Here is a 46,855-nt window from a genome sequence, read left to right as displayed (position 1 = left end):
ACTGGCCGTTAAACCGGACAGGTAGCCAGCCTTGACCTGCTCGATCTGAGAGCTGATAAAAGAAACTCGACTTTGGTACTCTACATACAACCCGAGACCTGTCACTATAACTGTGAATAAGGTACTGATCGCTATTATCATCCCGATCAACTGTCGGGAGAGTCCAACGTAGCGTTTTCCTTTTGTCACCATACACAAATTACCATTATTGTTATCCTAGCAAACTACAATTACTCAACTAGTATAATAGTAGTCATTCATCAAATAACTAGGGAAGGTTATGAAAAAACATCTTATCGTTGCATCCATAGTCAGTTTGTTTTCAAGCAGTTATGCTTCTGCAAGCGAACCTCTTCACTACTACATTATTGCGAGCCAAGCGCAACCTTTTCAAATCGAAACTGACGGGTCATCTCACAGAGGAATTGTTTCAGATATTGTGGAAGCCGTGTTTGATGACAGCCAATATGAGATCAACTACCACACCTACCCTTTTAATCGAATGATCGACAAGCTCGATGCGAGAGAGAACCCAAACTGGGTTACCTATGGCAGCCCTAGTTGGGGGAATATTCAATCTGCGAATCTATCTGAAGACCCGATTTACAATGTAAAACACGTATTACTCAGCAGCGGTAAAAAGCCATTTGAGTTCAATACAATCGATGATCTCGATGGGAAAGCCGTGGTGTTGCTGAAAGGATTTGAGTACCCGAACTTGGAGCCTTATATCCAACAAGGCAAGCTCAACGAGATTCGAGTAAAAGATTACACTGCTGCGTTTCGTGTCCTGAACCGAGCACCTGGCGACACAGTGTTTGTGGAAATGGAATCACGAATCAAATACAACCTAAACGAACAAAAACTGAGTATTGATGATTACCAGATGCAAGAGTTTGGTTCTGTAATCAATAACTACCCTATCCATTTGGCGTTTGACCCTGAGATGGATCCTAAACTGCAAAGCTTCATCAACCAACGCCTCGACCAAATGAAAGACGATGGACAGCTTGACGACATCGTACAGAGTTACTTGTAGCACCAGCGTAAAGTAGAACTTAGCAACGGATAGCTTAGTCACGTACTTTAACTCTCGTTGATGCCTGACTCTCTAAAACCGAAAAGGCCGCCCTGCTTCATACTAGATAGCAGGGCGGCCTTTTAAATGAGTCTAAGGGGTAATCATAAGCATATCCGCTATCTGAATCGACGAATCAGTGCGAAGCAATCAAATGCAGTTGCTGAGTACGAAGTTGGTGACGCACTGCCATCAGAATCTTACCCAAATGGTTCTCACCGGTTCCATCGCCGCCATCGCCCCAGAAGTGGTCTTTGTGCGAATGTTCTTTGATCACCGAATCTCCGGTGTTGGTAAGAAACAGCGCAAACTGTGGATTCTGTCTGAACTTCTCAGTCACAATGAACTGCATCACTTCAACACGAATGTCATACCAATCTTCGCGAACTTGGTTTTCGTAGTCACGACTTAAAGAGAACGCTTCGGCAGGTGTACTGGCTTCCAAAATGGTATTGCGTAGCGCTTCGGAGGCAAACTTCATCGCTTGATAATAATGTTCGCTGGTTGCCCAAACTTGATCACCCACCTTGATAGGACAAGCGGCAAAATTTGACAGGTATCCGTTCGGATCTTCGGGTTCGTAAAACAGCACTTCTTTAGCTTGAGCCACAGAATTAGACATAGCCTTCTCCTTACCAACGACATCGCATATTTTTGCTTTAACTTTAAAATTAGTGGCGTTGAATATTACTGTCAAACAACTTAGCTCAAGAGTATGCCATGTGCGTGTTTTTCATCTGAAAAGCTTAATATCAAAAGGGATAGGCTGAACGGAACAGTGAGCCAAAGAATCAAGGAGTTGATTAAACCTGGATAGGAAAAATGAAAAAATACTTATAAATCAAAGGGTGGCATTGTGCCACCCTTCTAAATGCAATGGGGATTATTAGTGAATAAGACCTAGCTCCCTCGCTTCTTCCAGACTCAAACCGCTTTCTCTAATTTCTCTTAGAGTCTCGATACGACGACGAGCTTCAGCGGACTTCATTTTCTTTTCTGGTTTAAAAGATACTTCTTCTTCAGCATCCCACTTGTTTGCAATATTTGTCATTTCATCATGGTTGATAGAATTAATGGACATGTTTTCCTCCGAAAAGCACCATGTAATGGACAGGTAATCTGTAGCAAATGCTATTTCGCTTGTTAAGAAAATCTGTACTGAAATGTGATGATTCCGACGCTTCACAAACCTAATTAATAAATGCCTCATTTAAACTTTGCCAAAGACATTTTCTGCAATTACATTTAAAAGATTCCCCATAAGAAATGTGGTTTGATCCAACTCTCATTTTCCCCGCTTTCAATGCAATAAAATCCGTTAGCTTTCACATAGGCTAAAGCGAGATTTTCGGCTTAGCCGGAGAATCAGGTTGTGGTAAAAGCACCTGCGCACGATTTTTACCCTACAGCGAAGGGAGAGATACTGTTCAAAGGCAGAGACATCTCTACGCTGAAAAGCCGTAAAGATATCTTGGATTATCGCAGCCGTGTGCAAATGGTTTTTCAAGACCCCTTTGGTTCACTCAATCCCACTCACACCATTGAGCACCACTTAACACGCCCTCTCAAGATTCATAAGCAAGTCGCCAACAAACAAGCGCTAGCAGAGCGCCTGGAAGAATTATTAACGCTGGTGGAGTTACCCATTGAAACATTGGCTAAGTACCCTCACGAGCTCAGTGGAGGCCATAGACAAAGGGTTAACCTAGCAAGAGCACTGGCTGTTGGCGCTGAGGTCATTCTTGCGGACGAGCCCACCTCCATGCTGGATGTTTCGATTCGACTTGGCGCACTTAATCTAATGCAAAGAATGAAGAAAGAGCTCGGGATTGGCTTTTTGTACATCACCCATGATCTCGCCACCGCACATTACATCGCAGAAGAGACAGCAGTTATGTACAAAGGACAGATCGTCGAATGGGGATCCACTCAGTCGATCTTGACCAATCCTCAACACCCATACACCAAACTATTGATCTCTGCGGTGCCAGATCCTGATCTACCGTTTGGCGAACTCGTTAAAAATGAACCAAACTATTCAATAGACGCTGATCGTATTCGAGAGCAAAGCAGTGAAATACAGCATAACGTTAAGCAAATTGCTGATAATCACTTTGTAAAACAATGGGATAATGTTGCATGAATGAACTAGACACTTGGTTAGAGCGGATCGGAGACTGGTACAAAGACCGAAAGCATGATCAAGTGGACCGGTTAGAACCTTTGATCTTAATGCCTCCAGATGCGCTCTGGGGACCATTGATCACGGATGAGCAGAGCAAAGGCATCGCATGTTGGCTAGACGGGTGCCTGAGAATCTTTACTTTCTATCGCCACCTCGCAGATTCATCGAATCCGGACTTGGCTTCGCAGGAGGCCAACAGCTCAAGTCATCAAGATAAAGCCTACCAATACCTGATGTTTGCCTACAGTAAGCTGCAAGCGGTGTCATGCGACCCAAAATCAGAAGCTGGCTTGCAAGAGTGGTGTACACAGCGGCTACAACACTTGTGTGTATTGGCTTTGGAGTTTACGAACCAACAGCAAGAACCACGTTGGAAAGCCGAATCAGAGAAATTGATCGAATCGCATGTACGCTTTATGGCAACCCATCCCCGAAACGATGATCAAGGCAGCATTCAACGCCATCTCCACTGATCAAGCCCTTCTCGATCAAACATCAAATCAAAATCTCATCAGAGCTAGATCCGTAGAAAGCATGATCTAGCCTTGATCATGCTTCGGCGTTTAATTATGTAAGCTATTGAATTCTAATGATTGACTGAATTTAAGGCAAAAAAAAGCGAGTCCCTTAGGAACTCGCAAAAATCTATTCAGTATGATGTAACAAAATATGAGCCAATCTATTAATCATAAGAAAGGACAAAGGTTGTCTATTCGGGATAAATAATAATCAACTAGATGCGTTACTTTGTCATCACTTTGTCAGCGTTAGGTGCGATTTTAATCAGCACCTAATGTGTTCAAAACTATCCATTCAGCGACGGTAAAACAGGCTTATTGCGATAGGATAATCACTAGTGGCCAATCGCCATTTCATCGAGCGCAAGGAACACGTTTTCGTCTAAATGACCTTCATGAACTTGTTTACACACTTTACGACGCACCGCTAAACCAGAGATCAAACGTTCGATGGACAAGTGTCGATTGCTGGTGCTATCTCGGTCGTTGTAAAGCTCAATTAAGCGACTCAGTGTTTCGTATGGGATAACGTCCTCCCCTACTCTCAACCAATCAAGCTTCTCAATGAGCTCTGAGCACTCTTCTTTGATTGAGGCATGTGAGTGCCCTGTCATAGCAGATAAAGCCGTTATGCTGCGTTCTAGAGCCTCTGCAGAGGTATATTTAGAGAGAGTAATCATGATCTCATCAGCGTTGATCTCAACAGAGTGTTTACGCTGCTTAACTCGACGTCCCAATTTGCCTCTTGGCGACGGTGCTTTACGCTGAATTGGCTCAAACTCACCGTCGATAATCTCAGACAGCTCTTCCAGCTTCTGCTTAGACACCATCTCGTTACGAAGTGGGTTCGGCAGCGTTGGTGCCATATTACGCTTACCTGCGTTAGTGGTACGCGCTCTTGAGTAACGTAAGACCTCTTCCACGTTACATTTGATATCTACCTGATAATCGGTCGTTTTCCCTTTTTCGATCAACGCGGTGATCGTCAAGTGATAACCCCAAAGATTAACCAGGAAGGTATCTTCTTGATCCCCGACTTCACCCAATTTTCTGAGCTCGCGGATCAGATCCATCGAGAAACGACGCCAATCGATGTTACGTGCCAATTTCTGGTTTAGCTCACTGAGCAACATGCTATCTGAATGGCGACGTGCCATGCGGCTTCTAAAGTACGAATACATTTGGAAGACCAAGGTATGTTGCTTCAGGATTTCTGGCGGAAACAGGAAGAAATAGTCACGCGTCAACAGCTCTTCGTAGAACGAAGGTTCCCAAACCAGGATGTATAGGTTCGGTTTAATGCGAATTTCGCCGTCAGAACCCTCTGTAGGCGCTTCTTCCGATGCGGTAATGGTTCTAGCTAAGAATCGGAAACGATCACTCTTAAAGCCTTCTGGCATGTTCTCACTAAGCCAACGGCCTGTAAGCTCGTGCAGCTGGAAATCCGTGAATTCGATACGATCAATACTGTCGCGGATCGAATCACGAGCAGGACCGCTATCTTTTTTGCCACGTAAAGACAAAATATCAGTGATGTAGAGTGGTGTTTTGTTCGGCGTGTGTTTCGCGTCTAGATGGTAATCATCTTGGTGATGATCATGATATTGAACGGTGAGCGTGAATAACGCGAATAGCGTCATCAGATCGTCAACGGTCATGATATTTTTAGAAGATCGTGTCTCGATCACAGCGCGAGTGCCAGAGATCGAAACCATGGATTTCTGGTAGCTCTTACGAGTTCTAGGTGGCGCTAACGCTTGATCAATAATCCCTGCCCAATTGGTTGGTGAAACAATGAATTGATCCGCTTCATCTTTCATTGTTGGTGGGGTATTTAGTCCATGTTCGTTCAGTAAGCGCTTGTTTACTTTGGTTTGAGCTAGGGCTTTAGAGCGCTTTTGCTTTTCATTTTGCTTCACGCTTTCTGTCACTAAGCTGGTGGCACCCAGTACCGATATCAACTGGTTTGGGTTCACAAAGCGATGCAACATGGTTTTACCAGCAAGGCCTTCTTCAAAGCGAACGGGGATTTGTTTGAACAATCCGATATTAACTGCTGCTCTCAGCCTTTGCTGTAAGGCCGCGCGAGTGACCTGACCATCAGTTGATTCAATAATCTCAGTGGTGGAAACGTACCCGTCTTTGCTGCTAAACCCACGAAGTGAAATTAGGTTAAGAAGCTCAACTATGCTTTTGGTGACACCTTTGAAGTGTTGATATTGTTCTATCCATTCAACGGCTGTTTCAGATACCTCAAATAAATGACCATCTTTGTGGCTTCGTGCCTTAATTAACAATTTCTCTTCTGGTTTCATTTTTGATCCGTATCACACTAACCGTAATTTCACTATAGTTCCTGAATGATAAAGAAAGAATGATCATAAATAAAGAGAATTTATTGGCTTTTAAATAACTGATCTTTTTGATTAATATGATCTTAAATGATTAAGTGATCTAATGATCTGGACGTAATTTTGCTTTTAAGTGGCTGAATTTAAAGTATTAAAATAAATCGCCTTTGAAAGCATGATCATCAAGGTTCCGAAACTATGATCATTAAACTTAAGAAAGCATGATCACAGAACATCAGAACGATGATCATTAAGTCATTGTAAGCATGATCATTATTGGTTCGAAAGCATGATCATTATACTTATACAGCTTATCCACAGATCGGAATTCAACATCGGTTTCTAAATCGCTTTTTACTTGTCTATGTGGACACTTGTGGCGGCCAATCTATCGGAACAATGATCAAGAGAGCATACTTTTTATCGTTCTTACCTTTTTGAGTGCAAAATTTAGTCTCTATCCGCTGGAAATGGATTGCTTTGATGTGTTTAGCGCTGGTGGGTCTTAACTAGGAAGCATGATCATGAAATTGTCATGTTTGTGTATTCTAGGTCTGTGTCGATTGAATTTTCAATCATTGAGCCCTTATAGGCGTTGAATCCCCATTCCAAAAGCATTTGTCCGTAACTTAGCTCATAAATTACATGCTTCCGGAACTATATTTACTTGATCATTTTTCCGGAAGTTGATCATTTCCAATGTGCGGTTACTCGGATCAATATTGCTCAGTTTACGCCTTGATCATGCTTCATAATTTGGCGTTATTAATTATCTTACACTGGATGTACTCCATGATCACTCTTCCGGTTAGGCTCCAATCCTCTGTTGTTTTTTGACACCCCATCTTCTCTTCTGTTTTGAATCTTTTTGTTCATTGAGCGTTTTTAATTTTTATTGTATTGAAAATCTATAAATTCGAATGCAAATCACACCAACCGTAATCTACGGTTGTATTTCAATCGTTCCGAAGGTTTTTCACTGAATTTCCATTTACATTGTAAATAAGTGATACTGTAACATTTTAAATGTAGGCTAGAAATAACATGGTTATGCATGATAAAAACGGTGATTTTTGTGTTTGCCTAAGGCGATGTTTCATCAAATTGTAAAAATGCGGTCTATTTTATGTGATTTTACTCATAAATGAATGTTCATGTTTTTGTTGTGTTTGTTGTTAATCGCTGTACAATTTGTACTTAGTTAATCATTACGGAAACTGGCAATGAAAAGAGAACAAACGATTGATAAGCTCTATCAGCTAGCCGAACAAACTCAACAAGTTCAGGCTGACCGAATTGAGATTATTTTGGAAGAGCGAAGTGATGAACATTTCCCTCCAATGTCTAAAGCTATGATGGAGACTCGTTCTGGTTTAACGCGTCGTAAACTCGATGAAGCGATCACTAAACTTGAAGCTGATGGCCATCAGTTTACAAAGAACAACGCCAATCATTACTCGATTTCATTGACAGAAGCTCACATGTTGATGGACGCGGCAGAAGTGCCAAAGTTCCATGAACGTAAGCAGCACGCTGACAATAAGCCATGGATTATCAACGTACAAAACCAGAAAGGTGGTACGGGTAAATCAATGACAGCGGTTCACTTAGCCGCTTGTTTGTCTCTGAATTTGGATAAGCGCTACCGTATCTGTCTGATTGACTTGGATCCACAGGGCTCTTTGCGTCTGTTCCTAAATCCACAAATTAGTGGGGCAGAGCACGACAGCATCTATTCTGCCGTCGATATCATGTTGGACAACGTGCCTGAAGGCCAAGATGTCGATCTAGAGTTTCTTCGTAAGAACGTACTATTGCCAACTCAGTATCCAAACCTGAAGACAATTTCTGCATTCCCGGAAGATGCGATGTTTAACGCTGAAGCGTGGCAAAGCCTTTCACAAGATCAGTCACTTGATATTGTTCGTCTGTTAAAAGAGAAGCTAATCGACAAAATCGCCGATGATTTCGATGTGATTATGATTGATACCGGCCCGCACGTTGACCCTCTAGTATGGAATGCAATGTACGCGTCCAACGCACTTCTTATTCCATGTGCTGCTAAGCGTTTGGATTGGGCTTCAACGGTTAACTTCTTCCAGCACTTACCAACGGTTTACGAAATGTTCCCGGATGACTGGAAAGGGCTCGAATTTGTTCGTCTAATGCCAACTATGTTTGAAGACGACAACAAGAAACAGGTGTCAGTTCTGACTGAAATGAACTACCTGTTGAATGATCAAGTAATGATGGCAACCATTCCAAGAAGCCGTGCTTTTGAAACCTGTGCCGACACTTACAGCACGGTTTTCGATCTAACGGTGAGCGACTTTGAGGGCGGTAAGAAAACTCTAGCTGTTGCTCAAGACGCAGTACAAAAAAGTGCTCTAGAATTAGAGCGCGTATTACATAGCAACTGGCCTTCACTTAATCAGGGATAACAACAATGGCAATTAAAACATCTGACTTAAATGCAAAGCTATTTGGTAAAGCAAACAAACGTCGCGTAGCAACACCACAAGAAGCGCAAACAGCGGCAAAAGAACAGGCTCAAGTGATCGAGCTTTCTGTTGCTGGCGAAGATTTGGTTTCATTTGAATTGGTTCGCATTCCTGCGGCTGAAGTGGCAACTCGAACGGTTGTTTTTGAAGAGAACGCTCGTGAGCAATCTTTCTTAAATGAGCACGCGCTTTCTGATGTTCTTACAACATTGAAAGAACGTGGTCAGCAATACCCAGCGGTTGGTCGTAAGAATAAAGACGGTAAGATTGAAGTTCTTGATGGTAGCCGTCGTCGTATGTCATGTATTTTGGCTGACAAAGAGTTCCTAATCTATGTTGCTGAAAACATTAACGGCGAACACGCTAAGTTCCTATCAGACGTAGCTAACGCTCATAAACCGCTTTCTCTTTACGAGAAGGGCAAAGAGATGCAAGCGAAGCTAGATAAAGGCGAAGCTGAAGACCAGAAAGCACTGGCAAAAATGTTCCAGTGCAGTGAAGCTTTGGTGAGTGGTGCATTGAAAGCGGCCGCTTTGCCACTTGAATTGCTACAAGCTTACCCAAATGTGAGCGACCTTGGTCGTCCAACTATTGTTAAGCTGCACAAGCAGTTTGGTGGATTGACGAGTGAACAGCAGCAAACACTGTTGACTAAGTGTGACGCTTCTGAAGGTTTTGTATGGCAGCGTAGTGAAGCTCAAGGCGTAACTCGTCTAACCAAAGACGTGACAGAAACTTTGGAAGGTTGGATTCTTGAATTGGCGCCAGCGCCAGCGAAGAAAGTTTCTCCAAAAGTCGAGCTTATTAAGGGCCGCGCATCATACAGCCGTAAGGGTTCAAACTTGGCGTTGAACCTTAAGAAAGTTGATGATGCAACAATGGAAGAAATCCTCGCCTTCGTTCAATCGAAGCTCGACTAAGTCGACGACTTTTCATTACTCCTCTAAAGCCGCTTAATGCGGCTTTTTATTTGGCTGTGATAAACTGTGTTTAGATGAATCTGGACGCTAACTATGACAAACCCAACCAACACTTTTCTACATATACTTTCTAATATTGCTCAACATAACGATCACCGTTACGGCGTGGTCTTTTATGGCGATTTTGATTGGCAAAACTCTGCTGTTTTTTCCTTCCTTCAAGACTCACACAGTCCGAGCATCTTCCAGATTGGCGGTACGCCATTTGAAGGTGTGATTCATGCTCCAGTAAAAAAAGGCCAACAACTGCTTGGTCGTGAGTGTCAGGTTCTTGTTTGTGATTTTAGAGAGCAGTTCGATGCGAATGGTTTTAGTGCCGCGTTGGGTTCGTTAGTTGGTGGTGGGCTGTTGTTGGTGTTGCCGCCAAAAGTTAATGCCTCTGAAGATAGCCAGGGCTTTGGTCAACGTTGGTTAAAACGTCATTTCGATAAACTGATTTCTGTTTCACAACACAATGAAGCCGGCGATGTAGTTCAAGCAACTCACGCTCTTCCTCAGATGCAAAGCGCCCAAAACGGATTGGATAAATTTGAACAGCAAAACACGGCTGTTGAATTAGTTAAAAAGGTAGTGTCTGGACATCGTAAACGTCCTTTGATTCTCACTGCGGATAGAGGGCGTGGTAAAAGCTCGACATTGGGTATTGCCGCAGCGCAGCTGTTAGTTGAGCGTCACGGGTTTAATATTATTGTTACCGCGCCTTCAGTGAAAGCGATAGAGCCGGTATTTTCTCACGCTAGCCAAGGGTTAGAATCTTGCGAAGTGGTAAACGCTACTCACATTCGTCATCAAGGTGGCAGTTTAAGATTCGTCGCAGCAGATGAATTACTTAAATCTAAGCCTGATTGCGATCTGTTATTGGTTGATGAAGCAGCTGCAATTCCAATTCCGATGCTTAAATCCATGGTCGACATCTATCACCGTATGGTCTTTTCAACCACGGTACATGGTTACGAAGGCAGTGGGCGAGGGTTCGGAATTAAGTTTGAATCTTGGCTTTCTGAGCATCGTCCGGGGTGGAAAGGCTTTAAGCTCGAACAACCGATTCGTTGGAATATCAACGATCCGCTAGAAGCTTGGTTGTTTGATTGCTTCCTACTTGGTAATGACGCATCAGTCACTGAATCAGCGGTTGATGTAATCGAAGGCTTTTCTGCTGACGCAATCAACCAATTAAACTTGGTCGAGTTATCAAAAGCAGAATGCTTAGCTAATCCTGAGCAGCTACAACAATGTTTTTCTCTTCTTGTGGATGCGCACTATCAGACCTCGCCAAATGACTTAATGCAATTTCTCAACAATCCAGCAATCCGTTTATACGCCGTTTGGCAGCAAGATGAATGTTTAGGTTGTATGTTGGTGACGGAAGAGGGAGGTTTGGACAGCGAGTTGATTGCTCAAATTCAACTTGGAAAACGCAGGCCTCAAGGTCACCTTGCTCCCGTATTACTGGCAAACCAACTTGGCTGTACTCAGGCGGCGACCAGTCGTTGCCTTCGAGTTATGCGCATTGCTGTTTCAGCACGTTATCAAGGTTTGGGTATTGGCCGTTGGATGTTGGCTCAGTTATCACAGCAAACCAGCCAAGCAGATTATCTGGCGACAAGCTTTGGTGCGACCTGCGAATTGATTTCTTTTTGGCGTGGTAGTGAATTCGAAGCTGTACACATCGGCCACCAGCGAGATCAGGCAAGCGGCTGTCACTCGGTTCTGATGGTTAAGGCACTTAACTCAAACTCTCAAAGCTGGATTAACCAAGTTCAAAATCACTTCGAGCGTAGCTACTGTTTTCTTGTTTCAGGTTCTTTAGTTTCACTTGAAACCGATATGGTGCGCGCACTGCTGCCAAAGAGTGTCGATACCGTTAGCGAGTTTGAAACTCAGTTAGTTAGAAATTACGTGAACGGTGGCAACAGTTATGATGCGATCAGCTTCAACGTACTGAATTTGATTCTACTCAGTAACAATCGAAACATAGGTATTTCTGACTTACTCATCGCAAAGGTTGTTCAGCAGAAAGAGTGGGGGACTTGTGTCGAACAGTTTAATCTTGTTGGTCGCAAACAAGCAGAGACTCAGTTTCGTAAAGATGTCGATTCTTTGCTAGCAAATTTACAGTGTAAATAGACAAGCCATCAATAAAATAGACCGACTGCTACAAATTAGATTTACAGTGTAAATTAGAATCTTGGATTTACACTGTAAACTGCAGCTTCACATCGAACCCCGTTTTTACCCTGATTATCTGTTACATCACTTCTGTTTCATCTCTCCATGACAGCCTTTAATCTTCTAAAGCTATTTGCCTTTACTATTTGCTCTAACATCGACTCGACATTCAATTACATGAAATATTCTGAAAAACTTTTCCTATGTATTTGTAAAGGCGAAGCAAATCATAAAATGTGTAAGTCTTATTTATGAGTCATGTTTGCAGAATCGAAAGTAAGTGATGTGACGCTGATTATTCTAATAATGTGATACTCAGCGCAGAATGAATTATATAGACTGAATAACAACTGAGTCATTAGGGATACTCAATTCGAATGTGGGATAACATCGTTACATTGTCGGAAGACAAGCAACAAGTAATGGCATGTCTGCCAACCGGAACTGTGGTTGACGCAAGCTTTGATAACAAGACGCTGCCACCAACCTTGGAAGCTTTGAATGCATCAAACTATTTTCTTTTCGAAGAAGAGGTTTTGCGTTTCGTTACTCTTGCTAAAGAAGGTAAGGGTGAAGCTTATGAAGGTATCTTGATTGCCGAAGTTCGAAATGCCAGTGTTGCGGTCGAACTGTCTGATGATGAGATGTTGGCGAGTCTTGTAGTTACTGGTCCATATAATGGACACCCACTGCGTGGCAGCGACATCATCCAATGCTTATCTCAAGCTCAAATAACAAAAGGAATAAATAAGTTAGCGCTCAGAAAAGTTCTGATGATGAGTAGCAAACTTAAGCCCGGCGAAAAGTTTACTCAGCCAGTCGCTAAAGGGACACAACCAGTAAAAGGTAAAGACGCTAAGTTTGCCGCTTTGGTTGAAGATATTACTCGCCAAGTCTTGAAGCCTCGCAGCAAAGACGAAGGCAAGATTGATATGCGAGACTTGGGACAAACCATTACCGTTGGTCAAAATGATCACTTAATGAAACGTACCCCCGCTACCAAAGGTATCGCTGGCTTTACCGTTCAAGGCCGAATTATCCCACCGCTTCCTGGACAAGACAGTTTAATCAAGCCTGGAAAGGGCACCTACATCTCCCCTGAAGATCCCAATTTACTACTCGCCTCACACCCTGGATTGCCCATCATTAAAGATCGAACCATCGAAGTGGATGACGCTTTATGTGTCAGCAACGTCGATGTCTCAACTGGGCACGTTAAATTTAAAGGTAATGTCTTTGTCTCTGGCAACATCGAGCCGGGTATGATCGTCAAGGCGACAGGAAGTGTTACGGTTGGTGGCTTTATCGAATCGGCCGAAGTTCAAGCCCAGGGGGATATCAAAGTCGCGAAAGGCATTATCGGCCACACGACTAAAGAGGGTGAGCCAAAAAGTTGTAAGGTATTTAGCAAAGGCTCTATCACAGCAAGCTACGCACAGAATGCCGAGCTACAAACGGCCAATGACCTTCGACTTGGTGTGCACAGTATGAGTAATGACATTCGCTGTGGTAACAACCTTATCGTGATGGACAGTTTGAAAAAACACGGCACGCTCAGCGGTGGTGAAGCCAAAGTTGGCGGAAAAGTAGAATGTGTCTTCTTAGGTGTTGAGGGAGACACCGCAACTAAGGTACATGGTTTTGCGCGCTACGATGGTTACCGCCAAAAGATAGCCGAGCTGAAGGAAACTTATAAACACACTCAAGAGCAAACCATGGGTGTGATTCGCCAAGAGTTAGAATTTAAGAAGCGCCCGAAAGCAGAGAGAAGCGAAGAGCAAGCCCTAGAAATAGAGCGGCAACGTGAGAAGAACAACCTCGCAATTGAAAATACAAAGTCGCAGTTAGATACACTCGAAGCAGAGTTTGAAACCAACCTTGCTGAATGTACGGTAGAGGTACACGAAAAAGTGTATACCCGAGTGACGATTCAATTTGGTGATGAGACAGTCACAACCAAGAGAACCCACGGCGGAAGTGTTTTCTCATTCAACCAATACGAGATTCAATGTTCATTCAAGATGGAGCAAGAGGATATTGCTTTGTAGACTTTTGTGCTGAACACAAAGTGACGTATTGTCTAGGTGTCGATACTGACAAATAGAAAAAGGGGAGTTGATGCTCCCCTTTTGCTTTCTACTGATAATGATTTATTTAGGTGGATTGCGCGTTTTAGCTCACCGCTCTTACTCGGCCTTGTTTAAGGTCTGAAAGAACCTGTGCTTTTGGACCATCTGCAATGATGCAGCCTTTCTCCATTACGATCACTCGATCGACAATATCCAACATCGACGTTTTGTGCGTAATCAGAATCAACGTCTCGCTTGGTAGCAATTGGTTAAGTTGGTGTTTGATGTGCATCTCTGAACGGTTATCCATAGCACTGGTCGGCTCATCCATTAGCAATACTGGCGGACGGCCTAGAAAGGCTCTTGCAATGGCAATTGACTGACGTTGACCACCAGACAGCAAAGCACCACCTTCACCCACTTGGCGTTCTAAACCTGCCGGATCTTGTTGAGTAAATGCGGTTACGCCTGCACGGTTCGCTGCATCCATCACGTCACGGTCATCCACCAAAGGGCGACCTAAGGTGATGTTGTCTCTTACTGAACCGTAGAACAGGTTACTGTCTTGTGGCACACAGCCTATATTGCGTCGTACGTCGACATGATGCAGTTGCTCCATATCGGTGTCATCAATGCGTACATGGCCTTCTGTGGGCTTGTACAGGCCCATAATCAGGCGTTCTAGCGTGGTTTTACCGGAACCAATACGACCAATGATCGCCACTTTCTCCCCTGGGCTAATATTGAGGGTTAAGTCTCTAATAGAAGCAACGGGTGAATCTGGGTAGTGGAACGTCACTTTATCTAGCGCGATATGACCCTGAATAATCGGACGGTGGATATAACGTTTACCTTCTTCTTGTTCATCCGGCATCGACATTACTTGTTCAATCAAGGTCATCGAAGACTTTGCTTGGTTGTAACGTGTAGAAAGCAAAGACAGTTGAACAAGAGGACCAATTGCACGGCCGCTCAACATGGTCGCGGCAATCAAGCCACCCATAGTGAGTTCACCTTCTGCAATTAGATACACGCCAAAGATGATCATACCTACGTTAGTACTTTGCTGAACAAAGCCGGCGGTGTTTTGGATGCTGTCTGTGATGCGTCGGCTTTTGATATTCCAATTCGCCATGTGAGCTACAGCTTCTTCCCAACGGAATTGGAATTGGCTTTGCGCGCTGAACAGCTTAACCGTTTCTAACCCTGCCAAACTTTCAATCAAGTTTGCATACTTCTGCGAAGCAAGACGAGAGCCTTCTTCAATAGTACGGCGTAGTGGACCTTGGATTAGCAACGCGTAGATGATCAAAATAACCACGCCAGCAACGGGAACGAACACAAGGTTTCCGGCCATTAACCAAATGAGTGCTAAGAACATCAGTGCGAACGGTAAGTCGATTAGCGAGCCAATGGTTGCAGAGGTAAAGAACTCTCGAATGGATTCGAACTCTTGCAGGTTTTTAGCGAAAGCGCCGACAGAAGCAGGCTTTGCTTCCATGCGAATCCCTAGCACCTTACTAAACAGCTTGGAGGAAATGAGAATATCGGATTTCTTACCGGCAACGTCAATGAAGTAGCTGCGCATCAATTTGAGCAGCAAATCGAATAGGAATACGACGAAGATACCACTCGCTAGCACCCACAAGGTTTCAAAGGCGAGGTTAGGGACTACTTTGTCGTACACCAAGCGAGTGAACATGGGCGCGGCAATTGCGAAGATGTTGATCAGAATGGAGGCGATCAACACATCTCGGTAGATGTTTTTAGATTCCCAAATGGTGCTCCAAAACCAATGCCCTTTACGTGTTTTTAGAACCTCTGGTGAACGTTCATCATAACGGAACTGTTTCTTTACCAAGAAGTAGCGACCGATGAATTGTTCTTTCAGCTCTTCAATAGGAATGATGATTGGCACCATTCCGCTTTCCGCAGTAATGATTTCCGCTTCTTGCTTCTCTAAATCAATGCTGTTGAGAACGCACGCCTCACCTTGTTTAAGCAGTAAAACTGCAGGCAGAATCAGGTGAGGGATCTTTTCTAAATCGGAACGGTTTTCTTTTGCCACTAATCCTGCTCGTTCAGCAGAACGAGGGAATAGGAAAGGGGTTAGCTTTCCGTCTGATAGTGGTAGCCCATTGATCAACGCTTCGGGCGAGTTAGCTAACCCGTAATACCGGCTAACGTAGATCAGTGAGTTCAATAGTGGATCTTGCATGTGATATAACCCTTACAACTATTTATCAACAATGAAGCCTTGGAACACTTCTACGTAGTTATCAGACAGGATATCTAGCTGAGTCTGAGTTTCTATTCGAGACGCGATGGTGGTGACGCCTAGGTTGTGAGCGGTTCTAGAGATCGACGTTAAGGTGAACTTCTGTTTTTCGTCATCAAGGTTATGTGTGAACAGGTAATCTAGCTTCACATAGCTTGGACGGTATTCGTTGATGTAATCCAGTGATTGGAAGTTACGTCCGTAGTTATCGACACCAAACACCGCTTCAGCGTTGCGAATGGTGTTACACAAGAGTGCCGTGTAGTGCGGAACGTTGATGAAGCAGTTTTCTGGAATCTCAAAGTGCAACAGGTGAGCGATTGAAGCATTCTGTTCAAGCGTCTTACCGATCCAACGGATGAAGCTTGGTTGAGATATACTGCTTGGCGAGATATTAATAGCGACTGGGCTGGCTACTTCTTTTGCATTGAGCTTTTCAATCATCTTCTCAATAACGTATTGGTCGAGAATGTGGCTCATTTCAAGCTGTTCTAGCGCGTATAGATACTGGTTAGCACCGTAACGCACGCCATCTTTTTCAATCGCAGAGAACACCTCTTGGTGATACGTTTTACCAAAGGCATTGTTTGCAGCCTGCAAACGGAAGGTAATGAGGTCGTTGATGATCGCTTCTTCAACCAACATACGCCATTGTTGTTTGCCCATCACTGCGCCGTGATCGTCTGCGGTGACGTAGCCGTAAGCAAGTTCTCGATTCGCCTTGGCACTTGAGAGTGCGTTATCCACCAGCGACATGATTTCAGTACTGGTTTTACGCTTGTTGCTGTAGGTCACACCAAGAGCAATATGTGGATTCGCAGTGCCTGTTGGGTCTGAACCTAGGCTCTGGATACAGTTTACGATGCTGCTCGCGACAAGTTTCAGTTCGCTCTCATCAATGTTTGGCATGATGAAACCGAACTCGTCACTAGAAATACGAGCGATGGTGATATCTGGAGATGAAATTGAAGCTTGCAGCTGTTCAGCCAGTTGATGAACTAAGGCATCACCTTCTTGATAGCCATTTTCATCGTACTCTTCACTAATAAACTCCGCTTTAAGTACCGCTAAACCACCTAAGCTCGACTCTTCTAACCATTGAGTTAACTGAGACATGTAGTAAGCACGGTTACCTAGCTGAGATACAGGGTCGATATACGCTCTTTCACGTAACTTCTGAGCTTCTTTCGCTTGGTTTTTAAATGCCAGTTCAACTTGAGTCGACATGTGGTTGATACCATCGACAACCAAAGTCAGATCTTTTGTCTTTGGACGGGCTAGTGGTTCGCCAAACTGATTCTTGGCGATCTGATCCATTTTGGTAATGATCAACGAGAGCGGGCGTAAAGCGCGTTTAAGGATCCAAGATATAGACACTAACCCGAGCAAGAAGATCGTGCCAAATATGCTCAGTAAGCGGATGAATGCTTGCCAAAGTTGATCGTAGGCAGGACCTGGATGACTTACGATCTCGACTTCGGCCAATTGCATCCAGCCACTGGTGATCACGCGGCGGTCATGAACAGGTTCGAACAGGTTTAGGTTGGTAAACCACTCTGGCACGCCGGTTGGCTTTACAGGGTATGAGCGGAGAATGTCTTCACCGCTGTCGAGAAATATCAATCGAACGACTGAGTAAGAACTGCCATCAAACAGGGCGTTGATAACAGACTCCACTGCCACCTTGTCCTTTTCTTCTAGGTAAGGGGCGAGAGCCAGTCCAACAGTATTAATGGTATTACTTACCTCAGAGCGTTGCTGCTCCTCTAAGTATCCACGGGTGGTATTGAATTCGATCATAAAAACTGACGTCATCAGCAGTATGAACACTGCAACCATCCCGACCACAAGCTGTTTATATAAAGTCATTGTACCTACTCATCGTAATTGATAATGGGTTTGTTTAATTTTAGAGAGCGCTCACGGGAACGTAAGTCGTTCCATAAGCTCAATCTTGAAGATTTCCCTGCTAACTTGCCGCTGCCTGCTGCCGACTTGATCAACCAAAGGTTTTTACCGTTGAAACTGTAAATTGGTCGTAGATCTGGGCGTTTGGAACCGCGTTTAATTTCAGGGTTTAAGTTGTCCAAAATTAGTGGCTCTGCACTCGGTGTTGAGTAATACGCCAACACCATGTGGAACTGATTTAGCTCCAGTGCCTTTACGTACACTAATCGTAATTTCTTATCTGGGACGCCCAGTTCAAGCAAAGAGAAGTATTTTGCGATAGTGAAGTCTTCACAATCACCGGCGTTGCTGCCTAAAAATTCCAGTGGTGTTGCCCAGTAGTCATTCTTTCCCCACAGTATGTTGTCATCGACAAAGTACATTTGGTTGAAGAACTGGTTCACCGATCTGAGCTTCTCTTTTTCACTTAATCCATCGTATGACGTCATATTTGAGCGCCATGTCGCCACTCGCTTTCCGGCTCTATCGCCGTAGGTTTTGGTCACCGCATCTATCCACCGTTGGTCGCTCTTGTTGAGCGCCACAGAGGTAAAAGAGGTGAGGACCAGCAGCAATAGCGAAATCCGAGACTTCATAGCCTCTGCTCTTGTCTATTTGCTGTGTATTGAAAGGCGTTATCAAACATCCAACGTCCTTACTCTTTTAGTGCATTGTTTTGAGCGCTTAATAGTGGCTTCAACATGTACTCAAGCACGGTTCTCTTGCCCGTGATGATATCGACAGAGGCGGTCATACCTGGAATGATTGGCAACTCTTCGTTCTGTCCAAAATTGTGTTTTTCGGTGCGCACGCGCACGATGTAGAAGCTATTGCCTTCTTCATCTTGGGTGGTATCGGCACTGATGTGCTCTAGCACGCCTTCTAGACCACCGTATTTAGTAAAGTCGTAAGCACTGAATTTAACGATGGCTGTCAGTTCTGGGCGTAGGAAGGCGATGTCTTGAGGAGCGATTTTCGCTTCGACCAATAGCGAGTCTTCTGTTGGTACAATCTCAACGATGTCCATACCCGGTTGGATAACACCGCCTACGGTATTTATGCCAAGCGTTTTAACGGTGCCGGTTACAGGAGATACCACCACAGTGCGGTTTACTCTGTCTTCAAGGCCAACGGCCGATTCGGTCATTGCAGATAGCTTGTCTTGGGCTTGATTGAGTTTTTCTTGTTGTTCGGAGCGGAAGTTCAGTGCGGCATCAACACGGCTGAGCATCGCTTCTTTGATGGCTGAACGTAGAAGAGGGATTTTTAGCTCGCTTGAGGTCATTTCTCGGCGAGTGTCGTTGACTTGTCTTTGCAGTTTAAGTAATTCAATTCGTGGTACCACCCCTTCATCGGCTAGAGGCTTGGTGATATCCAGTTCTTGGCGGGCGAATCGGTAACTCTGTCCTAAGTTATCGACACGCGCTTTAATTTCGATAAGGTCTTGTTGTTTCTGTTCAACTTGTTGATCAAAAACGGAAAGTTGGTTTTTTAGGTTATTGAGATCTTGACGATATTCTGCTTTTTGGCGATTAACCAGTTGAGGTTGAAGTTCATAAAACTTGGGTGGGAAGGCGAGCTTGCCGTAATCAAGTAACACACTTTTTTTCCACTCTTCTACAGAAAACTCTTCGTCGATAACAACACTGGTTAATGAGGCTGAAAGCATCAATACGTTGGCGGTTAAATTGGCAACTTGTTGTTCACGTTCGCGGAAGTCTGAGCGGAAGCGAGTGTCATCGATCAATAGTAGTTGTTGACCTTTTTGAACTTGTTGGCCTTCTCTAACTAAGATCTCTTTAACCAAACCACCCTCAAGGTTTTGCACCACTTGGATCTGAGAGGAAGGGATCACTTTGCCTTGGCCAACGGTAACTTTGTCGATCTCTGCCCAGGCAGACCACCCAATAGCAGCAATAAAAAACAGAACGATCACCCACAACATAATACGCGCACTGGTGGGCGTATTGAGGAGCAGTGCCGCTGTTTTATCATCGACATACTCAAGCTCGGTCTCGTTCAATTTGCTGAAATTTTTCTGACTCATAACAGTCCTTGTTCGCTAAATAAAAGTGCAAGCCTATTGAGTGTATTCTTACTTTTGATAAATGTTAAGATTTTGCTCCTTTAAATCTTTGAATTTATATATTTTTTAAGACTTATCGGTTCTTGAAATCTGTTTTATCGAGTTGGTGCTTTCTTAGTTTGTCATACAGTGTTTTTCGCGATACCTGCAGCTCTTGTTGTACTTCTTTTAAACGCCCTTGATGGCGATGTAACGCCTCAATCAAGATAATTTGTTCAAAGCTATCGGTGCGTTGGTTTAACGACTGTTGTTGCTCTTCAATGCTCATATCGAGTTCATTGTCGTCATTTGGCTCATTAGTATCGCTGTCGAGCGACGGCTGCTTAATTTGAGTCAGCACTCTGAGTTCAGCATGTTGGCGAAGCTGACGAATGTTCTCCGTCCAATGCGTTGCAATGAGTCGTTGAATCTCTTTTTCTGTAATGACGGGGGGCGGCAGTTGATAGCGACTGGCTGCACCGCGAGCAAAGTGTTTGAACAAAGATCCAATATCTTCCGTTCTTTGCGCCAAGGGTAGTAAATTAAATCGGCGTAGTTCACCTGTAATTGTAGTAGGAACTACTGTAGTTGCGATAATGATACAAGTTGCATTGGTCTTGCATGAGTTTTCACGAAGTAGAGTGGGTTTTAAGTTCGCTAACCACAGCCATTGATCTTGAGTTAATGCTTCTGTCTCATGGATATAGATCGTTCCACCTTGATGCTTCAAGAACAGTTGCAAAACAAACTGATGGAATGTCGCTTCGTCACTGCGTGGCAAATTAAACGCAGCGACAGGGCAAAGCTCCGCGGTTTGATGACTGTGTAAATCATGGGTGTATTGTGCAGTGACCCTTTTCCCTGTCCCTAAATCACCAACAAACAATAGAAGTGGGTTGGTTTTGGTATCTAGGGTGATCAATTCTCGGCGTAATGCCTGCATCGATGGCGATTGACCAATCAGTTTTGGGCCAACCTGATTTTGCATTGCCAACTCTTTACGCAGTAGGTTGTTCTCTTCAACCAGTGCGAGCTTATCCGCCGCTTTTTTAACGGCAGTGAGTAGGGCATCGACCACAAATGGCTTTTCCAGAAAATCGTAAGCGCCGGCTTTCATCGCGGACACCGCGGTTTGCACGTCACCATGTCCGGTAAGTACGATGACCTGAAAATGAGGATTTTGGCTCAGCAACTTTTGCGTTAATTGAATGCCATCCATTACCGGCATGTGAATATCGGTGATGACAATTCCGGCTTGCGTGGTATCTATTTTCTTTAATGCCTCAATAGCATTGGGAAAGCAGACGATATCGATGCCTTCAATGAGCATGGCTTGTTCTACGGAGTCTCGAATGGCGGGTTCATCGTCGACAAAATAGAGTTTAGGCATAGAGTGCAAAAGTCGAGTCCTTAGCAGTATGTGAGATTCGTTTTCTAATCAGCGATAACAACGGCGTGTTAGCCCTTATCGTTATATAACGGGATGTTTAGCGAGAATACCATGCCTGAAGGCTCTAACCGGTTCGCGCTGATCGTGCCGTGATACGCTTCAATAATCCGTTTCGATATTGAAAGCCCTAGCCCTAAGCCTTCCGGTTTGGTGGTAAAAAACGGGTCGAACAGCTGTTCTAGCTTATCGTTCGGCATGCCAATTCCGTTATCCCAAATGATCAGCTGACAAGAGTCATGGTGCAGTTGCCATTCGATGCCTATCTGTGGGCTAGCCTGTTGGTCAACGCTTTCCAGGTTTTGTTGCTCCTGCAAGATTTTCTGTTCAAGAACTTGCTGTTGAAGCGCTTGAGTCGCGTTGTGAATCAGGTTCACCAGTACTTGTTCTAGTTCGGTTGGATGAATCGCAATATTGATATCATCTGGCACCGTGCTTAGCCTCAGCGTAATACCTTGCTTGATCATCAGCGCACTGAGAATGCTGGTGGCGTTATTGACCGCTTGATGCAGGTTCGCCACATGATGTTCTTGTTTGGTGACCTTGCGAGTAAAGACTTTGAGTCGCGCGATGATGTCCGTAATGGTGTTGTTGAGGCCAATCATTTTCTCAAGATTGCTTTTCACTAAATCGGTTCGTTCCATTTCCAGTAGCTTTAAGCTGTTTTCACTGTAGGTTCGCAGTGCTGCAAGTGGTTGGTTGATTTCGTGGTTAATGCTGGCTGACAGTTCACCGAGTACCGCTAATTTCGCGGTTTGTGTCAGCTCTTGTTCTGTCTGTTTCAACTTGGATTGCGACTCTTGGTATTGAAAAAGGGTTTGTTGCAGCTGTTGATTGGATTGCTTCAAGTAGTGAGTGCGTTTATCAACGGTTTGCTCTAAGTTTTGGTTGAGTCGGGTCAACGCCACTTTCGCTACGTAGGTTTGGCGCCACGACCAAGCGATGAGCATCACCAAGCTGTAAATCACCACGAAGATGACATCGATCTGCAAGATTTTAATAAGTTCAGCTCTGGTCTCTTTTAGTGCGACAACTTGGTACTGGTTGTTGCTGACCGTTGCAGGGTAAAGATTAAAAGCACCAAGCTTGAATAACTGGTTGGCGGTGAGCTCTTTTCGGATTTCATTGGATTGAAGGTTGCTAGATTGATTGGTATTGCTAGCTTCTGACTGAGAGCTTGAAGAGCGAAAGGCTTCGATGATCGAAATTTCGCTTTGACCGTATTGGCGTTGAAGTGCGATATCCGTTTGTTGTTGCTGAGTTAATGGCAACAATGAATGATAAAGCCATGGAGCTTGGCTTGATAGAAACACCACTTGGTTAGAGTCGAGTACCACGATCTCAAAGTCGTCGCTGGTCAGGATGTTTTCGAGGTTTTCTAAGCTCACTTTTACGGTGATAACCCCGACAGTTTCTTTGTCGATATACAGAGGCGAAGACAGAAAATAACCGCGTACGTTCGAACGAGCGCCTAGCGCGACATATTGTGTGTTGTTGCCTTGAATAGCAGAAGCAAAGTAGGGACGAAACGAGAAGTTCTCACCTACAAAGGTACGAGGCTTTTGGTAATTACTGGAAGCGACCACAGTACCGCTCGGGTCGTGAATATAGATGGTGTCGGCTTGGCTTTGATTCGACCATTCAAATAGTAATTGATTGAGCTGCGCAGCGGAAATCTTGTCTGCTCGTGGTGATGAGTCAAAATAAGAGAGCAGACGTGGATCATGGCTGAGTAAATCGGGGATCTGTTTGAATTTATCCAATTCAGAGTCGATTTGTAGATTGGCTTTATTCGCTGCTTCATCGAGTTGCTGAGTGACGATTTTTTCTTGGAATTGCACTGCCATAAAGTGGGTTGCAGTCAGCCCTGCAGCTCCCAATAACAATGAGAATAAAACAAAGGGCGTCATTAGGTTAGGCAGTATTTTGGTCACTCGGATCTCAACTTGTCATCGGTTTGTATAAAGATTATCAATATGATGGAGAGAGTACCGAGATCTTGTTAACACAGAGCACCTTCTGCGAGACAAAACCATGGCTTAGACTTGTGTTTCAAAGGATTACAGCGCAAAATCACAAAAAAATTGAAAGGAGCAACCAAATGGAACTGACAGATATTCGTCGCGAATACGCTAAGGGTGGATTGAGACGTAAAGACTTGGCCGCAGACCCGATTGAGCAATTCAATCTATGGCTAGAGCAAGCCATTGAAGCGAAGTTGACGGACCCCACTGCCATGACAGTTGCTACGGTTGATGAAAATGGTCAGCCATTCCAACGAATTGTTCTGCTGAAGAATGTTGATAAAGACGGGTTCGTTTTTTACACCAACTTAGGTAGCCGTAAAGCGCACCAGCTTGAGCACAACAGCAAAATCAGTTTGCACTTCCCTTGGCATCCACTTGAGCGACAAGTTCATATTACGGGCACGGCTGAAAAGCTGACGGCTATGGAAAATATGAAGTACTTCTCGTCACGTCCAAAAGAGAGCCAATTGGCCGCGATTGCAAGTAAGCAGAGTAGCCGTATCTCAGCACGTGGGATTTTAGAAGGTAAGTATCTAGAGCTTAAACAGAAGTTTGCCAAAGGAGAGATTCCTGTGCCTTCTTTCTGGGGTGGTTTCCGTGTACGTGTGGATAGCATTGAGTTCTGGCAGGGTGGTGAACACCGCTTGCACGACCGTTTCTTGTTCTCACGCCAAGACAACAGTTGGGATATTGATCGCCTAGCGCCTTAGGCTGCTTGATCGCTTAGCTGCTTAATAGATCCAAAAATGCCGTTGATTAGACTGATCAAATCAACGGCATTTTTTTGTCTGAATTTTCAGCTAATTAGTAAATCAGTCACTGTGTAGAACAACAGATATCTGTTTTTTGAGCAGAGTTTCTGGGATCACTGAGCCTAATCCTGAGTCCAACGCATACTCAATCAATTGGCTTTTACTGCGTGCATCGAACTTCTGTTTCAATCTGGCGACATGACCTTCGACCGTTTTGATTGAAATGTTTAGCGTCGACGCGATGTACTGTGGTTTCTTGCCAAAAAGCAGTAAGAACAGCACCTCTGATTCTCTCGAAGTCAGCCGCTTTTGCAGTTTAGAGACGCGCGGCTCTGACCCCGCAAGCGATGCCTGATTGCCTTTTGTTCCTGTGGCCTGACAAACCCAATGACCAACCTCTAAGATCGCGGTATCGGTAAGCTCTTGGCCATAGAAGATGGTGCCTTGGACGTTGTCGTCATCATCAAGCCAAGGGGTTTTGGTAAAGATATGGGCGTGCCAGCGTCCGTCTGGATAAGGGTGAATATCGAGGATCTTAAGGGTACTGCGTGTATCCATTACATGTTTGTCTTGAGCCCTGAAATCTTGTGCGCACTCAGTGGTTTGACTGGGCATGTCGAAGTCGGTCAAGCCAGTACAAGTTTCATTGGGTTTTAAGCCAATCAATTGGTTGTAAGCAAGGTTGGCGTACACGAAGACCGAGTCAGTATCTTTGCAGCCCCAGCAGCCTGGAAGTTGTTCGAATAAAGAACGATGTATGGAGTTGAGTGGATCTGGCAAGGTTTTATCTCGTAAGCAGAGGTATGGCAATGATATCAGTTTCTTATAGCGCTGCAATGGCAATTAGAGTACGAAACATAAGGGGTGACTGACAGTTAAACGGACTGCTGATTAACTGTGTCGATCACGGAGAATCGATGGGCATAAAGGGTGATAATCAGGCAAAAAAAAGCCAGCCTGAAGAGGGGCTGGCTAAAGACAAGATATGCCTTGTCGACATGTAGAAGATTTTCAGTCTAATTTACGAGGGTCAGGTAAATTAAACTGAGGCATCAATTTGATACCCAGAGTGACTTACTACTCTATCGACGAATCTACTCCTAGGAGTGCTTATGCATAAGGGGGGAATTCCCCTATAAATGCTGCTCAATGTGATAATTGAGAACCTAGAGTAAATATTGGGGATTCTGAGCCTGTGATTGGGAGCCTACAGCTCTCGCACGACTCGGAATCCTAGATAGTTCGCTGCCGTTGAAGGCGGTACGTACAGTTCGTTAAACACTTTTGCTTCTTCTGGAGAGAAGCTCCACGCGCCACCTTTCGCTAGGCCTTTCTGAACGGTTGTCCATTCCCATACATTACCCACCATGTCGTAGAAGCCTGTTGGCGTTGGTAGGAATGACTTAACTGGAGATGTGCTAACGTTTGACCAAGGTGTACCCGCCCAGCCAGTATTGGCTTTGCCTGAACGGAATTCATTGCCCCACCAGAAGTTGGTGTCTTGGCCTGCTCTTGCTGCAGCTTCCCACTCTTGTGGTGTTGGCAAGCGGTAAGTGAAGCCGGTATTTTGAGATAACCAACGAGTATACGCTTTTGCATCATTTTGGCTGACACATACAACGGGTGAGTTATCTGCTTGTTTAAAGCCAGGGCTTTGCCAGTCATTGTCCGAAACGGTTGTGATCTCTGCATTCACGAACGTATCGCAGGTGTTCATTAGCTCTGCGTCTGTTTGGTAGCCAGTGCTTTTTACGAATGCTTTGAAGTCTTGAACACGGGTTGGTGTTGCGGCTAATGCAAACGGCTTTTTGATCGTCACTTGTTGTGCGTTGTTCTCACCGAGTAGGTAGCGACCTGAGCCGACAACAATCATTTCAGGGCTCTGAATGTTGTTTCCCACCGGGTCTGCAAACTTGGTACCGACATTCAATGAGTTCTGCTTGGCCTGTAATACGGCTCGTAGGTTGTGATCGCGGGCTATCTTCAGCTCTTGGTGGAAAGAAAGGTAACCCTCTTTCTCAATCGTGACCATGTGCTGGCCTGTTGGTAACATCACTTCAACGGGTGTGCTGCCATAGTTCACGCCGTTGATAGAAACCTTGTCGTTGTATTGATTTGAACGTACCACCAAGTTAACCCAAGCGACTTCTTTTTGCTGGTCGTTGGTTTGCTGCTCGCTTTGCGTGAAACAGTTTGATGACTGAATACCAAGTAGGCGACAAGGGGTGTTCTTATCTGGACGAGTTTCTAGGTTCGCCGCAATCACCGCTCGGTAACGGTTATCTTCAGAGAAGCCAGAGGATTTCACTTTGTGTTGCAGAACGTGAATATTTAGCGAAGCAGACGCAAGGTGCTCTTTCACTGTTTTCGATTCAGTCGCGTTGTCCACTAGGCTGTGTTGGAACTGTTTTACCGCTTTTTGAAGTGCCAAGGTCACCGTTTGGTCTGAACACTGCGCCAGTGTCATATCGCTGCTGCAACGGTTGGTAAAGCTAACCGTTTGCTCTTCCGTTTGAGTGATCTCGTTTCTTAGTCGCTCTGCTCTTGCTCTTAGCTTGTCTTGGTTCAGGTTTGCGATTGAAGCTTCTGCTGCGGTTTTCTCGGCTTGGATAACCTCAAGCTCCATCACCAAGTCTTGCTGCTTCTGCTCTGAGTCTGAAATCGAAAGCTTGCCTTCTTTTACGGTTTTCCAAGCGTCTTGGAAGCGGTTTTGAGCGGGCGAGATATCGAAATCGGGCTCATCAATCATGCGCGTGTAATCTTGCTCTAGGCTGGCTTTCGCTTTTGCGAGTGTTTGCTCTGCTTGAGCCGATAATTCAGCTAGACGTGCCGTTTGCTGCGCCTGATTGTCGACTTCATTTTGTTTATCAGCCAATTTCTTCTCAACAGCCGTTAAGTCGGCATGCTTTTCGAAAAGTGAGCTTTCAATGTCGGTGACAGATGACGCGATCGCTGGTGGTGTTGCCTCAGCAAAAACAGCTGGCGTCATTAAGCAGGGAGCAAGTGCAAATAATAGAGTAGGAAGACCTTGGCGCATGATGGGCTACTTCAATCGTAATTTAGGTTAATCGAATATTCTAAACGAAAACGCCATTTCGTCTGCAGCTACTGTTTATAACTATAAAACAAGGTTATAACGACCATACAAGTTTGTAACGATCATACAGTTTATAACTATCAACAAAATGGCGAGTGTTCATTCAGCTTTGTGAAATAGGCACGGCTATCTGATATAGAGCTAAGCGTTTTGTATCGGCTCAGCTCTATGTAGAAAGGGTGTTTAGCTTTCTTTACTAGGAAGAAGCTTAACCCAAATCGTGTCGCTGCCGTTGATGGTAACTGTGCGGTTATAAGACTCGTAACCTTGTTTTGAAATGGTTACTTGGTGACGACCACTTGGTAGTGCAACCTCAAGAGGTGTACTGCCATACTTAATGCCGTTGATAGTCACTGAGTCGTTGTACTGATCAGAACGTACCGTCACGTTCGCCCACTGCTTATCACTTTTCTTAACGACTGCGGCGTCACTGCCTGTTAAACAGTAGCGAGTCGAAACATTCAACAGGTTACACGCTGCAACTGCTTCAGGTTTTGCTTGAAGTTGAGCTTGCATCTGCATGAAGTAAGAGTTGTTACCAGAGAAGCCGCTCTTGATCGCTTGGCTGTCTTGAACATGGATATTCAGCTGAACACCTTGTAAGTTTTGCTTCGCTAGTGTGCTTTCTGTGAGCTGCTCAAGTAATTGGCTCTTGAACGTTTGCACGGCTTTTTGATTGGTCAGGTGTTTACCCTGTGCAGTACATTCACCCAGTGTCATTGTTGATGAACATGTGGTGGTGTAGCTGGTTTCAAGAACCGCACTTTCACGCAGTTCTGTTGCGATACGTTTTACGCGAGCTTCGACTTTTGACTCTCTCAAGTTTGCCAGCTCATTATTCAGGCGAGCTTGCTTTTGCTTGATTTGAGAAAGGTGAATTTCGCTCTCGTTGATCGCTTGTTCGTTATCTAGCTGAGACGATTGATTCTCTTTAACCGCAGCCCAAGCATCTTGGTAACTTTTCTGGAAAGAGACCAAATCCGTTTCTGGATCTTCAAGCAAGCGACTGTACTGTTTGTCGAGTACAGACTTGGCTCTGTTACGTTTTGCCTTAAGTTCTTCACCTTCGCGCAACAACTTACTGTTTTTGTTTTGTAGTTGTTTTAGGTTTTCAGTCGCCGATACTTTGGTTGCTGAAATACGCTCAATATCTGAGTTTTTCTCTGTTAGCTTTGCATCGATAGCTGAAACGGGATCGACTTGATTCAGTTCTTCAGCGGATACCGATGCAGATACCCAAAGTGGGGATAGCGCAAGTAAAAGCGCTGAAATTCGAAAGTTAGTCATAGGTCCCTGCAACTTGTAGATTGAAAATTGGCTCGTTAATAAAGTGTCTACTTCCTAGTTGTGAGTCACTAGTTATTAGCAATTAACACAGTACCCGTCTTTATACCGTTTTATTGCTATCCAATCTACTCAAAAGCCAAGTTTCGGTACTTCGGATACACTTTTTACAGGTTTATAGCCAATTATTTGAGCTATATAAGAAAATTTATTCATTATGTTGGCGTGAAAAAGCATTTATTGACCACATGGTTTTTCGTGCTTGTGTGATTGCTTGTGAAGCCCCTAAACTCGCCGGAGCGATTGGTTTTACAATGCCCGTAGTTTGTACACACTTGATCATCTTTCCGGAGGCATGATCAAGACGATCGCGGTAATGATCTTCTGTTTAAGGCGAGGAAATGACTCTCATGATCATTTACAAATTCATCTTATGCGGATTTCAGAGTATTATTCTTACTATGTCGATCTGAGTATTTTGCTGTCATGCCAAAACCTTTACCCTTTCCAAACCTAGACTTGTCCCCGCTAGGCCTTACTGGCCCTCGCCCTGCGGAGATCATTACTTTGCCTTCGCATATGGATTGTCACGATCACCATTATTCTCAGGTGGTGATTGGTTTAAAAGGTCAGGCAGAATTTGAAGTTTGCGGTAAGGGTAATCTTATCGGGCCGGGTCAAGGTTGTGTGGTAACAGCGAGCTCTGATCATGCTTTCGGTGGGGTGGTCGGTCAGTCGGATATCCTAGTGCTCAACATGCCAGTGCCAACCGATGATGACCCTCTGATGTTAGAGAAGATTAACCAGTTAGAATCATCGAACGTCTACTTTCAATTAGACGCGCAAATTCAAAAGCTTATCCATATGTTGGTGCAAGAAATGCAGGCGAGCCCGGATGATCTATTGTTAAGCCGTGCCTGTAATGACACGGTGATCGCTCTGATGCAAAGGCACATCTCGGCATTTGAAACCTCAATTAAAGACTCGCGTTTTGATCTTGAAGCACTGGATCGCTACATCGAGCAACACCTCGCGAATAAGATCTCTGTCGCTCAGCTTGCAGGAAGCGTGTTCTTGGGTGAAAGCCAGTTCCATATGCTGTTCAAAGAGCAAATGGGCATTACCCCCCACCAGTATGTTCTTGGTAAGCGTATTGACCGCTCTCGCCGCTTGATCGAACAAGGCAATCTGAGCCTTGGTCAGGTTGCAGAACTTGCTGGTTTCTCCGGTCAATCCTCCTTTACTCACACCTTTTCACGCCTTCAAGGCATGTCACCATCCCAATACAAAAAGAAAATTTCTGTTAAATAGTGAAACAAAACGGCATATTATTTTAAAGTTTCATATGTGACGTTGTGTTTGTTTTGTTAATAAAGCGAGTTTTTAGCAAAAAACTCGGAGTTTTTGACAAGTAATCCTTATATACTCTAAATACACTGCAGCCATTGTAGAGATCCCGGGCTAATTCCGGGTGTGAGATTAAGGAAAACGCATGTTTACAGCTACTGATGTGTTAAAGCCAGAATTCAATGAGCAGTCGCTTAGTGATCTATGGTCGCTTATCTCACCATTATATATGGTGGATGAAACCCAATGGCTAGAGCAACTTCTGCCGCTAGCTACCCCTTCTGAGTCTGAAAAGCAGCAAATTACAGACAAAACGACGTCGTTGATTGAGTCTATCCGTGCGGATAAAACATCTATTCAGATGATCGACGCCTTGTTGCTTGAATACAGTTTAGATACTCAAGAAGGCATCTTGCTAATGTGTCTGGCGGAAGCCTTGATGCGTATTCCTGATTCGGCAACGGCTGATGCTCTGATTCGCGACAAACTTAGCGTTGCGGATTGGAAATCTCACCTGAAGAATTCTGACTCGGTTTTTGTTAACGCATCAACTTGGGGCCTAATGCTAACAGGCAAGGTGGTTGGACTTTCATCTAAAGAGCAGAGTGCAGGTCAAGCGGTAAACCGCTTAGTGAACAAGCTTTCTGAGCCGGTGATTCGTAAAGCGATGCACCAAGCTATGAAGGTGATGGGTCACCAATTCGTTCTTGGCCGCAGCATTGCGGAAGCACAAAAGAACGGTAAGTCTATGCGTGACAAAGGTTTTACCTACTCATACGACATGCTAGGTGAAGCGGCACTGACTACAGCTGACGCAAACAAATACTTCAAAGATTACCTAATGGCGATTGAAGCCGTAGGTCGAGACACTTATGTCTCTTCAAAATCTAGCCCAGCGCCATCGGTATCTATCAAGCTTTCTGCGCTTCACCCACGTTATGAAGTGGCGAACGAAGACCGCGTACAGACTGAACTTTGCGACACGCTAGAGCAACTATTGCGCCGCGCAGTAGAGCTCGATGTTGCGATTACGATTGATGCTGAAGAAGCGGATCGCCTAGAGCTTTCTCTTAAATTATTCGAAAAACTGTACCGCACTGATCTTGTAAAAGGTTGGGGTAAATTTGGTCTGGTTATTCAAGCTTACTCAAAGCGTGCACTTCCGGTTCTAGTATGGCTAAACCGCCTAGCGAAAGAGCAGGGTGATTTGATCCCGCTTCGCTTAGTTAAAGGTGCTTACTGGGACAGTGAAATCAAATGGTCGCAACAAGCTGGCTTTACTGATTACCCAGTTTACACACGTAAAGAAGCGACAGACGTAGCTTACCTTGCATGTGCGCGTTACCTATTGAGCCCAAGCGTTCGTGGCAATATCTTCCCGCAGTTTGCGAGCCACAATGCTCATACGGTTTCTGCTATTGCAGTGATGACTGACCATAAAGACTTTGAATTCCAACGTTTACACGGCATGGGTGATTCTCTGTACAACCATGCGATGGAAGCTTACCAACAATCGGTACGTATCTACGCTCCTGTTGGCAGCCACAAAGATCTACTGCCATACCTAGTACGTCGCTTGCTAGAGAACGGCGCAAACAGCTCGTTTGTCCACCGTTTAGTTGATGCGCGTTGCCCTGTGGCAGAGCTGACCCAACACCCTGTCGATATGCTTCTGGCGTTCGATACATTGCACAACACTAAGATTCCTCTGCCTCCAGCGGTTTTCCCTGAGCGTAAGAACTCTTACGGTGTGAACATTGATATTGAAAGCGAAGCGCATCAGTTTGAAGAGCAAGTAAAAGGCTTCCTAAACAATCAATGGACTGCGGGCCCTGTGATCAACGGTGAATCTCTTGCCGAAAGCATGATCAAGGCTGATCAGAACGTTAAGCAAGTGACAGCACCTTATGATCGTCGTATTAATGTGGGTCAGGTGGCTTTCGCTAACCTTGATCATGTTTCCGCAGCGATCACTGGCGCAGACGCAGTATTCGCTGATTGGAACGCAACATCGGTTGAAACCAAAGCGGCGGCACTTGATAAGTTAGCTGACTTGATGGAGGACAACCTCGCTGAATTGGTGGCGATTTGTCATCAAGAAGCGGGTAAGACAATTCACGATAGTGTTGATGAAGTACGTGAAGCAGTCGACTTCTGTCGTTACTACGCAAAACAAGCTGACAACCTACAAGGTTTCGAACTAAAAGGTTTTGATGGCCAAACACGAATCGCTTCTCGACAAGGTCGTGGTGTGTTCGTCTGTATCAGCCCTTGGAACTTCCCTCTAGCGATCTTCCTTGGCCAAATTACTGCAGCACTAGTGGCGGGTAATACGGTTGTGGCTAAGCCTGCCGAGCAAACAAGCTTGATTGCAGCTCGCGCGGTTGAACTGATGAATGAAGCGGGCTTCCCTGCTGGAACGATTCAGTTACTACCGGGTCGCGGTGCTGAGATCGGTAGTGCACTCACCAGTCATGATGCGATTGCGGGCGTTGCCTTTACGGGTTCAACACCAACAGCACAACGTATCAATGTGTCATTAGCCACTCGTAACGCTAAGCCAGTCCCGTTTATTGCGGAAACCGGCGGCCAAAACGCGATGATCGTCGACAGTACTGCACTGCCTGAACAGGTAGTTCGTGATGTGATTCGTTCAGCATTCGCTTCAGCAGGTCAGCGTTGTTCTGCACTACGTGTGCTTTACATCCAAGAAGACATTGCAGACCGCGTGGTTGGATTGATTCACGGTGCAATGGACGAGCTAAGTGTTGGCATTCCACACCTTCATAAAACCGATGTTGGCCCTGTTATCGACCAAAACGCGAAACAGAAGCTAATGGCGCACTTAGAAAACATGACCAATACCCAGAAGAAGGTGGCTCAACTTTCTCTAGGTACGGATTGTGAACATGGTGATTTTGTTCCACCAAGTGCTTTTGAAATTGATGACATCAGCTGCTTGAAAGAAGAACAGTTTGGCCCAGTGCTACACATTGTTCGCTTCAAAGCGAGTGAGCTAGCGCAAGTGGTAGACCAAATCAACCAAACGGGCTTTGGCTTAACCATGGGTATCCACAGCCGTAACGAGACAACTTACCGCTGGATCGAAAAACACGTTCGTGTGGGTAACTGCTACATCAACCGTGACCAAGTGGGCGCCGTTGTTGGTGTTCAACCATTTGGTGGTCAAGGCTTGTCAGGTACTGGCCCTAAAGCGGGTGGTCCTCACTACCTATACCGCTTTACTGATGTTCATTTCTCTCAATCACAAGACAAGGCATAAGGAGCATTATCATGGTTCATCAAGTGACAGGTTTTTCTGATGCTTTGCTAGCGTGGGAACAATGGAATCTTACCGACTTTGATTACAAGAGTGCTCAGGTACTTGCGCTGAAATCAGAGATCGAAAGTCAATCTGCGCCTTTGGCGACGGTGGCGACTTATCATCTAGAGCAAGCGTCTGCGCTGCTTTCTGAACATCACCTAATGGCAGGTCCTACGGGCGAAACCAATGAGTTGTATGCCGCTGGTCGCGGTGTGGCTTTGGTAATTGTTGATGATTGCGAAGAGAAAGTGCCAGCACTGCAAACTGCAATGGCTTTGATTACTGCTGCGCTATTGGCAGGTAACAGCGTTCAATTGTGCAGTGATGATGTGCAGTTCAATACCTTAGTTGCAGACGCAGCTAAGTCGGCTAACTTGCCAACTAACTTGGTGCAAGTTGCCTCGTATGACGCTGCTCAACAGTTGTTGTCTTGCGATGTACGTAGCGTGGGTTACGTAGGTAACTCGCAAACGGCACAAGCTATCAATTTACAGCTTGCTAAGCGTGACGGTGCAATCGTCGGTTTAGTAGCTGAAACGGATCTGGCGACAATGAATGTTGCCAATGATCCACACCTATCGCTGCGCTTCATTACCGAGCGTACGCGAACTATAAATATAACAGCCGTGGGCGGTAACGCGACCTTGCTCGAACTTGGAAGCGAAGCTCACTAACCTTCAGTAAAATTGGCTCTAAGCACTTTTGGTTCTTTCCAACTTTGGTTTTCACCATCTTTGGATTTAACTGATAGTGCTTTGGAGCCTGAATACCTAACTCAATGCACTTGCTTGCCTTAACGGTGAGTGCCTTGCATTGAATTAGGCATGGAAGGCTTTCTACAAAATGAGGACTATCAAATGATAGAAAACAGTTTTGCAATAACGACGACGTTCATTGCGTATCTAATTATGATGCTAGCGATCGGTGTTATTGCTTACAAACGTACATCTAACTCAACTGACTACTTCCTAGGTGGTCGTTCGTTAGGCCCATGGCCTGCTGCACTTTCTGCTGGTGCATCAGACATGAGTGGTTGGTTGCTACTTGGCCTGCCTGGTTACGCTTACGCTGCTGGCTTTGAAGCATTTTGGCTTGCTGGTGGCCTACTTGTTGGTACTTGGGCAAACTGGTTAATCAGTGCAAAACGTCTACGTACTTACAGCATTACGACTGAATCACTGACGCTGCCTGAGTTCCTATCTCGTCGTTTCAATGATAATTCTAAGCTGATCCAGACAATTTCTGCTTTCTTTATCCTTTTATTCTTCCTTTTCTACACAAGTTCAGGCTTGGTAGCAGGTGGTAAATTGTTTGAAACGGTATTCGGCCTAGATTACACAACGGCGGTCATTATCGGTACCGTATGTGTGGTTTCGTACACCCTGTTTGGTGGTTTCCTAGCGGTATCTTGGACTGACTTAGTTCAAGGCCTATTAATGTCTGCTGCGCTATTGATTGTGCCAATCGCAGCAATGAACGGCGGCCTTGGTCAGCTATCTACAGACCTTCATAACATCAACCCAGAGCTACTCACGCTATGGAATGATGCGAAAGGTGAGCCGCTTTCTGCTATCGCGATCATCTCGCTAGCGGCATGGGGTCTAGGTTACTTCGGTCAGCCACACATCCTTGCTCGTTTCAAAGCAACGCGTAGCAATAAAGACCTAACAACCGCGCGTCGTATCGCTGTGGTATGGACTGCGCTGTCTATGATTGGTGCAATGCTGGTTGGTCTTGTTGGTCTAATCTACGTGACGAACTCTGGCGCGCCTAAGCTAGACGATGGCGAGAAGATCTTCATGCTTCTTGTGAACGCGATGTTCCACCCAGTAATTGCAGGTATTCTACTGGCGGCAATCTTAGCGGCAATCATGAGTACTGCGGATTCACAACTTCTTGTTTCTTCATCTGCAATGGCAGAAGATCTGTATAAGCAAGTTCTGAAGAAAGACGCTACGTCAGAAGAGATTGTTCGTGTAGGCCGTTTCGCGGTTATCCTAATCTCTCTGATTGCACTTGTACTAGCGATGACGCCAGACAGTTCAGTACTTGGCCTTGTGTCTTACGCATGGGCTGGTTTTGGTGCTGCATTCGGCCCAGCTATCGTATTGAGCCTGTACTGGTCTCGTATGAACCGTAACGGCGCTCTGGCGGGTATCGTGGTTGGTGGTGTGACGATTGTACTTTGGAAACAGTTCACGGGCGGTTGGTTCGATGTGTATGAAATCGTACCGGGAATCATCCTATCGACTCTTTCTATCGTTATCGTGAGTCTAATTACGGGCGAGCCTGAAGAAGAAGTTAAGAAGCAACACGCTGAGTTCGAGAAGAACCTCGTTGAGCTAGACTAATTTACATTGTAAAACAGATGTGAATTAACAAAGAACATGAGCTAAAAATAATAGAGTCACTTCGGTGGCTCTATTTTTTTGACCATACCCCAATGCTTTGACCTTTCGACCTTGTGTTGCGTCTGGCAAGTTGAGTGTATTGAGCATGTTTACCTTGTTGGTGACGCTGGCTAAGTCATACTTCTAGGCTCAGAGCATTTCCGTTCCCACTGCGATACATTACTCTTGCTAAGAGCCGTTGAGTAAATGAATAGGAAGTTAATAGTGCCTCAAGTAATCCCGAATATTGGCTTTAACCATGAGAAAACGGCGCAAGCTGAGCTGGAGTTGGTGCCCTTGTCTCGGCTCTATTCAGAAAGTAATATTAACCACGATCCTCAATTGCCACATCGTGTCAGCTTCTTCCTGATTCTGTTTATCGGGCAAGGCTCTGGCACGCACATGGTCGATTTTGAGGACTATCCTTTTAGCCAAGGGAGCGTGTTGTTCATTCAAAGAGAGCAGGTGCACGCCTTTGATTTTAGTAACAAGCCACAAGGCACTGCGGTTTTGTTTACTCAAGCGTTCTTAGACAGCGTTCACGCTAATATGAAGTTGCCGAACTACACGCCTACTCATTTGAACAAGGCGCACTCGGCACTGTTGTCACTCGACGAGTCCCACCAAGAGCGGACGCAAAGTCTCATTCAGCAGATTATGACGGAGCTGAATCTGCCAGAATCCGATCCCTTGATTGTCATGTACTTGTTCTCAGCACTAGCCCTGATTCTTCATCGCCTACGACCAGAAGTGAAGCAAGACGCCTTGAGCTTGCAGCAGAACATTAAGTTTGCCCGCTACTTTGAGCTTCTTCAAAACAACTACCTGCGCGTGCGTGATGCAAACTGGTACGCCAATCAAAGTAACACCACGTACAAGACGTTGAACCAAGTGTGCAAGGTCGCAACAGGGTTAACCGCTAAGCAAATCATCGATTCTTTTACCGTTTTAGAAATGAAGCGTCAGCTGGTGGTAACCAATATTACGTCTCAGAAAATGGCGTTGGATTTTGGGTTTGAAGATGCGAGTAATTTCGTTAAGTACTTTAAAAATCATACTCAGATGACGCCGAGTGAGTTTCAAAAGAAGTATTCCAAGCCTTCACTCTCTGAATAGCTAGTAGGTCGACACGAACCATCTAAGGTTCGATATCTACCATTTTTCTGCCTAAATCCACTCTACCGTGAGCCTCTCTCGTTGACTAATATAGTTTCCAAGCCAACGAGAGGACTTAATAATGAAAACAATAACTAACACATTCAAATCAACACTACTAACTGCTGGCGTACTTGCTGCTTCTGTTGTTACCGGTTCTGTGGCTGCACAAGAGCTGTCTATTCAAGAAAAAGCGGTAGCGGTCATTTCGAGCATTGAAACGGGCGACGCAAAAGCGGTGAGCTACATTAACCCTGAAAAGTACATTCAACATAACCTAGCGGTAGGTGATGGCTTAGCGGGCTTTGGTGAAGTATTACAAATGCTTCCAGAAGGTTCAGCGAAAGCGCAAGTGAAGCGCTCATTTCAAGATGGTGATTTCGTAGTAACACACACTGAATACAACTTCTTCGGCCCTAAAGTCGGCTTTGACGTGTTCCGTTTTGAAGAGGGACAGATAGTTGAACATTGGGATAACTTGCAAGAAATTGCCAAGCCAAACGCAAGTGGTCGCACTCAATTAGACGGTACGACTAAAGTCGTAGATCTCGAGAAAACGGATCAAAATAAACAGCTTGTCGGTGGCTTTGTAAAAGACATCCTGATCGGCGGTGACATGTCGAAGATTAATCAGTACATCGATAACGAAGACAGCGCTTACCTTCAGCACAACCCTGGTGTAGCCGATGGCCTAAGCGGTTTGGGTGAAGCTTTGGGGGCGTTAGCGGAAGCAGGCATGCCAATGGTTTATACCGCTAACCACAAGATTTTAGGCCAAGGTAACTTCGTGTTGTCAATCAGTGAAGGCCAGTTCATGAATAACCATGTCGCTTTTTATGATCTGTTCCGTGTCGATAACGGCAAGATCGTTGAGCACTGGGACACTATCGAAACCATTCCAGCGCGTTCAGAGTGGAAAAATGAAAATGGTAAATTTGGCTTCTAAGTTGGAGTCATATTGAATCTAAAATGATTTTTCAAATCGGCACTTTCATAATGGGAGTGCCGTTTTTTTGTTGGTGTATTTGATGGAAGATCGCGTTGAGGAGACGGTTTGAAGGGGTTTTACAATGTAAATTGAAACCGAGTGAATGAGAGAAATTGCATGGAAGAGGTTGGACCTTTATGGCGTTTGATGTCAAAAAATGAAACAGAAAAATGGCTATTTTTTGAACTTGGCGCTCACTTTTGTGATTAGCTCGGTGAATTGTTGAACTGAATTGGACATGATGTGTCAATTGTCAGTAACCACTAAAGACCTATAGGACAAAGGTATGCCAGATCTCTATTGCAAAGGATGTAAAAAAACAACACTACATAAGTCTATAATGAAACGTTGTGAATCAGAGCCTGAGACAACCTCTGGCCGTATGATGCAATGGACGTCAAAGCTATTTAGTGGAAACCTGTACTACGATATGGAAACTCAGCACTTTTGCCGCACGTGTAACTGCCGTTGCGAAACAGGAAGTACTGTACCCCAAGTTGGTTTAGCTTAACTTACAGTAAGCGCTCACTAACTTAGATCAAAAAACCTCCGTTTTAGGAGGTTTTTGCGTTTCTATGCGGCTTTGAGTGCTAGCTCGGCATCAATGGCGTCACCATCAATCTTCACATCCCAACCATAGTTTGAGTATTCATTTGCTAGTGCCTGAGCAACATCTTTTGATACCGTTACGTGTGTCCATGAACCAATACCGTAAGGTTTATATGCGAGTTCTTGCGTTTTCATAATAGAGTCATCCTTTCTCTTTGATAATTATATTATTCACTTTGGCCTATATCCTTTCTTTCGTTTCCGGCTCAACTTATTTGTTAATCGGGTCATTTCTATAATAATTTGTTAATAACCAGAGTTTGATTTATAAGGGTTCTTATCTATTTGTATGTATTTATATTTGGCGTGAATATCATCCGTGCATTTAGTTTTTAAATGTGTGAGCGAGGTTTTCTTCGATTGCACTTGGTATGGAATATACTGAGCGGAATTTAGAATGTTTAAGGAATGTTATGTCTCAGCATCAGCTCGATCGTATCGATAAAGAGATACTAAGAATTCTGCATATGAAAGGGCGTTTACCTGTTGTTGAACTGGCAAAACAGGTCAACCTTACGACGTCACCTTGCTCTGATAGACTCAAGCGATTGGAGAAAGAGGGCTACATCACGGGCTATCATGCTGAGCTTTGTTCAGAAAAGCTGGGACTCGATGTTCAAGTCTTTATTCATATACGTCTCGATCAGACTAGCTTTTCAATCTTCGACAAATTTGCCCAAGCGGTAGAAATGATGCCTGAGGTGGAAGAGTGCTACTCACTGTCGGGTGACTTTGACACTATGATCAAGGTTCGAGTGAAAGACATGAAGGCGTACCAAGCGTTTATGGCAACGAAATTGGGTACCTTGCCCGGTGTGATTCAGACACGCAGTGAAGTGGTGATTGAAGAGCATAAAAAGGGCTTCGGCGTGAACCCTGAGTTGTTGGCAACTATAAAATAGTGGCCTAATTTCGCATACCAACGTGATTTAGATATAAAAAATGGAAGCTAATAAGCTTCCATTTTTTGTTGAGCGTCAGATAAAGAGCAATCCGATAAACTTGTTCGCCTTAAAGCGTAATGGCCGCAGAGATTAAGCCAATCACACCACCGAATACACCGCCCCAAACCACAAGCCAGCCAAGGTGTTTCTTGATCATGGTCTGAACCATCTCTTTAACCAGCTTAGGTGTTAGTTCATTCAAGCGCTGATCGATGATCGCCTCAATGTTCTCTTTGATTTCATCCATCATCGCAGGCGATTCTAGCTCGTCTTTGATGGCATTTTTTACAGAATCACTCTTGCTGATTTCAATCACAGATTCTTGCATCTTCTCAACAAACGGCGCTTTCATTGGCTCTAGTGCTTCTGTGCCACCAAACATTGCCAACATACCGCCAAACTGAGAGTTCTCGATAACATGCACCAGTGAGTCGAATGCAGGGTTAAAGTCGATCTTCTGAATCACAGGCTCTAGATTGAGCGACTTTCCTGTCATCTCGCTGCTTAGGAAGCGGTCGATGTTACTTTCTGTAAAGAATTGCTCCATCATCAGTTGCTTGATAGCTGCCTTGAACTCTTCAAAGCGCGCTGGAATAACGCCAGAACCGTATAGGCCGGGTACTTTCTCGAACAACATGTGAATCGCAAGCCAGTTGGTGATGGCACCAGAAAATGCGAATAGGCCTGCGTAAAGCAAGTATTGGTTTGCTGTCGCATAGCCGCCAGCAAGCAGTGCTAACGCAATAACGTTAGTTAAGACACTTTTGTTCATGGTTGATCTCTCGAAAGAATATTGCGCGCATTTTAAGAAAAAAACGCCAAGAAAAAAACAAAAGGATCGATGAAGTTTGTTGGACAGGTAGCAAAGAGTACCAAATAGCAGGCATAAAAAAGGCTAGCCTCCCCCCGAAGTCTAGCCTTATTCCAGAACGCGCAAGCGAGGCGTCTTTGGTGCTAATGTCATTATATAATTACGACATAACATTCTGCTATGTGTAATTTACCGTTAATTAACAAATTGGTGTGAATCACATCGCACTTTTAAAGTAGCACAAAAATTAAGCGTTCGTAGCTTTCTCAAGATCATCGGCAATGAAGCCACCGGTTTGGTGATTCCACAATTGAGCATAGATACCATTTTGTGTAATCAGCTCTTGGTGCGTGCCTTCTTCTACGATATTACCGGCATCAAGCACGATCAGGCGATCCATCGCAGCAATGGTCGATAAACGGTGTGCAATCGCAATAACCGTTTTGCCTTCCATTAGCTCAATCAAGCTCTCTTGAATCGCGGCTTCTACCTCAGAATCGAGTGCAGAAGTTGCTTCATCGAGAACAAGTAAGGGAGCATTTTTCAAAAGAACACGCGAGATAGCGACACGTTGACGCTGACCACCAGAAAGCTTAACGCCACGTTCACCTACTTGAGCATCGTAACCAACGTTGCCAAACGGGTCGGTTAGCGTTTCGATAAACTCATGCGCGTGTGCTTGTTTAGTCGCCGCGTATACTTCTTCGTCTGATGCCTCTGGTCGACCGTAAAGAATGTTGTCTTTGATCGAACGGTGCAGCAGTGAGGTATCTTGAGTCACCATACCAATGTTGCTGCGCAGAGAATCTTGAGTAACGCTCGAGATCTCTTGGTCATCAATTAGGATGCGGCCACTTTCTACATCGTGGAAGCGCAGCAGTAAGTTAACTAGGGTCGACTTACCTGCACCTGAACGGCCAACCAAGCCCACTTTTTCACCCGGTTTGATGTTGAGGTTTAGGTTGTTAATCACACCCTTATTCTCACCGTAGTTAAAGCTCACGTTGTCGAAGTTGATACCGCCTTGTGGAACGTCCAGAGGCTTTGCGTCTTTTTTATCTTCGATAGTGATAGGCTTAGACAGAGTTTTAATGCCGTCAATCACGGTACCAAGGTTCTCAAACAGACCACCGATTTCCCACATGATCCATTTCGACATGCCGTTAATACGCAGAGCCAAGCTGACCGCAATCGCGATTGCACCCACGGTGATCGCGTTGTCTAACCATAGGTAGATAGAGATACCTGCAATGCTGAATACCAATAGATAGTTAGCGAACTCAACGCAGATGTTGAAGCCAGTAACCAAGCGCATTTGGCGATGAACCGTATCTAAAAAGCCTTCCATGCCTTCTTCTGCGTATTCGGTTTCTCTTTTACTGTGTGAGAACAATTTCACGGTGGCGATGTTGGTGTAGCTATCAACAATACGACCTGTCATCAGTGAACGAGCATCCGCTTGCTCTGAAGAAACGTCTTTTAGCTTTGGCACGAAATGCAGTTGAATACCGATGTAAACGAATAGCCAAATCAGCATCGGGGCCATCAAGCGCCAATCTGATTCAGCAAGCATGAACAGCATCGCCGTGAAGTAAACCGTTACGTAGACAAACACATCAACCATTTTGGTCACGGTTTCACGTACCGCGAGTGAGGTTTGCATTACTTTGGTCGCGACACGTCCGGCGAAGTCATCTTGATAAAAGGACAGGCTTTGCTTCAAAAGGTAGCGGTGCGCTAACCAACGAATCGACATTGGGTAGTTGCCCAGCAAAGTTTGGTGAAGCAATAGCGAGTAAACACTGATCAAGATTGGCATCACAACCAACAGCAGCACACCAAGGCCCATAAGAGTGGACTTGTTGTCAGCTAAGAAGGTTTCTGGGTTACTTGTTGATAGCCAGTCGACCAATTGCCCCATGTAACCGAACAGCGCGACTTCGATGATCGCGATGGTCATGCTCATCAACCCGAGAAAAATCAATGGTTTTTCGAAACCTCGAGTGTAATGGCGGCAGAATGCCAGTATGCCAGTAGGAGGTTGTATCGGCTCTCCCTTTGGAAAGGCTTCAGTAAAGCCTTCAAATTTCTTGTACATAGATTTCCCTTTATAAACTAGTGCATCTATAAGCGACTGCATCGTTGGTGCAGCTTTGTTTTTATGGTCTTGATTTGAAATTTAACTGTCTTAGTTTGAAATTATATAAGCGCCAATGGGTTCTTATCAGTATTAAGTCATTCGATGGATTTTGTTCTAGCGCCTATTTAGGCACTTGGCTTTAAAACACTAAAACTTTGTCTAAGCAATGCAGGAAAGGTCCAAAGAATGTCTTTCATGACGCTTATTTTAGATTGAATTAGACAGGAAAAGTTAAGCTTATTTCAAACGTAATTGATTGTTATGCAACGGTGATAATCCTAACGTTAAATGGATTAAATTGTAATCAAAACTCGTGATAGGCGAGAAAATGGAATCAGAATATTTATCCATAAAGTGACTTAACGAATATGCATACAGTTGGTTCTTTCTGATGTGCTGTTATCTTGCAGTAAAAATTACCGATTAATCTAAGATCTGCAGTAATTGTTTGGGATAAATATTCAAATCAATATTCTTTTCAGTGAATCTTGTCGTAACAAGTTGTTTACAATTCTGAAGTAAATAAAAGATAGGGACGGTTGAAATGTTAAACCTACACAAAAAATCACTTCATATTACTAATGTTCAAAACGCCAATTGCGTTGTTATGGTGCCGCCAAAAGAGTTTAAATTTAACGAAGAAACAGCACGTGATAACGAATTTCAGCACAGAGTGAATCTGACCGAAGCTGAGGTGAAGGTAGAAACCATGGCCGAATTTAAGGCTATGGTCGCTTCGTTGCGTAAAGAAGGTGTGCAAGTTGTAGAGTTTGATTACCCAGAGTTGGGCGTTGAAACTCCGGATGCTGTTTTCCCAAACAACTGGTTCAGTACCTGTAGTGAGGGAAGCTTATTCACGTTCCCTATGGCGTGTGAAAACCGTCAGAATGAAGTTAAGCCAAACGCTCTTATTGAAGCGTTAGAAGCGTCGGGTCGTATTGTTAACCACAGTGAATCTCTAGAGTCTTACATCGCGCAGGGTTCTTATCTAGAGAGCACGGGCGTGATGGTTATCGACCATATCAACAAGACTATCTATGCTGCGCTTTCTCAGCGTTGTGACCGTGAAGTATTGGAAGATTACGCGAAGCGTATTGGCTATTCTCGTGTGGTCTCTTTCCAAACGGCATTACCGTCTGGTCAGCCGATTTACCATACCAATGTGATGATGGCGATTGGCGATAACTTCTGCGTGATCTGTGATGAAGTGATCCCTGAATTTGAACGCCGCTTTGTGGTGAAATCTCTTGCTAAAGACAAGCAGGTTATCTCTATCTCAATTGATCAGATGAACCGATTTTGCGGCAACATTTTGCAACTGGAGACGGTGAATGGCGACAAGGTGATCGCGATGTCTCAATCGGCTTACGATGCGTTTTCTCCAGCTCAGTTAGCTCAGCTATCGACACATGGCAAGCTGCTACCATTTAACGTGAAAACGATTGAAGACATTGGTGGTGGTTCGGTGCGATGCATGTTGGGCGAGGTGTTCTTACCAACCCGAGTGAATCGTCTGTAGCAAGTATAGAAAGTATAGCAAGCGCTCATTTCCAGTAATGGATCTTCGAATACCACTCTTATCGCAGAGTGGTATTTTTGTTTTTATCTATCTTTGTCTCGGTCTACCAGAAGTAAGAAGACAGCATAAGAGAGCCAGAGCTAGATACAGGAGCTAACGCGCATAAAAGTTAACGGAAAACAGCTAACGAAAAAAGCTATGAAGCGTTCTTGAAAGCTCTGTGTTCAATGAACTGAGCCGACAGTGTTACGACTTCCTTGGAGTAGACAAGCGCTGTGTGGTTGAGTTTGAGGGCGTAAGTATCAGTGGCTCCTCTCAGGTTGGCGTCTTCGAGTGTTACTGTGCCATCCCCAGGATTTCTTCCCAATACAATGCGTCCTACTCCGGCGTCGTAGGTACCCGTAATTACGCCTATCGGCACATCAATATCGTAGTCACCCAAGCCATCGCTTAAAATCATTTTGCTCGAACCAAATATAAATCCAAGCCCATGATTAGACAGTGTTTTGGCGATGGTTGCCCCATTGTGCGGAGTGCCTGCTGTAATAATGCAGGTGTCGGCGAAGTGTGGTTGGTAGAATTTAAAGTAATGACGAATTAGCAAGCCACCCAGTGAGTGACCGAAAAAATAGACCTCATCATACTCATTAAAACGAGCATTCACGAAACGATTGAGACGTTTGGCTGCAGAAGGGAAACGCAGCGAGTTGTAGGCAAACTTGTGCGTTGTAAAGCCGCGTTTTTTGAAGTTTCTATCCAGATATTGCATGATCAACGCAGGCATATATAGACCATGAATTAAAACTATATGTTTGTTTTTATTATTCATTTTTGTCCTCCGTCTGATGATGTTTCCAGTATATTTAGTCGCAAATCTAAACTCAATAAAACTTGCTACTAATGGGACACAAAAGACAGAGAGTCCTTGATGGATAAGGGGTGGGTTAGTCCGATCTCACTCCACCATAAACATCTATGGTTAAACCGCCTTGTTTGGCATAGGTATTCGGTGTTAGCCCTATGGTTTTCTTCAGGTAGCGAATTAGGTGTGGTTGGTCGCTAAATCCAAACTGGTAGGCAACGTCTATCCAATCAATGTCATCAAAATTTCGTTTATAAAGGTATTCGAGCATCGCCTCGAGTTTGTTCATCGATTGGCACTGTTTCAACGTTAGTCCTGTCACCTTGTTGAAGCTTCTTTCTAAAGTCCGTTGCGAGCAAAACAGTTTGTCGCCGAGCTCTGCAATCGGTGTTGTACTAAGTACTTGTAACACCTTACGCGTGAGTTCGCTGTGTCTGTCTGTTTTACCTGCCGATAGCCAAGGTAGCAGCAAAGAATCCAACCGCTCACAACAAGCTTTAAAGTCGGTTTGAGCGAGCTTGATCAGCGACATTGCTTCGGTATTGGAATTACCTAACAAATTGGCGAGCTCGATAGGGTTAACATGGTCTAGGCTGGGGTGTGGACAGTCTGGAATATTTAACGAGTACAAGGCGCCTACATGGAACTTGATACCCAAATGAATAAACGGCTTCGAGTGATCCAGTTCAATCGCTTTATGGTGTGGTAGTAGTAGATGACAGCCAACGCCTTGATCGACTTGTTGCTCGATCGTGTAGTGATACGCTTGTTCATTTGGCGAAAAAATCAAGTGTGCCGATGGATCGGGATTGAGTATCGGAAATTGATGAGTTTGAGCGTCGGGCGTTTTTTCAATCAGCCAGTAGCAATCAATGAACTGAGCAACTTCAGGAGATTTCGGAGACTGTAACCAATTGATCATTCGGTATTCTATTTGGGGTTAACGTTACATATAACTATATGTGTCTATCGTTGGGGAAGATAGTTTTCTCTTTGTTGAACGCGTAATGGCTAACCACAAACAATAAAGCCCATAACCGTTGGATGTATAGAGTCACAGTTATAGGCTTGTTGTTGTCTTCACTATCAAAGCGTCAATTAGTTAAAGTCGAATCCTAACTGAAATCGAACTGTAGGATTCGGTTTTTCGATGACAAACCAGTGCGAGCGATCGCTTTCTGCGCACCGATGTTGCTGCTTTCTGTAGAACACATCGCTTCCAAACCTTGGCTGGTGGCGTGTTGTGTTAGAAAGTTTAGTACGCGTGTTGCTAAGCCTTTTCCACGTTCTTGTTGCGCGACAACCATACCCAAGTCAGCAAACTGCGTTTGGTGTTCATCGAATTTACGACACTCTCCCGTAGCAAGAATACTGTCGCTTTCCCAGTAGCCCCATAGCTCTTGGCGGGCAATCAAATTGCCGTAGTAACCGGTGAGCCACTTTTTAGGTGCGCCAATCGCTGATGAAGAAAATTCGACTAGCTGATCGAGTTGCTCTTCCGTCGCGAGGGTCATCTCGATGTTTTCAATGTTGTTTGCGACGGCTGTTGGACGCTGGCGGAACATCAATGCGTTGACTTTGAAGGACTCGGTATTGTCCAAGCATAGTGACAGATACTGCGGCTCTGCTGTGCTCACGAATGCGCCTTTCACTTCACCAATCACAGAGCTGTTGTTTTCGATGATCAAGGTGAACAAGTCGGCGATATTCGCGTTGGCTGTTGCGGATAGGAAAAACTGAAGCAAGTAGCCTCCACCATTCAACACGCAGTAACCGACAAGCTTGTTGTTTTCGTAAAAACCAAAATGGTCAGACATTGGTACAAAACCGAAATGCCACATGCCATCGAGTGGAGCTGTTGACTCAGTAAAGTAAGCCGATTTAAGTTCGCTTAAGTCGCTAAGTGATGAGATTTTTTTGATGTCTAACATCGCGTTAATTCCTGTTGTTCCAATTCGGTATAGTGCGTAGCTGCTGTCAGGTTCTCAGGGCTTTGTTGCGTAATTAAATTTATAGA

The 46,855-nt window shown here is 44.6% G+C and carries 34 protein-coding genes and 1 pseudogene; 16 read left to right on the top strand and 19 right to left on the bottom strand.

Going from position 1 to position 46,855, the window contains the following annotated elements:
• Window positions 1-192 (bottom strand): hypothetical protein (locus tag A142_RS24525; RefSeq protein ID WP_139137194.1); only part of this gene is annotated, 192 nt, incomplete at its 3' end.
• An 88-nt stretch (window positions 193-280) separates the two neighbouring features.
• Between A142_RS24525 and A142_RS19280 the strand changes: the two genes are divergently transcribed.
• Complete coding sequence (locus A142_RS19280; RefSeq protein WP_019823349.1) at window positions 281-1,039, top strand: substrate-binding periplasmic protein; 759 nt, start codon at window positions 281-283, stop codon at window positions 1,037-1,039.
• Window positions 1,040-1,214: 175 nt separating this feature from the next.
• On the opposite strand, the gene A142_RS19275 is transcribed toward A142_RS19280, so the two are convergent.
• Window positions 1,215-1,775, bottom strand: coding sequence for an NADAR family protein (locus A142_RS19275; protein WP_019823346.1), 561 nt, complete (start codon window positions 1,773-1,775; stop codon window positions 1,215-1,217).
• Between the two features lie 189 nt (window positions 1,776-1,964).
• Window positions 1,965-2,159, bottom strand: a complete 195-nt coding sequence (locus tag A142_RS19270; protein WP_017061218.1) for a hypothetical protein — start codon at window positions 2,157-2,159, stop codon at window positions 1,965-1,967.
• 185 nt (window positions 2,160-2,344) lie between these two features.
• On the opposite strand from A142_RS19270, the pseudogene A142_RS19265 reads away from it, so the two are divergent.
• Both A142_RS19265 and A142_RS19260 read left to right on the top strand, forming a co-directional pair.
• Window positions 2,345-3,221, top strand: a pseudogene (locus A142_RS19265) (ABC transporter ATP-binding protein).
• Entirely contained in the window at window positions 3,218-3,736 is a 519-nt protein-coding gene (locus tag A142_RS19260; protein ID WP_019823343.1) for a hypothetical protein, read from the top strand. Before A142_RS19265 ends, A142_RS19260 begins: the two are co-directional and overlap by 4 nt.
• Window positions 3,737-4,116: 380 nt before the next feature.
• On the opposite strand, the gene A142_RS19255 is transcribed toward A142_RS19260, so the two are convergent.
• Entirely contained in the window at window positions 4,117-6,096 is a 1,980-nt protein-coding gene (locus A142_RS19255; protein ID WP_017071247.1) for a replication initiator protein RctB domain-containing protein, read from the bottom strand.
• A gap of 1,259 nt (window positions 6,097-7,355) precedes the next feature.
• Between A142_RS19255 and A142_RS19250 the strand changes: the two genes are divergently transcribed.
• The 4 genes from A142_RS19250 to A142_RS19235 all read left to right on the top strand — a co-directional run bounded on the left by A142_RS19250 (window position 7,356) and on the right by A142_RS19235 (window position 13,830).
• On the top strand, window positions 7,356-8,573 hold the full coding sequence (locus A142_RS19250; protein WP_017061213.1) for a ParA family protein: 1,218 nt from the start codon (window positions 7,356-7,358) through the stop codon (window positions 8,571-8,573).
• A 5-nt stretch (window positions 8,574-8,578) separates the two neighbouring features.
• A complete protein-coding gene (locus A142_RS19245) occupies window positions 8,579-9,553 on the top strand; it encodes a ParB/RepB/Spo0J family partition protein (RefSeq protein ID WP_019823340.1) in 975 nt (324 codons plus the stop codon).
• Between the two features lie 93 nt (window positions 9,554-9,646).
• Window positions 9,647-11,740 carry a GNAT family N-acetyltransferase gene (locus A142_RS19240; protein ID WP_019823338.1) on the top strand — a complete coding sequence of 698 codons (2,094 nt, stop codon included), beginning with the start codon at window positions 9,647-9,649 and terminating at the stop codon, window positions 11,738-11,740.
• Window positions 11,741-12,159: 419 nt separating this feature from the next.
• Window positions 12,160-13,830, top strand: a complete 1,671-nt coding sequence (locus A142_RS19235; RefSeq protein WP_019823336.1) for a DUF342 domain-containing protein — start codon at window positions 12,160-12,162, stop codon at window positions 13,828-13,830.
• A 124-nt stretch (window positions 13,831-13,954) separates the two neighbouring features.
• Here A142_RS19235 and A142_RS19230 read toward each other — a convergent pair whose 3' ends face one another.
• From A142_RS19230 to A142_RS19205, 6 genes are all read right to left on the bottom strand, one after another.
• Window positions 13,955-16,069, bottom strand: a complete 2,115-nt coding sequence (locus A142_RS19230; protein WP_019823334.1) for a type I secretion system permease/ATPase — start codon at window positions 16,067-16,069, stop codon at window positions 13,955-13,957.
• Between the two features lie 18 nt (window positions 16,070-16,087).
• Window positions 16,088-17,998 (bottom strand): bifunctional diguanylate cyclase/phosphodiesterase, encoded by a 1,911-nt coding sequence (locus tag A142_RS19225; protein WP_019823331.1) that lies wholly within the window; start codon window positions 17,996-17,998, stop codon window positions 16,088-16,090.
• Between the two features lie 5 nt (window positions 17,999-18,003).
• Window positions 18,004-18,672 carry a transglutaminase-like cysteine peptidase gene (locus tag A142_RS19220; RefSeq protein ID WP_019823329.1) on the bottom strand — a complete coding sequence of 223 codons (669 nt, stop codon included), beginning with the start codon at window positions 18,670-18,672 and terminating at the stop codon, window positions 18,004-18,006.
• 59 nt (window positions 18,673-18,731) lie between these two features.
• Window positions 18,732-20,123 carry an HlyD family type I secretion periplasmic adaptor subunit gene (locus A142_RS19215; protein WP_019823328.1) on the bottom strand — a complete coding sequence of 464 codons (1,392 nt, stop codon included), beginning with the start codon at window positions 20,121-20,123 and terminating at the stop codon, window positions 18,732-18,734.
• A gap of 112 nt (window positions 20,124-20,235) precedes the next feature.
• The gene (locus A142_RS19210) at window positions 20,236-21,531 is read right to left on the bottom strand and encodes a sigma-54-dependent transcriptional regulator (RefSeq protein ID WP_029405520.1); all 1,296 of its coding nucleotides are present in this window, start codon (window positions 21,529-21,531) and stop codon (window positions 20,236-20,238) included.
• A 68-nt stretch (window positions 21,532-21,599) separates the two neighbouring features.
• The gene (locus tag A142_RS19205; protein WP_019823324.1) at window positions 21,600-23,522 is read right to left on the bottom strand and encodes a sensor histidine kinase; all 1,923 of its coding nucleotides are present in this window, start codon (window positions 23,520-23,522) and stop codon (window positions 21,600-21,602) included.
• Window positions 23,523-23,689: 167 nt separating this feature from the next.
• Between A142_RS19205 and pdxH the strand changes: the two genes are divergently transcribed.
• Window positions 23,690-24,325, top strand: coding sequence for a pyridoxamine 5'-phosphate oxidase (gene pdxH / locus A142_RS19200; protein WP_017061203.1), 636 nt, complete (start codon window positions 23,690-23,692; stop codon window positions 24,323-24,325).
• 102 nt (window positions 24,326-24,427) lie between these two features.
• Here pdxH and A142_RS19195 read toward each other — a convergent pair whose 3' ends face one another.
• The 3 genes from A142_RS19195 to A142_RS19185 all read right to left on the bottom strand — a co-directional run bounded on the left by A142_RS19195 (window position 24,428) and on the right by A142_RS19185 (window position 28,751).
• Window positions 24,428-25,210, bottom strand: a complete 783-nt coding sequence (locus tag A142_RS19195; protein WP_019823321.1) for a helix-turn-helix transcriptional regulator — start codon at window positions 25,208-25,210, stop codon at window positions 24,428-24,430.
• Window positions 25,211-25,574: 364 nt separating this feature from the next.
• The gene (locus A142_RS19190) at window positions 25,575-27,404 is read right to left on the bottom strand and encodes a formylglycine-generating enzyme family protein (protein ID WP_019823319.1); all 1,830 of its coding nucleotides are present in this window, start codon (window positions 27,402-27,404) and stop codon (window positions 25,575-25,577) included.
• Window positions 27,405-27,647: 243 nt separating this feature from the next.
• A complete protein-coding gene (locus A142_RS19185; protein ID WP_017065149.1) occupies window positions 27,648-28,751 on the bottom strand; it encodes a PEGA domain-containing protein in 1,104 nt (367 codons plus the stop codon).
• Between the two features lie 483 nt (window positions 28,752-29,234).
• On the opposite strand from A142_RS19185, the gene A142_RS19180 reads away from it, so the two are divergent.
• The 6 genes from A142_RS19180 (at window position 29,235) to A142_RS19155 (ending at window position 37,911) form a co-directional block, all read left to right on the top strand.
• Window positions 29,235-30,059, top strand: coding sequence for an AraC family transcriptional regulator (locus A142_RS19180; protein ID WP_019823315.1), 825 nt, complete (start codon window positions 29,235-29,237; stop codon window positions 30,057-30,059).
• Window positions 30,060-30,240: 181 nt separating this feature from the next.
• Window positions 30,241-33,378: a bifunctional proline dehydrogenase/L-glutamate gamma-semialdehyde dehydrogenase PutA gene (putA, locus tag A142_RS19175; protein ID WP_019823313.1), complete on the top strand. Its 3,138-nt coding sequence runs from the start codon at window positions 30,241-30,243 to the stop codon at window positions 33,376-33,378.
• 11 nt (window positions 33,379-33,389) lie between these two features.
• Window positions 33,390-34,094, top strand: coding sequence for a 1-pyrroline-5-carboxylate dehydrogenase (locus A142_RS19170; protein WP_019823311.1), 705 nt, complete (start codon window positions 33,390-33,392; stop codon window positions 34,092-34,094).
• A gap of 186 nt (window positions 34,095-34,280) precedes the next feature.
• Window positions 34,281-35,771 carry a sodium/proline symporter PutP gene (gene putP / locus A142_RS19165; protein WP_029405518.1) on the top strand — a complete coding sequence of 497 codons (1,491 nt, stop codon included), beginning with the start codon at window positions 34,281-34,283 and terminating at the stop codon, window positions 35,769-35,771.
• A 264-nt stretch (window positions 35,772-36,035) separates the two neighbouring features.
• Window positions 36,036-36,926: a helix-turn-helix domain-containing protein gene (locus A142_RS19160; RefSeq protein WP_019823306.1), complete on the top strand. Its 891-nt coding sequence runs from the start codon at window positions 36,036-36,038 to the stop codon at window positions 36,924-36,926.
• Window positions 36,927-37,047: 121 nt separating this feature from the next.
• The gene (locus A142_RS19155) at window positions 37,048-37,911 is read left to right on the top strand and encodes a nuclear transport factor 2 family protein (protein WP_019823304.1); all 864 of its coding nucleotides are present in this window, start codon (window positions 37,048-37,050) and stop codon (window positions 37,909-37,911) included.
• 615 nt (window positions 37,912-38,526) lie between these two features.
• Here the strand turns inward: A142_RS19155 and A142_RS25235 are convergent.
• Window positions 38,527-38,697, bottom strand: a complete 171-nt coding sequence (locus A142_RS25235) for a hypothetical protein (protein ID WP_019823299.1) — start codon at window positions 38,695-38,697, stop codon at window positions 38,527-38,529.
• Window positions 38,698-38,975: 278 nt separating this feature from the next.
• On the opposite strand from A142_RS25235, the gene A142_RS19150 reads away from it, so the two are divergent.
• Entirely contained in the window at window positions 38,976-39,464 is a 489-nt protein-coding gene (locus A142_RS19150; protein ID WP_019823298.1) for an Lrp/AsnC family transcriptional regulator, read from the top strand.
• A 109-nt stretch (window positions 39,465-39,573) separates the two neighbouring features.
• On the opposite strand, the gene A142_RS19145 is transcribed toward A142_RS19150, so the two are convergent.
• Both A142_RS19145 and A142_RS19140 read right to left on the bottom strand, forming a co-directional pair.
• Window positions 39,574-40,278 (bottom strand): hypothetical protein, encoded by a 705-nt coding sequence (locus A142_RS19145; RefSeq protein ID WP_017065155.1) that lies wholly within the window; start codon window positions 40,276-40,278, stop codon window positions 39,574-39,576.
• 286 nt (window positions 40,279-40,564) lie between these two features.
• Window positions 40,565-42,415, bottom strand: a complete 1,851-nt coding sequence (locus A142_RS19140) for an ABC transporter ATP-binding protein (protein ID WP_019823295.1) — start codon at window positions 42,413-42,415, stop codon at window positions 40,565-40,567.
• A 586-nt stretch (window positions 42,416-43,001) separates the two neighbouring features.
• Here A142_RS19140 and A142_RS19135 point away from each other — a divergent pair.
• Window positions 43,002-43,976, top strand: coding sequence for an arginine deiminase-related protein (locus tag A142_RS19135; RefSeq protein ID WP_019823294.1), 975 nt, complete (start codon window positions 43,002-43,004; stop codon window positions 43,974-43,976).
• A 196-nt stretch (window positions 43,977-44,172) separates the two neighbouring features.
• On the opposite strand, the gene A142_RS19130 is transcribed toward A142_RS19135, so the two are convergent.
• From A142_RS19130 to A142_RS19120, 3 genes are all read right to left on the bottom strand, one after another.
• Window positions 44,173-44,805, bottom strand: a complete 633-nt coding sequence (locus tag A142_RS19130; RefSeq protein WP_019823291.1) for an esterase/lipase family protein — start codon at window positions 44,803-44,805, stop codon at window positions 44,173-44,175.
• A 115-nt stretch (window positions 44,806-44,920) separates the two neighbouring features.
• Window positions 44,921-45,760 carry a helix-turn-helix domain-containing protein gene (locus A142_RS19125; protein ID WP_019823290.1) on the bottom strand — a complete coding sequence of 280 codons (840 nt, stop codon included), beginning with the start codon at window positions 45,758-45,760 and terminating at the stop codon, window positions 44,921-44,923.
• Between the two features lie 193 nt (window positions 45,761-45,953).
• Window positions 45,954-46,769, bottom strand: coding sequence for a GNAT family N-acetyltransferase (locus A142_RS19120; protein WP_019823288.1), 816 nt, complete (start codon window positions 46,767-46,769; stop codon window positions 45,954-45,956).
• Window positions 46,770-46,855: the final 86 nt, after the last annotated feature.

It is taken from the genome of Vibrio splendidus 12E03, assembly GCF_000272105.2.
GTDB lineage: Bacteria > Pseudomonadota > Gammaproteobacteria > Enterobacterales > Vibrionaceae > Vibrio > Vibrio splendidus_I.
Note: the sequence above shows the minus strand (reverse complement) of the source record. Positions and strands in the feature narration are given on the sequence as shown.

Excerpts from the sequence above, each read along its gene's own strand:
- A142_RS19120 (WP_019823288.1), bottom strand. The coding sequence starts at position 46,769 with ATGTTAGACATCAAAAAAATCTCATCACTTAGCGACTTAAGCGAACTT.
- A142_RS19125 (WP_019823290.1), bottom strand. The coding sequence starts at position 45,760 with ATGATCAATTGGTTACAGTCTCCGAAATCTCCTGAAGTTGCTCAGTTC.
- A142_RS19185 (WP_017065149.1), bottom strand. The coding sequence starts at position 28,751 with ATGACTAACTTTCGAATTTCAGCGCTTTTACTTGCGCTATCCCCACTT.
- A142_RS19245 (WP_019823340.1), top strand. The coding sequence starts at position 8,579 with ATGGCAATTAAAACATCTGACTTAAATGCAAAGCTATTTGGTAAAGCA.
- A142_RS19255 (WP_017071247.1), bottom strand. The coding sequence starts at position 6,096 with ATGAAACCAGAAGAGAAATTGTTAATTAAGGCACGAAGCCACAAAGAT.
- pdxH (WP_017061203.1), top strand. The coding sequence starts at position 23,690 with ATGGAACTGACAGATATTCGTCGCGAATACGCTAAGGGTGGATTGAGA.
- A142_RS19220 (WP_019823329.1), bottom strand. The coding sequence starts at position 18,672 with ATGAAGTCTCGGATTTCGCTATTGCTGCTGGTCCTCACCTCTTTTACC.
- A142_RS19140 (WP_019823295.1), bottom strand. The coding sequence starts at position 42,415 with ATGTACAAGAAATTTGAAGGCTTTACTGAAGCCTTTCCAAAGGGAGAG.
- A142_RS19180 (WP_019823315.1), top strand. The coding sequence starts at position 29,235 with ATGCCAAAACCTTTACCCTTTCCAAACCTAGACTTGTCCCCGCTAGGC.
- A142_RS25235 (WP_019823299.1), bottom strand. The coding sequence starts at position 38,697 with ATGAAAACGCAAGAACTCGCATATAAACCTTACGGTATTGGTTCATGG.
- putA (WP_019823313.1), top strand. The coding sequence starts at position 30,241 with ATGTTTACAGCTACTGATGTGTTAAAGCCAGAATTCAATGAGCAGTCG.
- A142_RS19235 (WP_019823336.1), top strand. The coding sequence starts at position 12,160 with ATGTGGGATAACATCGTTACATTGTCGGAAGACAAGCAACAAGTAATG.
- A142_RS19240 (WP_019823338.1), top strand. The coding sequence starts at position 9,647 with ATGACAAACCCAACCAACACTTTTCTACATATACTTTCTAATATTGCT.
- A142_RS19150 (WP_019823298.1), top strand. The coding sequence starts at position 38,976 with ATGTCTCAGCATCAGCTCGATCGTATCGATAAAGAGATACTAAGAATT.
- A142_RS19215 (WP_019823328.1), bottom strand. The coding sequence starts at position 20,123 with ATGAGTCAGAAAAATTTCAGCAAATTGAACGAGACCGAGCTTGAGTAT.
- A142_RS19190 (WP_019823319.1), bottom strand. The coding sequence starts at position 27,404 with ATGCGCCAAGGTCTTCCTACTCTATTATTTGCACTTGCTCCCTGCTTA.
- A142_RS19230 (WP_019823334.1), bottom strand. The coding sequence starts at position 16,069 with ATGCAAGATCCACTATTGAACTCACTGATCTACGTTAGCCGGTATTAC.
- A142_RS19250 (WP_017061213.1), top strand. The coding sequence starts at position 7,356 with ATGAAAAGAGAACAAACGATTGATAAGCTCTATCAGCTAGCCGAACAA.
- A142_RS19280 (WP_019823349.1), top strand. The coding sequence starts at position 281 with ATGAAAAAACATCTTATCGTTGCATCCATAGTCAGTTTGTTTTCAAGC.
- A142_RS19130 (WP_019823291.1), bottom strand. The coding sequence starts at position 44,805 with ATGAATAATAAAAACAAACATATAGTTTTAATTCATGGTCTATATATG.
- A142_RS19135 (WP_019823294.1), top strand. The coding sequence starts at position 43,002 with ATGTTAAACCTACACAAAAAATCACTTCATATTACTAATGTTCAAAAC.
- A142_RS19145 (WP_017065155.1), bottom strand. The coding sequence starts at position 40,278 with ATGAACAAAAGTGTCTTAACTAACGTTATTGCGTTAGCACTGCTTGCT.
- A142_RS19225 (WP_019823331.1), bottom strand. The coding sequence starts at position 17,998 with ATGACTTTATATAAACAGCTTGTGGTCGGGATGGTTGCAGTGTTCATA.
- A142_RS19260 (WP_019823343.1), top strand. The coding sequence starts at position 3,218 with ATGAATGAACTAGACACTTGGTTAGAGCGGATCGGAGACTGGTACAAA.
- A142_RS19155 (WP_019823304.1), top strand. The coding sequence starts at position 37,048 with ATGAAAACAATAACTAACACATTCAAATCAACACTACTAACTGCTGGC.
- A142_RS19170 (WP_019823311.1), top strand. The coding sequence starts at position 33,390 with ATGGTTCATCAAGTGACAGGTTTTTCTGATGCTTTGCTAGCGTGGGAA.
- A142_RS19270 (WP_017061218.1), bottom strand. The coding sequence starts at position 2,159 with ATGTCCATTAATTCTATCAACCATGATGAAATGACAAATATTGCAAAC.
- A142_RS19210 (WP_029405520.1), bottom strand. The coding sequence starts at position 21,531 with ATGCCTAAACTCTATTTTGTCGACGATGAACCCGCCATTCGAGACTCC.